The following is a 57,671-nucleotide window of genomic DNA, read 5'->3' on the forward strand; positions in this document are numbered from 1 at the left end:
CCGCAGTCATGCGCCGTACTTGGCGATTTTTTCCCTCTGTCAAAGTCATTTCCAGCCAAGCTGTCGGTATATTTTTGCGAAATCTAATCGGCGGGTTGCGTTCAGGTAGTTGTGGCTCTGTTGGTAAGAGCCTAACTTCTGCCGGTTGAGTGCGGTAATCTTGAATTTCCACACCTGTTTGCAACCTTTTTATCGCATCTGCATCTGGAACCCGCTCTACCTGTACCCAGTAAGTACGTTTATGACCAAAACGCGGATGAGCGAGACGATGTTGCAATTGCCCATCGTTCGTTAACAGCAGCAACCCTTCACTATCCCAGTCTAAGCGTCCCACAGGATACACATCAGGGACATCAATATAATCTTTCAGGGTGCTATGTGTGGGAGCATCTTTTGTAAACTGGCTGAGAACGCCATAAGGTTTGTAAAAAATAATATATCGGTAATGATTTGTCATTGGGCATTGGGCATTGTTATTCTTCTCATGCTCCCCTGCTTCTATTCTCTAACGGAACTTAAACATTTTTAGCATCTATGCCTAGAGTCTCCTGTGCTGCTAGGGTATCGTGCAGATACTTCGTTAACTTTCCGGTTCCACATCCTAAATCGAGAACTCGTAAGTTTTCTTGCCGATGTACCATATCTACCAAGTCGTAGAACGGACGACTTCTTTCGGCTTGAAATCATTCGTATAGTTCTGGATTCCATTTATCTGGCATCTCTTTATAATTTCTAATTCGTAATTTATAAAGCCGGATTTTTTTGATGTAAACGACAAAAAACGATATTGTCAGAAATTGTGGGTTTAAATTTGCTTAAGATACGCACCCAATGCCCCATACCCTATGACCAACTACTTTCGCTCTAATGTTAATGCAATGGCTAGCTACATTCCCGGTGAGCAGCCCCAACGCGGTACACAGATCGTTAAACTCAACAGTAACGAAAACCCCTATCCTCCTTCGCCTGCGGCATTAGCTGTATTGCAGAATATCGATGGCGAGTGGTTGCGGCGATATCCAGAACCTTTCGGGGGAGAATTCCGGCAAGCTGCAAGTAAAGTTTTAGGAGTTCCTAGTGATTGGATCATTGTCGGAAATGGCAGTGACGAATTATTAAGTGTAGTAATTCGAGCCTGTGTAGAACCTGGGAAGAAAGTAGTTTATCCGATGCCAACTTATGTGCTATATCGCACATTAACAGAAATGCAAGCTGCGGAAATTATTGAGATTCCTTACAGCGATGATTACAGTTTATCTTTGGAAGAATTGGTTGCTGCTAATGGATCTGTGACATTCATTGCGTCGCCTAATAGTCCATCGGGGCATGTGGTAGCAATAAACGATCTGCGAAAATTAGCCAGCCAGTTATCTGGAGTTTTAGCGATCGATGAAGCATATGTAGATTTTACCGAAGAGAATGCATTGGCTTTGGTAAAGGAATACGAGAATGTCATCGTGATTCGGACGCTTTCTAAAGGCTACTCATTGGCAGGATTGCGATTGGGCTTTGGGGTGGCGAATCCCAAACTGTTGCATGGGTTGTTTAAGGTGAAAGATAGCTATAACATTGATGCGATCGCTTGTGCAGTTGGCACAGCTGCCATCACCGACCAGGCTTATAAAAATGCTTGTGTAGCAAAGATTAAAGCATCGCGGAATCAATTAGCAACAGACTTGAAACAATTAGGTTTTCATCTTTGGGATTCCCAAACTAACTTTTTACTGGCACAGCCAAGAGAAGGAAACGCAGAATATCTCTATCAAAAATTGAAGGAACGAGGAATTTTAATCCGCTACTTCAAGCAACCTGGACTAGATGATAAATTACGCATTACTGTTGGCACTGACGAACAGAATCAGGCTTTAGTAGAGGCACTAATTTATTTATTAGATACCGGAAACAAGGGAGATAGGGAAGAGAGGATCTAAAACCTCGGCTACGCCTTGAATTTTGACTTCTCTGTTTCTGCTAAATTGCTTGTTGCAAAAAGTTTACTTTCTGAGCGCTGCACAGCATATATATAGTGCGGTATGTCGCGCCAGAACGTCTCTTGAACAACCTTAAGGCCGTTCTTTTCAGCTACGCGCCGAGAGGGGATGTTCTCTGGGCGAATCAGGGAAATGACGCAAGCAGAACCCAGCACGTTAAAGGCGTAGTCCTGGCAAGCATATGCGGCTTCGGTGGCGTAACCCTGCATTTGTTGGTCGCGACGGACATGATAACCAATTTCAAGTTCTCGATGTCCCTCGACATCTTGCCAAACCAGTCCGCAGTCGCCAATTACCTCGCCCGTCGTCTTGAGAACCATCGCCCACAAGCCCACGCCATGCTGTGCGTAGTTGTGGCGATGCCGATCGATCCATTTTTCCACCATCTCGCGGTCAAAGGGCTTTGGGTAGTAGCGCATTGATTCTGCATCGCCGAGGACAAGCAGTAGCGCGTCGAGGTCAGAAAGCGTCATTTCCCGCAGGAATAGGCGTTGAGTTTCCAATATCATTAGTGAATCCTCGTTTAGCCATTGTCCAGTTTATCTTTGCGTGGTAGGTAGTTAGGACTTCAGTGCTTATAGGGCTTTTCAAGTAATTGAACTAGACTAATCCCCACTCCCTAATCCCCGCCCCATCGTGGTCTAAATACCTGAAAATTGCTATAAGGGACTTCCAAGAAATAAATTATCCAATCTTGTGGGGTGGGCAGCTTGCCCGCTTTTGACTATGGGCGGGCGAGACGCCCACCCCACAATAAATAGTTGTATATTTTTTTATTTGGGAGTCCCTAAGACAAGGACTAAAGTCCTTACTACAAACTTGTTTACCGTAATTAAGCCCAGTTACGTACAACCACAATCTTGAACCTACTTTCACCAGACAAATCGTAGTCTAAAGAGCCGTAATGTTGCAAAGCCCAGTCTTGCAAATCTTGAATTGCATGGGCAAAGATATCATCCGGAACGTGCCAGGTATGGCGATAAACTTTGTTTTTATGATATTCAATCAATTTGCCCACAGTTAGTTCAGACTGCCATTTGGCTGCAATAACTGTTTCTAAATTTGCTCCTTGTTCGCGCAACTCTGTTAAAACCTCTTCTTCTGTTGCACCATAGCGGGGTAAAGGGTAATCATAGCCAGCAATGATATCTTGCCAACGTTGCTGAAAATCAAACCTACCCTGATTGACATCTTCATTAACTTTGCTGAAATTCATATTACCGTGAGTGTAGAAGTAAATTCCCCCTGGTTTAAGGACTCGACGAATTTCTGCTAGCGCTTGCTTCCAAGCAGAAACCAGGTGAAACACATGAACTGTCAACGCTACATCAAAAGAATTGTCAGCAAATGGTAGAGAAGTTGCATCTCCCTTAATTGCTGTTAGTTGATGAGATACACCCTCTAGCTTTTGGTGCAGTTCAGCTAACATTTTGTCAGAAATATCTACACCAGTGTAGGAATAGCCTCTTTTTGCGATCGGGACAGCAATTCTACCAGTGCCGATACCCGTTTCATAGAATTTGGTTTCCGCTGTCGGTGAAACTAGGTTGAGGATAAAGTCAGTGATTTCCTCGGAGATTCCAGGCGGTAGTCCCCGCGTTGCATCGTAGATATCAGAAACGCGATCGAATGAAATCGTTGCAGTCATATATCTTTTATCCTTTCTTGTTAGTTATTGACAAAGGCAACTATAGTCAGATGACTAAGAAAATTGCACTTTACCAAGTTTTTTTAGAGCGAAGAATAATGAACTAATATGTAATGTTTGCAGTAAAATACCACGATCGATAGCTTCAAATATTTTTTCAAGCGGCAACATAACTACATCAATTTGTTCCGTAACGTCTAACTTTAAATCAGCTACATGTTCCACATTTTCTGCTAAAAAACAATATGTTAAGTTGCTATGATTAGCTGGGTTTGGTGATAATATACCAGTTTCAATAAAATTATTGCTAGTAAAACCAGTCTCTTCCAATAATTCGCGTTTTGCAGCTTCCACTGGTAAAATATCTTCAGCCTCTACAGCACCGCTGGGCAATTCTAAAATTGTTTTTTTCAAGCCGTGGCGATATTGCTTTACTAAAACAATTTCTTGGTTTTTGGTTAAAGCTACAACATTTACCCATGTTGGATATTCAAGAACATAATAGGGGTCAACTATTGTTCCATTAGGCATCTGGCAAGTATCAGAGCGTAGCGAAATCCATCTGTCTTTTACTATATGTCTAGAGTTTAATACAATCCAATCAAATGAATTTACCATATTTAAAACTCTATTTAATCAGTTATTGTTAATGATTTGAAATCAGGTAAAGATAGTACTATCGCCACTCACTATCTTCTCTGGCAGCTAATGTCTAAATAAAATGCTAGTCATAGTTTTGAAACTCACACTGGCAATAATGAAACATGGGCTGAAGCCACCTTCCATCCTTCGGTAAACCTATACCAAGTCTGGCTTTGTCGCCCGAAACGTTCTACACCATTAATATTGCGGCGAAACTCTAAAGTCACTGTTGCTGCATCTTTCCCAAAGGTTACAACCTTGAGATTCGAGATTTCTCGCTCTATTTTTGGGTTTGGTCGATTCTGGCGAAAGTTACGAATTTCATCACCACCATAGAGGTTTTCTGCGATGCCAAATCGCACTACTTCGGGTGCATCCCAAAACAAGCTATCCATTACTTCCAAATTGTTATTACAAAGAGCTTCTTCATACTTGAGGTACAAATCAGTTACTTCAGCTACAACAGCAGGGTCATTTATAGTAGTCATTATTGTCACCAATTTTTGGTATTATGATTGATTATGCACTCTTTTAAATAGCCAGAGATATTTTTGTTTTAAGCTCCTTCAGTGAGTAGTTCCCAGTTATTAACCGTGAATAAAAAAGTAGGCAGTCATAGTAAAGGCAACAATCATGACAAATTTCCGAATTAAGTGCGGTTCAAGTTTACGAGCATAATGGGCGCTTAAGTAACCACCAAGAGAGCCACCGACTGCCATCAAAATAGCTTGATGCCAAGCAATCACACCTGCAAAAAGAAATGGGACGATCGCAATACCATTGATACAACTCCCTAAAAATGTCTTGAAAGCATTCATTTTGTGGATACTTTTGATACCTAAAAATGTCAGAGTTGCCAGCATTAAAATCCCTAAACCTGCGCCAAAGAAACCGCCATAGATGGCGATCGCTAGTTGAGCCAGTACCAAATTAAACAAGGGTACAGATTCCGGTGATGTATTCTGGTTTTGACGCTGCAACCACTTTTTGAACGGTTCCCCAAAGGTAAACACAACTGTTGCTAGCAGCAATAGATAGGGAATCAGCTTTTTAAAGACATCTGGCGATGTATACAACAAAGCGATGGAGCCAATCATGCCACCAACTAAACTGACGCCACATAAAAGTAAAAAATCTCGCCGCTCGATGCCCAAATCTTGACGATATGCTCCAGCACTGGCGAGGGAAGCCACCCAAATCGCTGTATTATTGGTGGCATTAGCTGCGATCGGGGCGACACCTGTAAAGATGAGAGTTGGAAACGTGATAAAGCTTCCACCACCCGCTACAGCATTTAAGCCGCCTGCAATGAAAGCAGTACTAAATAGAAGTAAGCTATGGAAAAGTGTTAAAGATGGTGGCATTATTTACGAATTATTAATTTGGGAATATCACTTGGAGAATGGGCAATCAAGTCAGCACCATGAGCTTTTAATTCCTCCTCAGTTCCATAGCCATAGGTAACGCCAATTGAAGCAATATGATGACGCTTGGCTCCGATGATGTCATGTGAGCGATCGCCTACCATCACCACAGTAGAGGGTAAAAGTTTTTCTGTTAATAAAATATGGTGAATTAAGTCACCTTTTATGCTCCGCGTTCCGTCCAGTTCGCTACCATAAACACCATCAAAAAGCAACGATAAGCCAAAATATTCAATAATCTGCGTAGCATAAATATATGGTTTAGAAGTCGCAACAAAAGTTTTACAACCAGCAAAACGAATGGCTTTTAGGATTTCTGGAATTTGGGGATAAAGAGAGTTTTCAAATAATCCAATGGTGGCAAAGCGACGACGATAAAGTGAAATAGCTTGTTCAATTACTGTGCCATCCAAGGTATTGAGTAATTGCGAAAAGCTATCTTTCAGTGGTGGGCCAATACACCAATGTAATTCATCAGCATTCGGTGGTTTGTAACCGAGTTCAGAGAGTGCATACTGAATGCAACCAGTGATGCCAGGTTTCGGATCTGTCAAAGTTCCGTCTAAATCAAAAAGGATAGCGGAGAAAGGCATATCTTAATTCCCAATTCAACCCCTAATTTTGAGCGATTTCACAAAGCCTTCTGCACTAAGTAACGCAATGCCCAATGTGACAACACCAATCCCCACGCTCTGAATCACGTTTAAAGTTTCGTTAATGGTTATCCATGCAACTAACGCTGTCAATGCTGGACTGCTAGAGCCGATTATGGAGGCGGTAGATGCGCCAACCATGCGAATCCCCACATTGTTTAAAGTGTGTCCAAGAAAACTTACTAGACCGGAAAATATGCTACCAATCCATAGGGGTGTCCAGTCAAGTTGAGCGCTTTTACCTGGCCAGAACACTAAGCTAATACCAGAGAGCAGTAGAGTACAGGCAAAACTGATCCAGGTAAAGGGAATTGGATGGAATTTTTCTAAACATTTTTGAGCAATGATGCCATAAAAGGCGTAAACGATGCCAGCGCCAAAACTAGCGAAAATACCGATCGCAATGGTATGACTGCTGTAGGTAGCAGAAGATTGGGGAATGGTGAGAGCACTTCCCACCAGAATAATAGCCATTACTAGCCAACGGAACAATGTGGGGCGATCGCCAAAAAACTTCCAAGATAGCAGTGCTGTAAATACGGGATAGGTGAAAAAGAGGGTCAAGGCAATACCTGTGGGAATCAAGCCAATAGCAATGTAGAGTGAGGCAATATACACAAACATCAGCACCCCACAGCCAAGAGCTTGGATTAGAACATTCCTGCGCTTGCGGGTGAACAAGTCTTGGAGTTCTGTCCAAGCAGATGGATATAGCTTGAATGATAGAGATGCCATGAGTGGAACCACCAGCAGCATTCGCATGAACATCAGCAAGAAGGAATTCTGCAAATCCGGTTTAACGTATCCACCGAGTAAAAATAAACCCAGTACGAGATGTTCTGAAAACAAAACTCGGACAGTAACGTTGTGAAACGTCAAAACAAAGGAGGATAGAAGAACCGTCAGGATGCCCAACACGATAAAAAGTTTCCTTAGAGACGACTTGATTGTATTGTTAAAACCACTGGAATAACAAACCAGATGAAGTTTGAGGAAATCAAAGCCGTCGCTTCAAAAGACGCGATAAGGAACTTCCAAATAAAAAATACTCAAAAAACTGGCGAAAAAACTCTCTCCTCCTTATTCCTCTGTGTTCTCTGTGTCTCTGTGGTTCGTTTATTGTGGTTCGTTTATTTGGATAATTTATTTCTTGGAAGTCCCTAAATCGCCGTCTCTACAAGGAATTTATCGATCAATTATTACTATGCCAAAGAACCGACGCTTACAGGTTCAGGAGCAGTATTTGTAATAAACTGGTTCACCGGACGGGGCAAACCAAGATTTTCGCGTAAAGTACTGCCTTCATACTCAGTACGAAATACTCCTCGGCGTTGCAGTTCGGGAATTACCAAGTCTACGAATTCCTCTAAACCCCCAGGTAGCCAGGGCGGCATAATGTTAAATCCATCAGCCCCACCATTAACAAACCAATCTTCTAACTGATCGGCAATGTGTTCTGGTGTTCCGAGAATCGTTCGATGTCCCCGCGCTCCTGCAATCCACAAATACAGTTGTCGGATTGTTAAATTCTCTCTGCGGGCAAGATCGGTAATCAACTGCAAGCGGCTTTTGCCACCGTTGGTATCTGGCAGATCCGGCAGTGGCCCATCTAGGGGATATTTGGACAAATCATGGCCACCCACTAGCCCAGAAAGCAGCCCTAATCCAACCAGGGGATGGATCAACTCCTGAAGTTGCTCATATTTATCCTTAGCTTCCTGCTCAGTCTTACCAATTACCGGGAACACCCCTGGCATGATTTTAAGATGGTCAGGGGAACGTCCGTATTTAGCCAATCTCCCCTTGACGCTGGTGTAGAAGGCTTGAGCTTCTGCCAATGTTTGTTGTGCAGTGAAAATCGCCTCTGCCGTTTGGGCAGCTAAATCCTGTCCAGCCTCGGAAGATCCAGCTTGTACGATTACTGGATATCCCTGCGGTGGACGCGCCACATTGAGCGGGCCGCGTACCGAGAAATATTTGCCTTTGTGATGGGGAATATGCAACTTTTCTGCATCGAAGTAAATACCTGACTCCTTATTGTGGAGAAAAGCATCGTCTTCCCAACTGTCCCAAAGTTTGGTGACAACATCCACAAATTCCCTCGCCCGTTCATAGCGTAGCGAGTGTTCTAGGTGGTTTTCTTGGCTGAAATTATGCGCTGCGGCTTCAGCAGCAGAGGTTACAAGATTCCATCCGGCACGACCACCGCTGAGATAATCTAGTGATGCAAACTTGCGGGCGAGATGATAAGGTTCATCATAAGTCGTTGATGATGTCGCCACCAATCCAATATTTTCTGTCACCGCAGACAGAGCTGACAATAAGGTTAAAGGTTCAAAGTGGACGCTGAATTGTCCCGAACGGCTAAAAGCCTCAGCCCCTTGTCCTCGATCCCAGACGGCTAAACCATCTGCGAGGAACAGCATATCAAATTTACCCCGTTCAGCCGTTTGTGCCAACTGCTTGTAATGTTGGAAGTTTAGACCTCCATCAGCCGGGGTGTTGGGATGCCGCCATGCTGCAACGTGATGACCGCTACCGGGTAAAAATGCTCCGAGTTTAAGTTGTTTTTTTGTACTCATGTTTGTATTTGCGAGGGCGTACTTATGCTTTTTTTGTTCTCTTGTTTGGAACAAGAAAATGTTAGTTATTAAGACTCTGGTCTTGTTGCTTGGATGGAGGGTAGTTTAGAGAATTCATCGTACCAATTAGCAAGTTTTGGATATTTTTGCCGCCATTGCAAATCAGGAAGACGGATCTCTAGTCCCAGTGCAGAGGCGAGGGTTATATGAGCTAGTTTTGGAGTTTGGTCGAGTTTATCTGATATCTTCTCGAAGTAGTCCAAAATTCTCAATGCCCGCGATCGCTCAAATTCGATCACCCCAGGAGACTGCTCACTGAGAGGACGCCTTAACTCCCGAACCCAGACTGCAATGCCATCTATGAACCCACCAGTCATACCTTCAAGTTGCTGTAAAAAGCCATTAGAAATGTCAGCAACTAATTTGATCTCAGGATTTAAGTGATTCAAATAGACGCAAATTATACGTGTTTCACTCAAAATAAATCCGTCGTCAGTCGCTAGGGTGGGAACTTTACCTGTAGGGTTGTAATTAAGTAGCTCGCTGTTTGGATCTCGTGCAATGACTTTTTGGGTTTCGATGCGATCGCACAGATTTAATTCTAGTCTTGCTACCCGTGCAATGCGTGCATAGGGTGAGTTAGGTGTATAAAAGAGTTTCATAAAAAAGCGCGATCGTCATTAGATACTGGGTTCAAATGTCTATCGTCTTAACATTTGAAAAAAATTGGTCAATAAATTAGGAAATGCCTGAAATATCTTTCGGTAATATTTACTAGTTTGTCAAGTTTAAATTGATGGATAAGCAATTTCATAGTAAGGAGTTTAGTCCTTATTTTCTAAGCACTAAACTCCTTACTACAAATCCTCAAAACTAGCTTGAAAAAGTACTACTTTTGACGCAAGTCCCTATTACGCAGTCACAGCCTGACGACGGTTGTACTCAGAAGCATCTCCTTTGATAGCCTCACTTTGTTTACCATCGATGCCAACGGGGAGATCGCCGACAATTGTGACTCGTTGAACGTGACGGGGCTGGTCGCCATAATCTGCGATCGCATAATGTTGAGTAGCCCGGTTATCCCAAAAGGCTACGTCACCAACTTGCCAACGCCACCGCACTGTGTTCTCAGGACGTGTGATATATGCTTGTAACAGCCGCAGAATGTCATCTGATTCAGTTGTTGATAAGCCACGGAACTGGCGCACAAATCCGCCGATGAATAGCCCACGCTCCCCAGATTCGGGATGGACGCGTACAACTGGGTGCAGAGTCTCGTACACAGTCGAGGTGAAGACAGCCCGATAAGCCTTGACATCTTCAGGTAAGTCAAATGCAGTTGCATAGTCGTATTTGTTGCTATGTACTGCCCAAAGTTGATCTGCAAGATTACGCAGATGGATAGGTAAATCTTGGTATGCAGTCACGGAGTTTGCCCAGATTGTATCGCCACCACTTGGAGGAATATCAAGCGCTCGCAAGACGGAACCGAGAGGAGGACGGTCTACAAATGTGACATCGGTATGCCAGCTATTGGCACGGGAAGTGGTGCGCCCATAATTCAGGTCTAAGACTTCTGGGTTTTCTGGCAGCGATGGTACGGTAGGGTGGGCTGTAGTGAGTTCACCGAAACGACGAGCGAAGGCGACTTGTCCATCAGCATCAAGCTGTTGCTGATCGCGGAAAAAGATCACTTTGTATTTGACTAGAGTCTTGCGAATATCGCTGATGATATCATCGCTGAGTTTAGAACTCAGATTAACACCGATGATTTCAGCACCGATACGTCCTGCAACTGGTTTGATATCAAAGTATTGAGAACCCATGTTTTTATCTCCAAGAAGTTTATGTTTTGACAAATTGTAGAGACGCGATTCATCGCGTCTGATTCTGATTCATCGCGTCTGCTAAACACCAGGGGTAGATCCGCCATCAACGATAATCTCTGTTCCTGTAATCGATGCAGCAAGATCGGACACCAAAAATAGCGCTAGCGCAGCAATTTCTTCTGGCTGGGCAATTCTTTTTAAAGGAATACTCTGGATATTTTGTGCCTTCACTTGTTCAACGGTGATGCCTTGCGCTTGGGCGTTTTGCCGAGCTAAAGTTTCAGCACGCTCAGTAGCAGTAGCACCAGGGGAGATAGCGTTAATGCGAATCTTGTACTCGGCTAGCTCTTTAGAAATGCCCTTTGTGAAGTTCAGCAAAGCAGCATTGCTTGTACCACCAGCTAGGAAGTTCGGACGAGGTGTCCGTCCTGCACCGCCTACTATATTGACAATCCGCCCATCACCGCGACTTTTTTGATGGGGAACGACGGCTCTAACTAGGCGGATATAGCCCAATAATTTTAAGTTCCAAGCATCCAAAAATAAATCATCAGTGGATTCTAGGAAAGACCCAGCACGGGCTGATCCGGCATTGTTAATCAAAATATCAATCTGATTAAACTGGGCTAATGTTGTGGAGACAACTTTCTCAACATCCTCTGCCTTAGTTAAATCGGCGCTGATGGCAATAACTTTAGCGCCAGAAGTTGGTAGAGACTGGATAGCAGCTACTGCATTTTCTAGTCTTTCTTGATTGCGGGCTGCGATCGCAACATTCACACCCTCACTATAAAGTGCTTTGGCAGTAGCTAAACCAATTCCCGCACTTCCTCCTGTGACGATCGCTGTTTTACCTGATAGTTTTAGTTCTAAACTCATACAAACTTACCCTCAAAAATGTAAGTAATTTAATTGCGAACCAATAATATTGCTGATTGAGAGCCTGTATTGTGGATATCCAAGATGACTCGGCTTTCCTCAGATGTACAACCTAGAAGTATCTTGATTTCTGTATCTCGTTTTTCCAAGTCAACACTACAAATGACGGCAGTTACTGTTTGACTAGACAAGCTACCTATCCAGACATCAATATCAGATCCATCTCCAGAGCGAGTGTCTTGTAAATATCCATAGTCCAGGGGATAAACGAAAGATGGATAACGTGGATGTGATGTCCCTTTTGGGCGATTTATCTTGAGATTGCTTGCGGTTACAAGCCGATCTAGTTTGAACCAGAAGTCAGCACTATCCCCCATACCATCTGCTAATACTCAATTGGAAATGTGCAACACAGCTTTGCCTGGAAAACGCCTGTCGAGTAGTTGTTGGGCTACATCAGCTATTTGTGTCCAAGAAGCTTCTAAATCAATGTGAGGACGCAACTGGCCTGCTTCTACTAGACTCAAAAGCCGTTTGAGACCGACTGCGGCTGATTCAAATCTCAGTTCATCGAACAGACGTAAACCATACAAACTCACGCTACCAGTTCCAAAAAATTGGGCAGCGTTGAAGGTTACTTCAGATCCCCCAGAGACTCCATACAGTACAGTTTTTCCATCCTGTGCCAGTAAGCTAAGGGCTATACCCAAAGTCTTGCCACCTACTGACTCTACAATTAGATCGTAGGGGCCATACTCGCTGGCGGGTGAGAGGTCTTCGCCAATCACCACCGATTGTGCGCCTGCTTCTCTAACCAGAGTCTCATAGGCATTTTGACGAATGTATGCGACGACGTGCGCCCCTGACAGCCGCGCCAATTGGATAGCAAAGTAACCAACGCCTCCTGATGCACCTGTAACCAGAACTGGACGACCTAGCAGCGAACCACCTTTTAGCACAGCATGATAGGCGGTTAAACCTGCGACAGGCAGTGTGGCAGCTTGAGCAAAGGATACCGATGGCGGTACTTCTGCTAAGGCGTTGGTGGGAACTGACACGAGTTCTGCCCAAGCACCGGCGCGGCGCAAGCCAACGACACGCGTCCCTTGGGGAGGCCCCGACCCATCAGCAGCAGAGGTTTCCACTACGCCTGCCAAGTCCCAACCAGGCTGCCAACCAGCCTCAGCAGAAGTTGAACGTTTCACCTCTCCCCGATTGAGAGAAATCGCCGCCACTCTGACTAGTGCCTCATCTGGGGCAGGCTTCGGTGCAGTCACTTCACTCAGTGCCAAACGTCCAACCACATTCGGATCAACAATCACAGCACGGATTTTACTCATAGAAAATGCCCTGGCTTAGAGATGAATTTCTAGATCGGTGGTTCACGATGTACTGCCTACAAGAATAAACTCGATAGATTTGGCTAGTCTTTCTTAACCCAAATCCCTACAACTAGGTTAATCATATTCAATATACTACGGTAAATTGATAGTTTTATAGTATTTTGAAGGATGTAGAAAGAAAACTATCACAAGACAGACAAAAGAATCAAGCACCCTGCGAAAAGATTTATTTCATCAAAGCTTGCATTTATTGCTACGTTGTAAGCTAGCCGCTGTCAAACTCCTAGTTTACGAAAAGCCGCCTTCCAGGGGTCTAGAGATTTTACTACGTAGTATAGGAGTATTCAGAAGTAATAATTTTTATCTTATGAAACTCAAGCGTTATTTATGGATAACTATTTTAACCATAACGGCTTTATTTGATATGATTATTACAGGGAAAAGTCAGCAACATCCGTTATCAAAGTTCCTATTTAAAATATTTACAATTAGTGATTTGTCAATAACTATTTATGCCAGAAATACTAAATTTAAGGAGTCTAAAAAATCTGGTAATTTTTGTTTGAGAACAGTAAATTATCTTCAGGTAGAAATGATTTGAGAACTTACGTATTGACAAACTAAACAAATAATGAATTAAAAGAAATTAAGAAAAACAGGCGATCGCTAATTACTAGGGGACTAAAAAGACGGATAATTTACATCCAGAGCGTATTTAGGGTTCGGACGATCGGAGCAACTACCAAACCATCCCAAGCATTGTGTGACCTTAACACTTACACTCTGTTTTTATTTTTATAGTCATAACTCTAAGTTTGGCATGGAGAATAAAAAAGACCCCAGTAACCCAGTTAGCTATGCCAATAAAGGTAAAGACACCGATAAAATCTTGTTAGTGATAAATGAAGAGTTCCTTGGTGGGGAAGCCTTTAAGGCAGAGAGAAACATTTTATAGGTTAAGAGGTTGGATAGTCTGTGTTAGCCGTTTCTCTTAAGATGTTGGGAAAGCTTCTTTTTAGTTCCTAGCTTTTTTAACTTGCTTTGGCATTATATTTTTGGTAAGAAAAAGATTGGTACGTTCAAGACAGACATTTTAAAGAGGTATCGAACCGATATGTATGTTGGTATGAGCTTGAGGGAGGTTTGTCTAGTTTGGTAAAGGTTGATTATTGTCAGCGATATCTGCGCCGGGCTACGCCAGAGCGCTTTGTATATCTGCAAGCGATAGTGTCCCAGCTATGGCAACGAGAACACCGCAGGCATCGGCAAAAGGTTATTTTTTAAGATGTCTTTTTACCAATCAACGGCTATATCAAATTGACTCATGGTGAATAATAAACCCTTCATTCCCAATTATGGAATTTACAAAGGTTTTACAAACCCGTTCCATTGCCTCAGAAACTACAACTGGCAAGAGGTTGAGGGAGATTTGTTTATTTTGCAGGAGGTTTAATCATTGACTGCGAGGTCATTGTCTAAGCCATCACTGAAAATTAGCTGTATCTCTGACTGTGTTAGAACCTTAGCGCGTCCGTGCCGATTTATTTTCATCGCTAGATTATTCGTCAGACTGTAGAACCTGCGATCCACAGCATACACCCGATCTAAGCCCCAGCGATAGCCGTTTCTACGTCTAAGGATACAAGTTTATTTAATTTTGAGATATTAATGAGATATTAAGTAAGAAAACTAATTCAGATAGAAACTTATGGCAACCGAGCAAGAGCTTCAATCTCTTTTTAATACCTTAGATAGCGATCGAGACGGCAAAGTATCCATTAACGATCTTTTTTTAAGTCCTGGCTTAAGTGCAATCATCTCATCAGAAACAAATACCACTAGTCCCCAGGAATTACTAGTAAATTATGATTCAGACAAAGACGGTAGTATTACCTTTGAAGAGTTAAAGGAAGCAGTTGAGAAAGCAAATAATTTAAACTAGCAGCCAAAAAACCCAATACCCAATCATCACCCCTTCAGGATGACCTTGGAGGTGAAGGGCATTTTAGGGGATTGTGGAGTGTATAGGAAGTGCGATCGCCCAATGTCCAATGCCCAATACCACCACGCCATAGATTAAAGCGATCGCACTTCCCCATTCCTCTTTCCCCAAAAAAAACCTTTTTTTTGTTTTGGCGACGCGGCGCGAAGGCAATTAGATGAGGTGATTTCCTGAAGCGGTGAAAATTTAAAATTTCAAAAGTGGAGAGGCGATCGCAGTGGAGAATCCAATTTCTCTATTACCAATAACGTAGCGCAAATAGCAAGTAATCATATCAATCTGGTTTAAGGACTTTTCTGCTCATCAGTCACCTCTGGTAGTTTAGTTTCTTCTCCCAGAATAATGCCTTGCCCATCTGGGGATTTAGCTCATAGCCACTGAATCCGCACGCCTTGTATGCTGACTGGGCAACATGGTTTCCTTCCAGTACCTCTAGTGTGAGTTTGCAGCAGCCCAAATCGAACGCGATCTCTTCCGCTTTCTGTAGCAGCAGTTTGGACAAGCCTCTACCACGGTAGGGTAAAGCAACGATGACATCATGAATATTAAGTAATGGCTTGCACGCGAACGTAGAGAATCCTTCTAAGCAGACAACAAGCCCTGCGGGTTCGGCATCGACAAGCGCAAGAATGACATGAGCTGTTTTTCTCTTTGCAAGCTCTGCTCTTAGGTTTGCTTTAACGTAGTCGGACAGACCTTTACCACCACCCATCGGGTCGAGCGCATATTCATCCATTAATTGAACCATAGCGTCCGCATGAGCAGGCATAGTAAGGTCTGCTTCAACAATTTCAATCATCTATTAATTCTTGAATCTTCAAATGTTGGCATAATGTTCCTGTTTAGTAGCTACCGACAACCCTAGTTTTGGATAGTTTATTTGAATTAAAAAAAACTAATTTCAATCCTGAAAAGATACTAGCAGGAAAGGGAGTAAATGAATTCCTCGATCGTAAAAACATTTTTTGAGTAGGGGCAGATATAGCGGTTCGCGCCGCAAGCATTGAGCTTTAGCGGTGTCCAGTTGCCCGATCGCCTAGAAAGAGATCAGATGCCTAAAGCTTGACGAAACGGAAGGTTTTGCTACGATAGCAGGTTAGCTTTGAATTGTTCAACTCCTTTGCCTGACTAATGAAAACTTTTTTGAAAATTATTGTCTCAATAATTATTACTGTATATGCAGCATGGTCACTTTTTCAATATAATTCCTATAGTGGGATTATTCCTGCAAAAATTGGCATAACCTACGCCATACACATTGGCGGTAAGACTGGTTTTCGAGAGGGCTGTGGCGCAGCTATATTTCGACTATCAAATGCAACTGCGGATGCCATTGACCGCGAAGGACTTAATTTTTTTAACGACGTTATCTATTCAAGAAAAAGCAAAGAGCGCTACTACACATATAGCTCGTGGAAAGAAACACCAGTTCCCGATTCATGGACGAGTGAAGGCTCTTGGCCAGGTTTGGGTTGTTCGGGTGCAAGTAGCTCACTGTTGTCCAAAATCCTTGTAGCTGCTTCTAAAAAAGGAAGCTATTACTCCTCCATAGACGAAGGAGAGATTCTTGTTATTCCAAACCATAAATTGGTCGTCTTTACTTATTTTGGCTAGTCCCGCCAATCCAAATGCTATCTAAACATCGACTTAAAAAGCATTTGACAACGTTAGAACTTACACATTTTTTATTATTTTCGCCAAAATCAATAGCGATCGGGCTTTTATCGCAATGTCGCCTAACCCATATATGACGACATCACGGAGGCGATCGCTGCATTAATGTTTTGTATTAGTGTCGAAACAGGGTAAACCGAACTACTCACGAGATAATGCTGGAAAGCCACGTCCTTCTAGCCAACTATAATTATTAACTAAATTTGTAATAGCTTGCCGAATTGAGTCAGAATTAAAATTGCGTACTACAATATCTGGCAAGATAGCTACTTGTTTATCTATCCAATCAAGATTGTTAATCTGGTTGTGGAGGTAATTTTCACTCCAGATATTAAAACTAATCCGTGAATCATCGGGATAGCATATTATTGCATTACAGAACTCGTCATCTAAATTCTGATTTTCCGTTGCATTATATTCATCAAGCTCAACCCATATCTCAAATTCCTTAATTGAAGCACTCATTTTCTTTTTAAGTATCATTACAAAATCTAAATTAATCCCCGACAGTTCAATTCTTTTAGCATGGGGTAGCATTTTTGAACTACTTGCGCTGTTGAGTTGCCCTCTTCATCGTTATTAAATGCCAAACCAATTCTACTGACATTTTTGAGGAATTCTTGGGGCAAGTTATCCAGGTCATCAACTGCCATGTACATTGTTCTAACTGGTGGTTGCCCCAAGTGTCCTTGAATGTCAATCTCTGCCATTATCAGCGCATCAATGGGGGAGTCATACAAGAATACTCTCTCGATTTTCGAGTCTGCCTCTCCACCCAATTTCAGGTGAAACCACCCCTCGGAGCGATCGCCAAAAAAATAACCTTTTTTAGAAAAGTCTTTTCAGCCATGTAATATGGGCATAACCCATGCTGTGCGGCTGTTTAACCCCAATGTCGTCGAAACATTTCAAATCCCGACTTTTTATGCCTTAGAAAGCCCAGCTTACAAGAGTAAAAGGAGTGTTTTTGTAGCTGTTCAAGAAATTGCTCTACGTAGAGGTAGATTCTCAATACTTCTCGGATAAGGGTTGAGCCGTCCTAAATTCAGATCCCCCCGCCTACGGCGACCCCCTTAAAAAGGGGGTAAAAGAGGGTTAGAAGCCCCCCAATTTATCGGGGGGTTGGGGGGATCTGCAACGACTAATTGCGCTAACCGAGAAGTATTGGGTAGATTCTCGCCGGACTCCAAAAGTGTTATGCAGTCTGAAAGTTTTCTATAAACAGTTTGTCATCTCAAGTCAGTTCAGACTGTTTCAAGTTTTTAAATAGTCTGTATTGTTTAATTACTTCTTGTAGTAAATAAACTTTATCTGCTTTCGGCATTTCATTGTCGAGAGAGAGTTGCTTACTTCATTACTGCGACTTTACCCGAATCTCAGAGATAATTGTACTAGCAGCAAACTGTTTATATAATGACTCTGCAAGTTTGGCATTCACTTTTTAAACTATTTTTTGAAACTTCATAGTTTCTTGAGGTATTAATGGCATCACCGTGCCAAAATGGGTAAATTGTACGCGCTTGAAATTGATGCTAACCTCAACGCTATGAAAATAAGTTATTTTGAACAAATATGGCATATTTCTATTTATCACTTTTGACTCGCTAACGTCTTTCCAGATGCTTCCGAGTATCTATACTCTGAACAAACAAGGCACCCTGATGTCAGAAATCGAGGCCAGTAACGGCTTTTTTAAAAAGGCTGACAATGACTTTTAGTAAAGGTTTAGGGCTGCTAGTACTGCGAAACTTCCTTGCGGGATAATGGCTATACAATACAAAATAAATTACGTTGCTACAGCCTTGTAGCTGTCTTTTTTCATCTGTAATTTTACTAGATCAATTTAAATTATGTTATACAAAACAATTCCGGAAATACTGAAATTATTTGCTCATTTGCTCTGTAAGCTTTTAGGACAGCCTAGTGTTAGTAATTTAGAAACTCAACTGCATGATAAATACGTTCAAATTCAGCAGCTAGAAGAGCAAGAAAGGGCGCTTTACAGAGTGATTAGCAAAATCCGAGCTTCTCTTGAGTTAGAAAAAATCTTTCGTACAGCTACTAAGGAAACTTGCAAGTTACTCCGCATTGAGCGGATTGCCGTCTATCGTTTCGATGAAAACTGGGGTGGAGAATTTGTCAGCGAATTTGAGTTTGCAGAGCCGGGATGGGATGATGTAGACACATTAGGAAAAAATACAGTTTGGAATGACTCTTATCTACAAGAACATCAAGGTGGACGATATCGTAATAATGAAACTTTGGTTGTTTCAGATGTCTACGCAATCGGCTTGTCTCAATGCCATTTAGAAATTTTAGAACAGTTCCATATTCGAGCTTATGCAACTGCACCAATTTTTGTTGGAAAAAAACTGTGGGGAGTACTTGCTGCTTATCAGCACTCACAGCCACATGAATGGAAAAAATTAGAAATTCAGTTTCTGTCTCAGATTGCAACGCAGTTAGGGTTTGCAGTTAAACAAGCAGAATTTTTAGCTCAAGCAGAACAAAAAGCAGCAGAACTGCATAAAGCGAATGAGCAGCAAGATATTCTGTTTAATTTAGTTGCTGAAATTCGTGAATCTCTTAATTTAGAAACCTTGTTTAAGACAACTGCACGAGAAATTCGTAAAGCTCTCCGTACCGATCGCGTCAGTATCTTTCGATTTTACCCGGAATCTAACTATACCTCTGGTGAATTTGTCTCCGAGAATGTATTGCCTGAATACGATTCGACGATCGCCATCAAGGTGATGGATGATTGTTTTGGTGAAAAATATGCAGTTGCTTATCACCAAGGACGTATACAGGTATTATCAGATATTTATCAAGCTGGGCTAAAGGATTGCCACCTTCAACTGTTAGAGCAATTTCAAATCAAGGCGCAAATTGTTGTACCTCTAATGAAAGGAAAAACTTTATGGGGATTGTTATGTGTTCATCAGTGTCGTTGTTCGCGCGAATGGAAAACGCCTGAAATTCAATTTATCCGACAGTTAGCAGCTCAGTTTAATGTGGCTTTAGAACATTCGGAATTATTAGAGCAATCCCGCTCTCAAGCTCATCAACTTGCTCAAGCGAACCATGCTTTAGAACTCGCAAATTCTCAGCTAGAAAAACTTAGTAAGTTAGATGGTCTAACCAAAATCGCAAACCGTCATTGTTTTGATGAATTTTTAGAGCAGGAATGGGTTCGACTAGGACGAACTGAGAATTACTTATCTTTAGTTCTATTTGATATTGACTATTTCAAGGGTTATAACGATTCTTATGGACACCTAGCTGGAGATGAATGCTTAATACAAGTTGCTCGTGCAGCACAAGCTGTATTAAAGCGTCCTACCGATCTACTAGCTCGTTATGGTGGTGAAGAATTTATTGTCATTTTGCCAAATACGAACGAATTAGGTGCTATCAAAGTAACTAAGTTGATTCAAAAGTCTATTCAACAGTTAAAGATTCCCCATAAGAATCAGAATAACTTTCAATCTTTTTTGACCGTCAGTTTAGGTGTTGCGATTCATAAACCAACAGCTAAAAGTTCACCTCAAGACTTGATTAATGCAGCTGATAAAGCTTTGTATAAAGCTAAAGAACAAGGACGCAATAGGTGGGTTTGTGCTGCGAAGCTCTAAATCCAGTGACGAGGAATAAATGGATGCCTAAGCCAGGAAGTCCTGTATTTCCCTGGTGATGAAAATCTGACGTTCGGCCCACAGAGCGTGCATCCCATCTTAAACCGCACTTAGCCCCTACAGCTTCCCCCCCTCAGCCCGTGGCGAAACATCATCAGCAGAGCGTGTATAATCACGGTGAGAATAACGAGCTTTGCGATCGAGCGCAGCATTCAGATGAGATCGTACTTGGTGTAAGGTATTCTCTAGTCCGTATTAATACTGGCGCTCGTGGCTAGGCTATGGTTGTGGTTAGATAGCATAGGCGCAGCCCACCGTAGGCATCGCTATCTTTGGTAATCTTCGTATATTACAAAATGAAGTTTGGAAAAGAGGATAACAACTGAACAAAGGAAAGTGATATGACAACTGAAAATAATAAATCAAATGATGAAGCCCAAATTCGCACGATAATCGAAGAGCGCGTCAAAGCAGTCTGCGACAAGGACATCAACGCGCTTTTATCTAACCACGCGCCGGATATTTTGTCCTTCGATGTCATCAATCCACTGCAATATATGGGAGCAGATACGATTAGAGAACGCGCCCAGAAGTGGTTTTCTTCGTTTCAAGGCTCAATCGGCTATGAAATTCGATACCTGAGCATCACGACGGGCGAAACGGTGGCTTTCTGCCATTACCTCTATCGTGTGAGCGGAACCCTGACAGACGGAGGGAAAGTTGAAATGTGGGTACGGGTGACTGTTTGCTTGCGTGAGATTGACGGCAAGTGGATGATTGTGCATGAGCATCAATCAGTGCCTTTCGACCCGGAGACAGGCAAAGCTTCGTTTAATCTCAAACCGTAGGACTTCATGAATCATAATTGGTGATTTCAATTGCAGAAATTCTACAAAGTGAAGTACTTGCTGCTGCTGTTCTCTTAATAAGGTAAGAACCTTTTGGGCAATAATTTGCTCTAGACCAACTTAAGGCAACAGAGTACAACGGTAACTAAATATTTTTGGATTAAAGCTATGTCACTACCAGAAACTATTGCAAAAGAAAAGGATACCCGTCCCCCTGTGGCGATTGGTCATGTGAGATTATATGTGAGTAATGTACCAGAAGCTAGCGATTTTTTCGTCAAGATAGGACTGCGGTCGATCGCTCAATCAGAACAATTAGCTGTTTTAGAATTACGGGGAGGAACGCACTTAGTTTTGAGAACAAGTTCAGAGGCGATCGCTCCTGGAATTAATGCGCCTTTCGATCTGATGGTAGATGATGTTTTTGCTACCAGAGATACTTTTAAGAAGTGGGGACTGACTGTTTCTGAGATCGAAACAGGCAGAATCCACACTTCGTTTACTTTGACTGGGCCGGATGGCTATCTATTAACGTTAACTTCTTCACATACAGGCGGTAGAGAAGTTTAACAAGAAGAAGAAAGGTATTAGCCGTCAGAATTGGGCATGAATTGGAGTCTGACTTAGCTGACGGGCCGCGTCAACGCATCTTAGCGACGTAACCCAATTACCCGCTCTAAGTCTGCTCCAGTAAAAATTGCACCAGTCACATTAGCATTGGTCAGATTTGCGTCTTCTAGATCGGCTTTCGTAAAATTAGCTTTGCTGAGATTTGCTCCCGTTAAATTTGCCTTTCCTAAGTCTGCATCGGTTAAATCAGCCCCACTGAGATTAGCATTACTCAGATTAGTTTCATCCAAGTCAGCGTCAATTAGGATGGCATTACTCAAATCTACTCCGTTGAGATCGGCTTTATCTAGGTTAGCGCCTCGGAGGTTACAGCTTTGACATTTTTTGGTAGATAGAAGTTTTTGAACTGAGTCGCTTGTTGCACTTACAAGGGTAGAAGGAGGTGAAAGAGTCTCTGGATCTTGCTGATTTGTTTGTAGGGATGTATTTGGAACCGGGGCTAGATTCGGTTCTGCCGCCTGGGGTTGTTCCGGTCTATAACATCCGGCTAAAACTCCTGCTGCTAACATGGCGATCGCAGCTACACTAATCTTTTTCTTCACAGCTATAGATTTCAATTTTCTATCACCCTTTTCTGCTTTACATCAATTCTTAATTTAGCAATTCAAGCAGTAAGAGCAAATCTATCTTAAGTTGAAAACAATGATTTTCAAAAAAATTTAATCGCTAGCATCACAGAATTTAATAATAAAACTTAGGTGCATTTTCGTAAGCAAAACCAAGAAAAGAGTGCTTCAAGATATCGGTTGCATTCAGTGGTTTTAAGTAGGCTACACAAGCTTTTTTTCAAATCATTGGAACAAATTATGAGTCATATAAGTTTGAAATACTAATGTATTAGTACCTTTATAAAAAGTTATGAATTTCAGAGTATTTTGCATTTTTCAACACCAAGTTTGCACAACATGACCCTTCAACTGTTGTCCTAACCAAGGTGTATTTTGGGAAAGTGTATAAAGATTTTTCCGTTCGACTTTCCAGGTTTGCTGGGGATCGAATAAAGTAAGTTCTGCTGGTTGATGAGGTAGAATCGCACTCACTTTCTGCCCCAAACACTCGGCTGGACTGCTACTCAATGCCCGCCATAATTCTAAAGCTGTAAATTCCTCAGTTTCTACGAGATACTGCCATAGCAAAGGTAATGCTAACTCTAAACCAATTGCCCCTGGAGGTGCTTCGGCAAAAGCTTGGACTTTTTCTTCGTAGCTGTAGGGTGTGTGGTCAATAGCGATCGCATCGATCGCACCGGCACGTACCCCTGCACGCAACGCCGCCATATCACGGGGGTTACCTAAAGGCGGGTCTAAATGCAAGCTGGTGTTATAACTCTTAACTGCTTTGGTATCAAGTAAAAGGTGCATCCAGGTGGTGCTGGCGGTGATCGGTAAACCAGCAGCTTTGGCTGAGGCGATTAATTCCACACTGCGAGATGTGGAGACACGCATGATATGGACTGGTGTACCGATGGCTGCAACCAATTCAAGCATAGCTGCGATCGCAGTAGTTTCTGCACTGGCGGGTATTGGGGGTAAACCGAAACGCAGAGCATCTGGCCCTTCTCTCATTACACCATTTGCTGCTAACTGGCGATCGCTAGGCCAAAAAGCTACTGGTTTGCCCAACGGCTGGAGATACTCTAACACTCCCCGCACCAGCGCCAAATTTTCTAAGGGCTTACCATCGGTAAAACCAACAACTCCAGCAGAGGCTAAATCAGCTAATTCCGTCATTTGCTTCCCAGCAGCATCTAGGGTGATTGCACCCCAAAGATGAAGCAGGGGAGCAGGGGAGCAGGGGAGCAAGGGAGACAAATTCTTTTCTGCGGCTCTGCTTCTCTGCGCCTCTGCTCTTTTTTGCTGCAACTGTGCCACAAGGGCAGGGTTATCAATAGCTGGGGATGTATCGGGTAAAATGCTAACTCTGGTAAAGCCGCCAGCAGTAGCAGCTTGTAAAAAAGACAAGAGGGTTTCTCGTTCTTCAAAGCCTGGTTCGCCGGAGTGGCTGTATAAATCCACCAACCCAGGGCCGAGAACTAATCCCTGACAATCTCTGATTTGAGTATCGGAACTGATGTCAGAAATGTGCGAAGCCACTTCTTGGATATAACCATCAGCAATCAGCACATCAAATAGTTCGTCGATTTTAGAAACCGGGTCAATCACCCGTACTTTTTGCAGCAGTTCAGTCATAAAAGTTTTTAGTTATGAGTTAGGGGTTAGAAGTTATGAGTTATTTCTTCCTCAGCCATTGCTTCTAACCTTAATTCCTCACTTCTAATTCCTCGCTTCTAACTTTATTCCTCACAGACGCGATAAATCGCGTCTCCACTCCTTGCTTTTGTACAGACGCGATTCATCGCGTCTCTCTTGTCCGCGATCGCTCGCATCTCTCTTGTCCGCGATCGCTCGCGTCTCTCTTGTACGCGATCGCTCGCGTCTCTCTTGTCCGCGATCGCTCGCATTTCAGCACTCTATCACAACGCCCCTGCGGCTGTTTTATCTAGGACGCCTCCACCCAAGTGAGTGGTGATGTTCATCGCTTGCACTACTGGTAATCCATCGATTCCAGCAGGGTAGTCGATAACACTAACTGCGCCATTACCCTGGCGAAAATTCCAGAAATTTTCCAACGATAAACCCAGAATGTAACAAAGCAAGGTTTTATTAGTAGCGTCATGAGCTACTACTAATACAGTTTTGAATTGATTAGCTGATGCAGCTTGCACAATTGATTGCCAAGCTGCAACGCTGCGTTCCCACACCTCTTGCAAATTTTCCCCTTCAGGCATTTGCACTTGGGCGGGTACTAACCGCCAGCGCTGCAATTCTCCGGGAAACTCTTGTTCTATCTCTGTTTCTAATTTTCCTTCCCAGAGTCCGTGGCTGATTTCTCTTAAACCATCTTGCAAGTCTAACTTTACATGAGGATGCTGTTTTAAGATAATCTCTGCTGTTTCTTTCGGGCGCAGCATTGGGCTAGTTACAGCAAAATCAATTGCCACGTCTTTGAGAAATGCGCCTGCTTTTTCGGACTGTTGTCTGCCGTTGTCGTTGAGAGGGACATCGATTTGCCCTTGAAACCTGGTTTGGCGATTCCAATCAGTTTCACCGTGACGCACCAATAATAACCGTATTCCTTGATGATCCGGTCGCAATGAGGGTAGACTTTCCCCGGTGTGTTGCGTCTGATTTAAGGATTCTAGCTGGACTGGTTCGCCCAATCCTCCAGCAAAATTTAGTACAGTGATGCCACAGTTAGATTGTTGTATTGAATGGTAGCGACTTGGGGGGATTCCTAGCGCTGTGCTAATCAGGGCGCGATTAATTCCGTTATGTCCCACTATGAGAATAGTTTCGCCTTGATGCTGAGACAAAGTTTCTTGCCAAAATTGCCGTGCTTGTTCGTATAAAGCAAGAACGGGAAAATGTTCTCTTGTCCCTTGTGCATCATTAAGCAGCATTCGCAGTTCGTCGGGGCGTTGATGCCAAGTGCGGTAGTCTTCGGCAAATTTCTGCTTTACTTCAGCAGTCAGCAGTGCTTCCCATAAAGGTAAGTCGATTTCTAGCAGCAAATCAGAAACTTGGATTACAGCAGATTGTTCCGCATGAGTAGCTAACTCACTATGGATAATATCTGCTGTATGTTTCGCTCGTTGCAAGGGACTGCTGTAAATCGCATTAAATAAAATATTGCTGAGGGCTTTGCCTGCTTTTCTGGCATCGTTACGTCCTTTTTCGGTTAATGTGGACGCATCAGTGCGCCCTTGGATACGCCTCTCGGTGTTATAACCGCTTTGACCGTGGCGCACAATGATGACACGAGTCATCTCAAAGCCCTCCTCTATCTTGACGATTAATTCTACTGCAAAATGATTGCAGAATTATCGATTAAGCAACGCGGATTTAGTAAGGTGCGAGATCCAGCCGAAACAGAACCCTTCTACGAAGCAAAATTTTTAATTATTGGCGAAGGAAGAGTCGGTAAAAACTCCAATAATGAGGTTTTTAACTTGACAATTCGTGATTTAATTACGAATTACGAATTGGTATTAGCCACCCAAAAACCTGCTCAACTGTCAAATCCAGTGTTAAAAACTTTGGTGTAGGAAGGCGATCGCTACCTATCAACTCAATAGGTTCCTGTCCTGGTAAAAATGCTAAAATCAGTCGTTCCTCTGGATCGATTAACCATCCTAGCTGAGTACCATGTTTAAGGCAGTGCAAAATATTACTGATAACTTTAGTCGCTCTTTGCTCAGGTGAGAGAATTTCTACAGTCCAGTCGGGATAAATTTCAAAAGCATTGGGTACTTCGCCATCAGCTTCAAAAGGGATTCGTTCCCAAATGAATACAGCAGCATCGGGAACAATAGAACGTCCACCAAAACTACAACGCAATTCTGGAAAGGCGAGGGCAATTTGTGAGCTTTCGGCAACTTGATTTACAGCATCACAAAACTTGAGTTGCAGACGAGAGTGTTTGCCTTGAGGCATAGGTTTCTGGTAAATTCGACCGTCAATAAACTCACTGGCAGGCTTGGTTTCTGGCAGTTTAAGAAATTCTTTGAGGCTGAGAGACGAAGGAGTTGCTGTTGTCATTGCCTTGAGTTCAGTATCATTGCCACTCTGCCAAAATTTTATCGTCTATATTTTCTGCTGAGACAAATCCATCAAGTTTGCCAGCTTGTAAACTACTCGCGCTCCAACATTACCATCCCACTCCCCATCGCCAACTTCGCAGATATCAAAGCCAATAATTTTTCTGCCACTATTGACTAATTCCCGAAACAGACAAAAACTTTGCTCTAATTCCAACCCACCTGGAACAGGAGTACCTGTACTCGGACAGAGTTTTGGATCTAGACCATCTGCATCAAAGCTAATGTAAACATACTCAGGTAGATGATTGATAATTTCTCGGCATAAATCAATCCAAGTTGTTCCAGAGTAAAGCTTTTGCTTAATGGCTGGGTCGTAATAAGCAATAATGCGACTATCAGATTGGTCAATCATTTCCACTTCATCATGACTAATATCACGCAAAGCCACTTGCACTAGCTTGGAAATTTGCGGTATTTTCATCGCATTAAACATAATAGACGCATGGGAAAACTCGAATCCCTCATAAGCATCACGTAAATCTGCGTGGGCATCAATGTGCAAAATGCCATAGTTTGCGTACTTAGTCGCTAATGCTTGGAAATAACCTAACGGCGAACTGTGATCTCCACCAAGGACGGCAACTCGCTTACCATTATTAATTGCTTCTTGACAATTTTCAAACAGCCATTGATTCACCTGTTGACAAACTTGATTAATTTCTGTGAGGACAGGTGTTAAATCTGGTTTCTCTGAGAGTTGTTTGCCTTGGGCTAATCGCTCAATAATTTGTGCTGCCAAGGCGCGGTAGTATGTATTCTTCTCTAAAATATCTTGAGGAATTTCCACCATGAAAATTCCCTGCTTCCAACCATTAGGGTTATCAAAATCGAACAAATCCAGTTGAGTCGAAGCATCGAGAATTCGCTGTGGCCCGTTAGCAGTGCCTGCGCCATAGGAAACTGTGACTTCCCAAGGTACACCAAAGACAATCAGGTTTGCAGACTCATAATCACAGGGCAAACCTAAGAGGTTGCCATTTACTTCACCTACGCCGCTGGGATTGTAGTCTTGTAGTTGATTACTCATTGCGTATCTTCTGGATTTATGTGGATAGACAGCACGCCGCCTAGTAGACATCTGCATTGTAATCAAAATTTTTCACGGGCGGTAAACTACTATAGGAATCTGGTTTGATTCCTGAATTTACTTGCGTGGGCAGGGAACAGGGAACAGGAAAGAAGGGATAGATTCGTACTGAGTTTTGTTCAAAAATCAAATACAAGTCCTATATGTTCGCTTTAGCGATCGGTTACCTGTCTCCCGTTCTATGTACTTACAACAGCGCCTCTATGAATTGAGCGAAATTGCGACAATATAGCTGTTGGTTGTACTCTTGCCACTGTTTGTCTGAGGAGTAGGGCGATCGCTCTAATGTTGCCTGTTGGACGTATGCTATTAATGGGCGACGAAGATACTCATATTTCTCGAAGGCTTTGGCTATAGCTTGCAGATCGTCCCAGTTATTCTCCTCAGCAATTTTAGCAATTAGTGCTGCAACTGCCAGCGCATCTTCAAATCCTTGATTAGCTCCTTGAGCCATGAAGGGAGGCATTCCATGTGCGGCATCGCCAACTAATACGATTCGCCCTACACTCCAGGCTGGGGGAATTTTGGCAGAATCGCCTTCAGTATTGGGGTCAGTTGTGTTAGAAACTTGTAGAGAATCCGAAATGGTAGCGTGGTGAATATAGTATGGGCGTTGCTGCATCTTGGCAGGAGGAGACATACGCACTAATTGCTTAAGCGCATCAGGAAAGTTTGCCTGCTGCAACTCCTGCAAAGCTAAGTCAATTAAAGAACTTTCAGACTTTCCTTGCAAGGAGTCTAAAGGCAAAGCAAGATGTATTATATACGCTAGTCCACCAGTCGATCTATGAAATAAAATGATTCTGATGTTCTTTATACAAACATAATTTCCAGATATTTCATCATTAGTGATTGTTACAATTGGTGAGCCTTGAAAGAAATCTTCTTCTAATTTCGTCCACAGTTCCTTTGCTATCTCAGGTATTTCCATACAAAATATAGCTGCAAACCCAGAGTATTCGGGTCGGGCAAAATCATGGTATTGACTATCTGTGTAAAGTAGCCTACGAACTGTAGAATTAATCCCGTCTGCTGCAACAATTAGTTTAGCTCTAATCGATTTTGGTGCTAATTCTTGGGGGGCAATATCTGAGTCTTGGGGCTGTGCATCATTGTGTTTCTGCCCCTCTGTCCAATAGGCATAGGGGTTGGCTTCTATTCGTGTATCAGCTACACAATCTATGCGGACACAACCGTTTTCCGGCTCATTCACAACATTAATACAACGGTGATTAGCTTTAACTCGGTCTTGTGGAAGTAACTGTCTGAGGGTTGTCTGCAAATCGTACCAAGAAATTGGCACTCGACCCTCGCCATAATCTTTAAACCAGTCATCAAAACTAAGCGAGGTTGACTGAATTATCTGCCCCTGTAAATCTTTGTAAGCCCATTGAGGTGAAGTTTTTGGAGGTTGTTCACCTTGAGTAGACTCGACAGTTTTCTGGTCATTAGACTGCTTAGAATTCAATAAACCAAGTCCAGTTTTTTTGACTTCTTCGTAAGCATTAGAATCTAAATATTTGAGAGCTTGTAATCCATTGGGGAGAAGATCCACTGTTTGTCCAATTGGACGGAAGGTGCGAGTTTGATCGACGACAAGCAGATTTTCAATTCCACGTTTACGTAAGCCAATAGCAGTTGCTAACCCAATAGGGCCAGCGCCAACCACTACAACATCGTAGATTTCCTGAGCAGCAGAAGAGGAGACAACGCCAGCCAAGGAATCAGCTTTGGTTGATGTGTCTGTATGTGTATGAGAACTCGATTTAGTTTCTACCATATTTATACACAGGAATCTTGCATAGAAGCTGGGCAATGTGGAAAGCTATAGCTATCAAGTAAGATACCATCACGCAAGAATAGCAAACATTTTGCCGCGATCGGACTTTTATCTAAAACACCAATGGTTAGCTGACAAAAATCCTGAGGACTCTTTTATGGTAATGGGTGCAAGCGATCGCAAACCAAATATATTCATCCCACGCTCCTAAGAATGAAACGTGGGATGAATTGCTGTTTCAGCTAAATTAGTAATTAGCTCGACCTTAGCGATCGCTAATCTCACTGAATTTTTGAGCGTGTATCTGCCAAGGCGGGAACTTTGACTTCTGTTTCGGCTTGTAAGTCGAAGTCATACCACTCGTTACGCCATTGCAGGCGAAACTTCAAACGCGTCCAGTTCGGTGGTAGGTTGGGACAGGCAACGGGGCCAAATTGAGTCATCCGAATACCGGCAAACCCAAAAACTACTGCTTGCCAAACTCCTCCAGCACTGGCGGCGTGAATTCCTTCGGCGGCGTTTAGTCTCACATCTTCCAAGTCTACCAAGGCCGATCGCATAAAATGCGTATAGGCTTCGGCTGGTTGATTGAGATCGCAAGCTAAGATGGCATGAATGGCTGGCCCTAGTGAAGAACCATAACTGTGATCGGTGCGCTGGTTGTAATAGTCCCAGTTGGTGGCGAGGGTGTTATAGTCGTAGCGCTCGCGCAGTAAGTACAAGAGCATCAAGACATCTGGCTGCTTGAGTATCTGCTTTTGGTTTGTGGCTTCAATTCCCAACAAACTTTGCAGAGATTTGCTACGCGGTTCGTAATCGGCGAGGTTAACGTCTTCTAACTGGAAAAAGCCTTCAAATTGCTCAATTAAACCCGTTTGGGCATCTTCATTCACAAATAGACGCTCTTGGATTTCCGCCCAACGGTGCAGACGCTCTGTGGTTAAGTTGAGTTTTTGCACCAGTTGTGCTGAGGTTTCAGGGTAGGCTTGTTTGAGCCAGTCCCACAGCCCCAAAGCTGATTGCAAATGCCACTGTACCATCAGATTGGTGAAGGCATTATTATCGACGCGATCGTGATTTTCATCGGGGCCAATTACATCTAGGATGTCGTAGCTGTGCCGCTCTTGGTTCCACTGCACCCGACTTTCCCAGAAAACTGCTGTATCGAGGATAATTTCCGCGCCGTAATCCCGCATCCAGTCATCATCGTTGGTAGCCTGCCAATAGTGTAAAACTGCATAGGCAACATCTGCGGTGATATGCACTTCAATGTCACCGCACCAGATGCGGATTAATTCACCATTGGGAGCTGGTACCCAGCGCGGAGTGACTTCATCGCCAGTAGTAGCACTTTCCCAAGCAAACATGGCTCCTTGATAACCGGCTTCTTGAGCTTTGCGTCTAGCTCCTTCTAAGGTGTGGTAGCGGTAGGTGAGCAAGTTCCGCGCTAGGGCTGGTTGAGTTAAGGTGAGGAAGGGAAGAATGAAGATTTCCGTATCCCAAAAGATGTGTCCGCTATAGGCAAAACCGGAGAGGGTTTTGGGAGGGATGCTCACCCGGTTATCGTGATGTGGTGTTACAGCTAGTAATTGGAAGAGATTGTAACGGACGCTCAATTGCGCCAAGCGATCGCCTTCTATAATAATGTCACTGTCTTGCCACACTTGCTCCCATGCAGCAATGTGAGCTGCCAATAGGGTAGCATATCTAGGTTCATCAGCGAGTCTTTGTAAAGCAGCTGCGATCGGAATTTCTGTTTGTCGTGAAGTAAACAGGGTGACAATCTTTTCTACAGTTACCGTTTTTCCTGGATATAACTCAAAGGTGGCTGTCAAAGTGGGAGAACTAGAAGCATTCTCAACGCGCACTGGTGTAGTTTCGTCACCATCTACCACTAACTTAGCTGCCATCCCAAGTTGAATACCTGAGTTGAGGGTTTGACTATTTAGCCAGATAATTCGATCTATACCACCTTGGTTTAGGGTTCGCCAATGTTTGATGCCTTGAGTATCTGGTTCGCTGTCAAATCCGGCTTCAATGGTAATTTCACCCTCAAAGTCTACGGATGTAATTTGAGCGCGAATCGCCACTACATGTTGATCTGCTAAACTAGTAAAACGCTCGAAGTGAAAATCTAGGGTATGTCCGCTAGGACTACGCCACCGCACATCGCGGCTAACTAAGCCTAAGCGCAGATCGAGCCGACGTTCATAGTTGAGAATCTCCCCACTGTCCATGCTAAAGCGTTCGCCAGCTACTTTTACCACCAATGGCAGCCAGTTGGGACAGTTTACAAGTTGAGTATGAGTAATTGCCACATCATCATAAACACCGTGGATGAGTGTGGCTGGAAAATCCTGAGAATACCCTTCCTCAAACGTACCCCGCACTCCTAATAGCCCATTACCAAGAGTGAAGACGGTTTCTTTGTGATGTAACTGCGTCGGGTTAAACTCCGTTTCAATAACGTTCCAGTCAGCAGTGTTAATCAGTTGCTGATTTTGTTGAGAATTGTGAGTGGGTACGTTGAGCATGAGTAATAAAACCTATGTCTTGGTGCTGGCTGTGGGCAAGATACAGAAAAATTACGAGCAATCTTTAAGTCATTAACTGCTTTACTCTAGTCCTTAGACTTGAATCTAGCCTAAGCACCAAAAAAAAGTCCTTGTTGTTAACAATAACGCTTCCAATGTCATCTGTCTACAGTTAGATTTCTTTAAAAATGCCAGCTATAACTCATAAATCTTAACTAGCTACGAATTGATTCAGTTTTCCATAAATTTCTTTCATATCGATCGGTATCACAATACAATCCATCGCGCCCAGAGACAGGTAATATTAGCTTCAATGATTTTTGTATTTAATTTAAATTAGCGAAAAGGGAACTGGTGGCTAGGAAAGGACTCTCAAATTTTGATGGGGGTTCAATTCACTGCAAAATTTACTGCTCTCATCTAAGTACTCAGTACCTAGTACAGCACAGGGTGAAATCTACAAGTGCAGTTAACTAATATCATGTGCGGATAAATAGTCATGATTCCCACAGTCATTGCACCCCACCCCCAACCCCCCTCCCCGCAAGCGGCTACGGTGTACACACAAGTCTTGTCGGAGCCATATCTTTATTAATAAATCTCGTACTACGTTTCTATCCCGCCTCGGAATGAATTCCGAGTCTCATAGCTAAAGTCCACTCAAGTGGACTAAATGATTAATTCAGTCCACTTGAGTGGACTTGGGCTATCAGCCCTGAACTTCAGTTCTGGGCGGGATTGCCTGTCTGTGTGACAGTTTCACTCTGACAAAAATGTGGGTAGAGAATTTTTCGACTTATGTATATACCGTAGCCAATATATCGGGGAGGGTTAGGGTGGGGTAAAAACTTGGTTAATCAGCTATTTGAGACTTCTGTGTACACCGTAGCCTTTATAAGGGGGACTTGTGTGTACACCGTAGCCGCTCTTCGGGAGGGGAGACAAAGCATAGCTTTGGCGGGGTGGGGTTCTTCGGGTTTAATAAGTAATCAAGCGGATATGATATAACGTTTTGTTCTTTTGCCAGAAGTGGTATATTGGCACTTGACCTGACCGAGTACAAACTATGCATAAGCCCACAGGACAGCGAAGTCGAGGTATTGTACTCAGTACTACAGGGCAAAAAGGGGAAGCATGGGGGGCGGGCAGATGAACAAAAATACTGGGCAAGCTGGTGTTTTTTCCCTGTTTAAAGGCGTACCCCTAAGTCGCATCTTGGTAGCGGTGTTTCTGGTGCAAATCTTCCTAGCTGTAGGATTTACTACATACTTATCAATTGATAACGGATACAAAGCAGTCAATGAGGTAGCTAGCGAATTGCGTCGTGAAGTTGCCAATGGAGTAGAGCAGAATTTACAGACTCATCTCTCAAGTTTGCGTCAAATACTAGGCAGTAATCAAAATATCATTGATAGAGGATGGCTGAAGATAGAAAATCTGGCAACCTGGGAGTCATATTTAATAGAGCAGTTAAAGATTTTTCCCGATGCGTTGGCGCAGCCCGCCGCAGGCATCGCTTTAACGGCAACCAATGAACAGCAAGAATATCTAGCGGTGGAAAAGCTCAACGATCGCGAATTGTTGCTCAAAAAAGCCGAAAAGTCAACTGGGTACGACCTCTACACCTACAAAATTGACTCTCAAGGTCAACGTACCCAACTCCCAGAGGTAATCAAAAACTATGATGCGCGATCGCGTCCCGATTATCAAGCAGCAGTTACCGCCAGAAAATTCAGTTTTAGTCAGATTTTTACATCCCTCACCGAGCCAACGTTCCTAATTAGTGCATCTCAACCCATCTATAACTCCCAAGGCGAGTTACTCGGAGTCAACAGCGCTCTAACTCACATATCACAAATTGGGAATTTGCTGCAAAATATTAAAGTTGGCAAGTCTGGGCAAATTTTTATTATCGAGCGATCGGGGCTATTAGTCGCAAGTTCCACAACCGAAGAACCATTCCGTTTACAAAATGGGAAACCGATTAGGTTAGCAGCTTCCCAAAGCGGGAATTCCTTGACTCAAGCAACCGCGAAATATTTAGCAACTAAATTTAGTAACTTTGACCAGATTCAAAGTTTACAGCAGCTAGATTTCTCTTTTGACGGCAAACGACAATTTTTAGAAGTTAGACCCTTTGAGGGCGAAAAAAATCTTAATTGGTTGATTGTAGTGGCTGTCCCAGAAGCAGACTTTATGGGACAAATAGATCGCCACACTCAAACTACAATTTTTCTCTGTTTGGGAGCATTGGCACTAGCTACTATACTAGGGATTCTCACTGCCCGTTGGATAACTCAGCCCATTTTGTATTTCAGCACGGCAACAACAGATTTAGCCAATTTTACCAATGGCGAAGACTCAGTGGTGATACAGGGCATTAAAGAATTAGAGGTGCTGAGTGGATCTTTTAACGAGATGGCGCAGCAGTTACGCAAAACCTTCACTGCACAGATTACCAAAAATGAAGAGTTAGAATTGCAAGTTAAGCAGCGAACTCAAGATTTACAGCAAGAGATTCAACTACGTATTAACAGCGAGCAAAAATTGAGCCAGCATCATCGGGCGTTGGCAGAACTGGCAAATCACAGGGCAATTTCAGAAGGAAAGCTGGAAAAGGCATTCAAATTCATTACTGAGAAAGCAGCAAATGCTTTAGAAGTAGAACGAGTCAGTGTGTGGTTATTTAATGGCGATGCCTACGACAGGCTGCGCCAACGCACCAAACTACAATGTATAAGTCTCTATGAACGTAGCAACCAGAGACATTCCGCAGATGTAGAACGCAACCTTGAAGATTATCCAATCTACTTTAAATCCCTGACATCAGCCCGTACCATCGCCGTCACCGACACTCGCACCGATCCACGGGTACAAGAATTATGGGATGAACTGTTAGAACAAAAGAATATTGTATCCCTAATTAATACCTCCATTTGGGTTGGGGGCGAAGTTGTGGGAACAGTATTGTACGAACAGATTGATATTCCTCGGATATGGGAATTGAGCGAGCAAAGCTTCGTTAGCTCAATCGCGGAAATTGTCACCCTGACTTTAGAGGTATGCGATCGCAAACGGGCAGAATCCGCATTGCGTGAGGCTAAAGAAGCTGCCGAAGTGGCAAATCGTGCCAAAAGCACCTTTTTACAAAACATCAGCCATGACTTGAAGAATCCTTTAAACTCCATTCTGGGAATCACAGAAGCACTCCAAGATGGAGTATACGGGGCTGTGAGCCAAGAACAGCGCCAGTCTCTAAATCTCCTCGAATCCAGCGGTAAGAACTTACTAGAATTGATTAATCAAATCCTCGAGCTTACCGACACCCAATCCAGCAAGATAGAACTGCAACTAGCTGCTACTTCAATTCAGGCATTATGTGACTCTAGCCTGAGTTCTGTCAAACATCTGGCGTTCCAGAAAAATATCCGCCTGAGGGCAGAAATACCTGAAGAACTCGAACCCATCCAAATCGATGAACGCCGCATCCGCCAAGTATTTATCAACCTGTTGACTAACGCGATCGAGTTTACTAAAGAAGGGGGCGAAGTCTGGATTGAAGTCCAGCCAAATTCCACAAATGAATATATCTTTTTCAGCGTGGTAGATACTGGTATTGGGATGCTTTCCGATGACCTTTTCAAATTATTTCAACCTTTTGTGCAGGTTGAAAACTCCTCTAACAGTCGTTCCCCAGGTACTGGTTTAGGATTAGTGATGGTGCAAAAAATTGTAGAGTTGCACGGTGGGACTGTCCATGCCGAAAGTCAGTTAGGCAAAGGCAGTCGTTTTACAGTCAAACTTCCTTGGAAAAAAGCGGCGTAATCGCAAGTGAGGAGTAGAGAGTTTTCCTCGTTCCCATACTAAAGTATGGGAATGCATTTATTCTGCGATCGCTCCATCCAATCCACTAATATATGCAGTTTTAGTATTCTCACCGACTGATTCCTTTGAAGTCGCCTTTAAGCGTGTGGCTCTGCTTTTGCGAATGCGATCGCTTTTACGAACAGCACCCGCCATTTCATATTCACGGCTATCTTTGCCGTATTTAAAAGCAACCCCAATGAGCATTTTCTCAGTGAGGTCACTTAAGGTTTTATCCAATTCATTCATCTCTGATCTAGAAGAGTCGATGGTGGCTAGAGCAGTATTATAAGCATCTATCTTGCTACGGTACTGCTCAATTAGCTGTGTCATGTTTTGCAAGTTGCGAGCATCCCCAAAATCCATAGTAGGATCGATTGCTTTAAGTCCCGCCGCTCTTAATTCAGCTTTTTCTAAAACGCGATATGTACGTTTTTGACCAGGCATAAATGTATCCCTTTGATTCTGCTTTAGAGCTAGTTTGCCTTACTAAAGCTGTATCTTAGTTCGGTAAAATCCTCATAATTTAGTATTTAATATGATGTAAACATCAGTATTTATCACAAAAATTATGATTTTGTTGATGAAAAGCATGTTTTTGTTGATGAAAACGATGCTTTTGTTGATGAAAAGCATGTTTTTGTTGATGAAAAGCATGTTTTTGTTGATGAAAAGCATGATTTTGTTGATGAAAACCATCTTTTTGTTGATGAAACAGTTGTACCCAATACGTTTTGGTTAAGGCAAGAGACGGCGATTTATCGCGTCTTCGCAATGTAGAATTTTCATCAAAAAACCTCAACCGAACCGTATTGCGCGTGGTGTGCGAAGCGTAGCACAAGCGCGATAGGCGGACTCCCCTGCGGGAAACCTTTACCTATGTTTGTATAGCCACGATTTTTAATCGCCAGGGCTAAAAATTAGGGAATTTACAACAAAGGCAACGTGTTAATAAGTAGATAGCATACACATAATCAGACGAAGATATGATACTTGAAACTGCGGCGATCGCGATCGGCACTATAATAGCCACCAAAGCCTTAGAAAAAACAACCGAAAAGGTAACAGAAACTTTATTGGATAAGACTGGCAAGTTTCTCGTCACCCTCAAAAAGCACTCTCCCCATACTGTAACAGCTATAGAGAAAGCACCAGAGCAACCACTTGATTATGGCAAGGCTGTACTAGAGGTGGAATCTGCTGCTAAAGCTAATCCTGAAGTCAATCAAGCTATGCAGGAATTGGCCGCAGCAGCTAAGGCAGAACCAAATCCTAAATTGGCTGAAATTCTGGCTATGCCTAACCTGGAAAAATTAGCAGATAAAATTGGTCAGGTAGTAATGCCAGGTGGAACAGGAAATATTCAGAATCAGTCCTTTTAATTTAAAATTAATCTAAAAATTTAACATGATTCTTGATTAGCCCCCCAGCCCGCCCAGAAATAAATTTCACAGGCTAATAGCTCAAGTCCACTCAAGTGGACTAAAACTTTTTTCTTAGTCTTCTTTAGAAGACTTGAGCTATTAGCCTCAGAATTCATTCTGAGGTGGGTGTTGTAACCAGTGCAATGTCTAAGTTTAACGGTATTTAAATATATTATGTATGCCTGAAGACTCCGGTAAGTTCGCCGAAAAAATTGGTGTCTATGTTGCCCCTGGTGGACAAGCTTCTATTGGCACTCAAATTATTAACGGGCAAAAACAGCTAACTCCCACAAAATCTATCCCTTATCGCGGTTCCGTTAATTTTGTCGGGCGAGAAACGGAATTGGCAATGCTGGATGAAGACTTACAGCGCGGATATTATGTAGCAATAGCGGGAATGGGTGGCGTAGGCAAAACTGAATTAGCCACCCAATACGCCAGACGATATCAACAAGATTATGGCGGCATTGCCTGGTTTAACGACAGAGAAACCAATCTCGCCGCCGAAGTTTTAGAGTTTTTCCGGTTGCAGTTTGGTTTGGATATTCCCCAAGAATTAGGAGGAAGATTTTTAAGCCTTAAAGAACAAGTCGCCTGGTGTTGGTCTAGATATCCTAACTCTGAGTTGCCGATTTTAATCGTCTTCGATGACGTAACTGATTTAGACAACCTCCGCCAAGTCGTTCCCAACGATAACCGCTTCCAAGTCTTAATTACTACTCGACTGCGGCATTTAGACCCGAATTTTATTCAAGAGATTTCCTTAGATGTTCTCTCGCCCCAAAAAGAACCAGGCAAAGCCTTAGAACTGTTAAAACGATTATTGGGGGAAAAAGATCAGCGAGTTGAAAACCAACTACAAACTGCAACAAATATATGTGAATGTCTGGAATATTTGCCCTTGGGGATAGAGTTAGTTGGAGGTTATTTGGTACGCGACCCGGAAATATCTTTAGATATCATGTTTGGGCGATTGCAAGAACGTAAATTAGCAGAATCAGCTTTACAAGACCGGAAAACCATTCACCCAACTCAACTGGGAGTCAAAGCCGCCTTTGCTTTAACTTGGTCAGAACTCGACTCACTGGCGCAACAACTAGGAAGATTTTTGAGTTTATTTTCTCCTGCACTGATTCTTTGGGATTTGGTTATTTGGGTGGCAACAGGTGGAGGAGAAGCAGAAAATCAGGAAGAAAGACAGCTAACTTGGTCAGAAGATGAATTAAACGCAGCTAAAAAGCAACTCTACGGGCGCAACTTGCTGCAACTAGTAGAAGAAAGAGCAGGATGTTATAAAATTCATGCCTTAGTGCGGTGGTTTTTGCAAGAGGAGTTAGCAAACTCTGGCGAAACCAAATCAGTTTTAGAAACAACCTTTGCGATCGCCATGATAGCCAAAGCCCAAATCCTTCCCGATTCACCTACTTCTAAAGATATTGAATTCTTCAAAGATGTTATTCTTCATCTTGAAGATATAGGAAAACGTTTAATTGCAGAGATAAAGGAAGCCACAGAAGCACAGACATTTTTCACAGCATCAGTGCCTAACGATAAAGTCCTGTTGATATTTGTGGGAATCGGAAGATTTTATAATGGACAAGGATTATATAAATTAGCAGAACCTTGGTTTGAATATGGCGTAAATGTTTGCCAAGCTCTGTTTGCTGGCGACCATCCGGATGTGGCTGGTAGCTTGAACAATTTAGCTGAACTCTACGAAAGCCAAGGTAGGTACAGCGATGCCGAACCACTACACAGTGATGCTTTGGCAATGACAAAGCGCCTGTTTGCTGGCGACCATCCCAATGTAGCTAGTAGCTTGAACAATTTAGCTGCACTCTACGAAAGCCAAGGTAGGTACAGCGATGCCGAACCACTACACAGTGATGCTTTGGCAATGAGAAAGCGCCTGTTTGCTAGCGACCATCCGGATGTAGCTAGTAGCTTGAACAATTTAGCTTTCCTCTACGAAAGCCAAGGTAGGTACAGCGATGCCGAACCACTATACAGTGATGCTTTGGCAATGACAAAGCGCCTGTTTGCTGGCGACCATCCCAATGTAGCTACTAGTTTGAACAATTTAGCTGCACTCTACTATAGGCAAGGTAGGTACAGCGATGCCGAACCACTATGCAGTGATGCTTTGGCAATGACAAAGCGCCTGTTTGCTGGCGACCATCCCGATGTGGCATTAAGCTTGAACAATTTAGCAGGACTCTACGAAAGCCAAGGTAGGTACAGCGATGCCGAACCACTATACAGTGATGCTTTGGCAATGAAAAAGCGCCTGTTTGCTGGCGACCATCCGGATGTAGCTACTAGCTTGAACAATTTAGCAGGACTCTACGATAGGCAAGGTAGGTACAGCGATGCCGAACCACTATACAGTGATGCTTTGGCAATGACAAAGCGCCTGTTTGCTGGCGACCATCCCAATGTGGCTACTAGCTTGAACAATTTAGCTTTACTCTACTATAGCCAAGGTAGGTACAGCGATGCCGAACCACTATACAGTGATGCTTTGGCAATGAGAAAGCGCTTGTTTGCTGGCGACCATCCGGATGTGGCTAATAGCTTGAACAATTTAGCTTTCTTCTACAAAAGCCAAGGTAGGTACAGCGATGCCGAACCACTATACAGTGATGCTTTGGCAATGAGAAAGCGTCTGTTTGCTGACGACCATCCCAATGTGGCTACTAGCTTGAACAATTTAGCTTTCCTCTACTATAGCCAAGGTAGGTACAGCGATGCCGAACCACTATGCAGTGATGCTTTGGCAATGAGAAAGCGCTTGTTTGCTGGCGACCATCCGGATGTAGCTACTAGCTTGAACAATTTAGCAGGACTCTACGATAGGCAAGGTAGGTACAGCGATGCCGAACCACTATACAGTGATGCTTTGGCAATGTGCCAACGGGTGTTAGGCGTTAATCATCCCACTACAGCAACAATTCGAGAAAATCTAGCAATCCTGCAACGCCAGTCTACTCCCCGTGCTATACGGAAAGACCGGTTAGGTCAGTTTGTGCAAACGTTAAAGGCGATATTCATTTTACCGTTTTCTCTATTGTGGCGATTCGCTAAAAAATTAATTCGTAATTAAAAGAGCGAGTCTAGGCGATAGAGTTTGCAATCTAGTAGTTTTGAGCGATCGTCGTACCACTTCCCTACGGGACGCTACGCGAACGTGGAAGCAAGCTACGCGTAGCGTCTCGTAGAGAAGACGTTGCTGTTGGCGTACTCCTACGGAGAAGCAAGCTACGCGTAGCGTGTCGCAGACAAGCTTCTCGTTCGCGCAGCGTCTCCGACAGGAGAAGAGAAGGCATTGCTATTTTCTCATCAACACAAATGCGTAAGCGTAGCCCGCCTGTCGTAGGCGATCGCCTTTTACAATTGGAGTATTAATTGTATTTATGTCTATGAACTTTCCTCCACAACTCCAACAAAAGATTGAAAAATGGGCAAACAGTCAGGGAATTTCGACTGAGCAGTTTGTTTTGCAAGCTATTGCAGACAAAATTGACACGCTAAGTCAGCAAGCTACTGAACAACATACTCAACAAAACTCTGAAATAACCAATATACTGCCCCTTAACCAACCAAATATTTATCGAAAAGAAGGGATTTTAGTTGTAGAGGCAGAATTACCAGAAAACTTTGATGTTAATGCCTTTATAGATGAGTTGAGAGAAGAACGCATTCAGGATCAAATAACTTAATGAAAGTCTTGTTTGATACTTCTGTCTTAGTTCCTGCATTCATTGTCAATCACCCGCAACATTCTGTTTGCTTTTCCAAGATTAAAGCTGCAAAATCTGGGCAAATTCAAGGCTTTATCTCAACTCACAGTTTAGCTGAAACATATTCTGTCATCACACGCTTACCCATTCAGCCGCGTATTAATCCCCAACAAGCTCAGATGATTATTGTAGATATGTCACAGTATTTAGAGGCAGTTCCACTGCTTTTCGATGACTATCAAGCTGCAATCGCTCAAATGGCAACCTTAAATCTTCCTGGTGGCGGTATTTTTGATGCTTTAATTGCTCAAGCTGCTTTAAAAGCAGAGGTAGACACTCTGTTGACCCTCAATCCAAATCACTTCAATCGTTTGGCAAATGCAATCGCTCACATTGTGCAAGTCCCTGAGTAGATACGTAGATGCTTCTTTGGCTTGTCGTTAAACATCACTATTCTCTCATCAACCAAGGTGCGATCGCTCGGAAACTGAACCAAATAACCCTACTGTCCAACTGGTACAAATCTCAGCAATACGATAACAGTATAAGTAACTTTAGATAGACCCGGAATCATTGACGTTCTAAGTATATACGCAATAAAATTATTGTTATAGAACCTAACCATAGAGTTAATTAAAATAATTTGCCCAGAGAATAAACACGAGCAATATTAAAGCTAATTTGGATAAAACAAATGAACACCAAAATTATTGCTTTCTTGGGAATTACGGCAGCCTTTGCAAGCTTAGGAAGCCAAGTATACGCACAGTCACCAGCATCAAGCTCAAATCCAGGACAATACAGATTAACTGGTAATTCTCTAGTTGGAATTGATAATAGAACAGCTCAAGATGACTTTAGAAGATTTTTTGAGCAAACTAATCCCGCAAGCATCTCCAACAATAATAGAACAGACAATAAAACTCCAGCCAGAATCCAGTTTAACGAATCATTATCACTACCAGACACTTCTGTTTTCTTAGCACCGGCTCAGTCTGGAAGTGACAATGATGGGTTGCAAGTACAGTTAGATATTGACAGAGAATAATCAGCCATAAAGGTTGACGCTGTAGCTTTGAGTGTATATGGCTTCTTCAGCTTATCTACATACCTAGAGATATTGGTTCGCCGTTCTTTGCCGCTTTCGCGAGTAAGTCGCAGACTTCTTCGTCTGTAGTTTGGGGAAAGTTATCGTACCAAAGACCAACGCTATGGAAAGGGCTGGGTGCCGAGATGCAAACGATTTCGTTTACTTCAGCTTTCAACTCTTGGCAAGTTTCAGGTGCAGCCACAGGTACAGCAATCACAATCTCAGCGGGTTGCTGTTTCCGCACAGCCATAATAGCAGCCCACATAGTTGCACCTGTGGCTAACCCATCATCTACCAAGATTACTGTGCGTTCCTGTAAATCTCTTAAGGGGCGATTACCGCGATAAAGCCGTTCTCGCCGATCTAACTCGCGTTCTTCTTGCACCGCAACCCTAGCAATTACTTCATCGGATATCTTCATCTGGCTGATAATATATTCATTGACTATCCGCACACCACCAGAAGCGATCGCTCCCATAGCTAGTTCTTCTTGATTGGGCACACCCAATTTACGTACCACCAAAACATCTAAGGGAGCATCTAATGCTTTAGCAACCTCAAAGGCAACGGGTACGCCACCCCTTGGTAGCCCCAATACCACAACATCTGGACGGTTAGTATAAGCGGCTAACTCTTTAGCCAAAACTTGACCCGCAAACCTCCTGTCTTTAAATCGCATGGTGTGACACTCCTGATTACTTTACAAAGTTTATTAAGTATTTACACGCATTCGCCCTTAGCTGCCCGCCTCGAACAACGAATCGAATTCCGATGGGAGTTGAGAGCCAATATTATCGATCTCGCCACTGCTAATCGCTTCAATCGATACCTCAATGACTACACGCGCATAATAGGATCTGGAAGCTCTACACCTTCTCTCCTTCTCTTTGGTTGATTGCCCAAAAATTCATCTAGCTAAAAGCGTTCTCCAGATCCTGCATATTCTTGATATCACAGATATTCTGCAATGCCTCTGGGGGGAGCATCTCACTTTCGTAAAAATATATCTAGACCTGGCGAATAGAATTCGCGGCTATACAAACAAAACCCACCTCCGTGGGTTTCCAATTTCTTGAGTCCGCGCAGGCGGACTTGGTTTGTGTAGCCGCGATTTCTAATCGCCAAGTATATTTGCAAAGGTGAGATGCTCCCGCCTCTGGGTTCTTGGGTAGCGGAAGATTCACCTCCAGCAAGTCCCGGCGTCTCCAGAGTAGCAGGGGTTGCAAGTTCTGCATCACCATGCAAACTAAGACGGGCACAATTTTGCACCTGTCCAATGAACTCATCGTGTTGCATCTTGCCTCCCATTTGTCTTAATTCATCACTTGTTATATTTCACATGTTCTGAACCGATCTTAGAAAGCTAAAAATTCCATGTCCTCTGACTAACGATGCGATATCTTCAATCTCCAGTTCTATCAAACGGATGAGTTAATTTTTATGGTGGAAGATTTTTCCATCTTGGGCTGATATCATTTCACTACTCCACACCTTACACCCGCCCCGAAGTGGTTTAGCCAGGGAACATCATTTGTAGGAAGCTTACTGTTGGCTCCAGTGAACCAGTAGCCAGTTAAGCTTTTCCCACTTCCCAATGTTTGTTATTAAGCTTTTACTGAGTACTTTTTTAACTGAATCTTAAGATTTAATTACTTAATTGCTATCGGCTGCGAAAATCGATGAGAATACAGTAATAATTCAAATGCTAATTTTTCGCCTCCCCCCTTTTACTTATATTCTGTTAATACTACCTTTACATAATTCCTTAATTGTAAATATGAGATAATACACCATATACTTATTCATTATATAATGCTTAATATTACAAAGAAAAGGTCATACAGGTTCCCCTGTTAGCACTTTGAATTAAAAATTAACAGGGTAGAATAACTGAATATTGCTCATATATTTTAAAATTAAAAGCAGGATTCTTTAATGATAAGTTTAACTAATTCGGAAAACAGTACAGTTCGCAGCATAGAGATCGTCAAGAGACTGGCAAGGGCGATGATGGTTTCTGGTGGAGAGTTTTCACTATTATTAGTGTGTTGTAACAGTGTTCAAAGGCAGCAACAAATGCTGAATTTGTTAAGAGAGTTTTCATCAGTAGATATCCACGAAGTCCTGCTCTCACCTACGGCTGACAAGCTGTACACAGCTATTACATCTGAAATTGGTAGTACTCAACCCGAAGCTTTGATGGTACGGGGTTTAGAATCTGTAGTGGCAATCAACCAGCTAATCATCAGTACCAACATCATGCGAGATGAGTTTCGGAAACAGTTTCAGTTTCCCTTAGTGTTGTGGGTTAATGATGAAATTCTGTGCAAGCTAGTCTGGCTAGCGCCCGATTTAAAAGACTGGGCAGCTAATACCATTAGATTTGATGTACCTCAGAATCAATTAGTTGAATCGGAGCAACAAGCCATCAGCGCCTAATATTGCTTGTCTTATATAGGTGGAGTTGAGCCGAGCAAAACTTAAGCTACGGTTCTGTCGCATTCTTTTCTAAAATTACTTTTATAAAGCCTTGTTTACCAAGGTGAGGCAAAAAGTGTTGCCAGCTATTTTCCAAAACAGCAGTGTGGATTCTCTTCTCTAACAAACTTCTCATCTAATGAAGTCTGAGCTTCTGAATTCTTAGTTGATTGCCGTAGGACTATAGGGCGTTTTAATCCAGAATTTGGCTAAGGAACAAACAATCAGTACATCAGCGTCTGTGTTTATATCTGTTTCATAAAACAGATACCAAATTAGTTCCAACTGGTGAAGTTCTGGAATTATATACTTTATTGTCCACTAGTCGCTGAATACTATTTCTGAGTTCTATAACTCTTGACTAACATCCCTATATTACTATGAAACTCATGCTGAAAAACTACTTGAACACCAATCAAACGCGAATTTTCACTGCTTTGATTTTGACTGGAATTTTATCTGTTGGTAGCGGTTTAACACTTATCAGAAGTGCTACGGGTGCTTCTGCAAACTTTTCGCTAGAAACAAGCAATGAAGTTCTCAAAGACAATGTTAAACCAAACCGCTTGCCACGTCCAGTAGCTGACGCGGTACTGCAAGATTTAGCCCGCAGACAGGGAATTTTAACCAGAGAACTGCAAATTACTGATTATAATCAACAGACTTGGCGCGATGGTTGCTTGGAACTACCTCAACCTGATGAATTCTGCGCCCAAGCGCTAATTCCGGGTTGGCAGATTGTGGTATCTAATGGCAAAGAAAACTGGATTTATCATACCAATAACAATGGGCGATCGCTACGTTTAGTTTCGGCAAACACTCCCTCAGCAAATCTCCCAGGTAAATTACCCGCATCTGTAAAAAATGCTGTTTTGCAAGCTGCCTCCAAACGTTTGCAAAAGCCAATTTCTCAGCTAGCTATAATTCAAGCTCAAGAGCAAACTTGGAGAGATAGCTGTTTAGCATTAGCTAATGCTGATGAATTCTGTACCCAAGCTTTGGTATCAGGCTGGCGGGTGGTTGTCGGCAAAGGTAAACAAACCTTGATTTATCATACCAATCAAACAGGTTCCGAACTCAGGCTGAATGAAAAAGCTAGCAACAGTACACTAGCCCCTGTGCAAATTCCAGCCAGCGAGTTACCACCACCCTTAGATAGAGATATAGTATTTCGGCAAATCTCCAGTGGTGGCTTTGCTGGCACAACCTACCAGACAGTCTTACTCAAAGATGGGGGATTGATACGCGTGCGGATTGGTGATGCCAATGATTCTGAGCGTAGTGTTCGCCGCGTTTCTGTGCTACAGGTGCAACAATTTTTGCGATCGCTACAACGTTCTAAATTTAGTAAATTCCAGAATTTGAGTTATCCAGCCCCCAGCGGCTCTGCCGACTATATCACCTTCACTCTTACCAGCCAAGAGGGTACGGTTCAGTACAACGATATTTCTCAAAATAACCTGCCAAGGAATTTACAAGCAGCAGTCAAAGCCTGGAATAAACTCATAACCAGCGCCCAATAATAAACTTCAGCGATGGGGTTAAATAGCGATTGTTTTAGCGCTTACAATCGAAACGATCGCTATCCATGCTGATTGTTCATAATTTGATGATGCTTGTAACCAAATGATAAAAAGGTTTGTTAAGTGGTGTATTGAGTTACATTCTTGGTGGAATATTCGCCAAAGTAGAAAGTCTTTTTTGTTTGCCGTTATAGCTACCTTGAGTGTAGTTGCTACGGTGATGCTATCGTTCCCTTTGAACGCTCAAATTAATCTGCCGCGAACGTCAGCATCTGAGTTAAGGGGAGTGTGGTTAACAAATATTGATAGTGATGTGCTATTTGAGCGCGATCGCCTCAAGGGATCTTTGCAACGCCTTGACGAACTCAATTTTAACACTATATATCCGGCGGTTTGGAATTGGGGCTATACATTGTATCCTAGCAAAGTTGCCCAAAAAGTTATCGGGCGATCGCTCGATCCCACACCCGGATTGCAAGGGCGAGATATTCTCAAAGAAATTGTCGATGTGGGACATCAAAAAGGGTTAACGGTGATTCCCTGGTTTGAATTTGGGTTCATGGCACCAGCAGATTCTCTATTAGCTAAAAATCGTCCCCAATGGCTCACCAGTCGCAGTGATGGGACTCGGATTGTCAAAGAAGGGAAAGATAATCGCGTTTGGCTAAATCCCTTTCGCCCAGAAGTACAACAGTTCATCCAAGATTTAATCGTTGAAATTGTTAGAAACTACAATATCGATGGTATTCAATTTGATGACCATTTTGGCTTGCCATCAGAATTAGGGTACGATGCCTATACAGTAGCACTTTACAAAAAAGAACACCTTGGTAAAGCTCCCTCCAAAAACTTCAAAGATCCTGAATGGGTGCGGTGGAGAGCTAACAAAATCACCGAGTTTATGAAACGGGTATTTACAGCGATTAAAGCTACTAAAAAAGATTGCCTGGTTTCCGTTGCTCCTAATCCTCAACGTTTTTCCTACGATTTCTTTTTAGCAGACTGGCAGAAGTGGGAACGGATGGGAATTATTGAAGACTTAGTTTTGCAGGTATATCGTGATGACTTGAATGTTTTTATCAGCGAATTAGAGTATCCAGAAGTGAAAGCGGCAAAGAGTCATATTCCAGTGAGTGTGGGCATTTTGGCTGGGTTGAAAAACCGACCTATACCGATGCAACAGATTCAGACACAAGTGCAAAAAATCCGCGATCGCAATTTTGCTGGAGTCTCTTTCTTTTTCTATGAAACCCTCTGGAACATGAGCAAAGAAAAGCCTCAAGAGCGTCAAACGGCCTTCCAGAAAATTTTCCCCACATCAACGACTTACCCCAATTTGCTAGCAGGTTGGAAACCGTAGTAAAGATGGGGAGTGGGGAGAATTCTTCAAACTCTTGTAGAGACGCGATTAATCGCGTCTCTACTCCAAACTATCCTATTCCCAAACGCCCAGCCAAGCCGGGAGTGAGGGGTAGAAGCGTGGTAATCATCAAGAATAGAGCCAAAAGCCCCAAAGCGGCTCTAGCGTCATCGGGTTCAGTGACTTCATTCAAGCTGGGGCGTTCTTGATCTCGTTGCAAGAAGAAAATCACGATCGCCCAGTACATGGCAAGAGTATTACCGAGAGACACGAGTGCCAGTAAAATTAAAGTTGCGATCGTTGCTCGTCCTGCGGTTTTGCGTCCATAAATCGCCTGAACAATGCGCCCACCATCAAGTTGTCCGGCTGGCATTAAGTTCAAAGCGTTAATTACTAACCCCAGCCAACCAATTATCACTAAAGGATGAACACTTACCAGGGATGACTGCAAAGCCGAACCAAGGACAACTCGCGCCAAACTTCCCACCAAAATCGACCCTTGGAAAAACTGATTTGGCAATTGAAATAAACTACCTGGGTGGGAAAGCAGCAAGCCCGTCACCAGCATTAACAAAGAAACGATACCACCTGCGGCTGGCCCTGCCAAGGCAATATCAAATAATACCTTGCGGTTGGGTAACAGAGACTCAAAGCGGGTAATTGCACCAAAGGAGCCAATTTGCACTGCGGGTAGAAAAAATGGCCAGCTAAGGCGAATTTGGTGACGCTGTGCAAGTAACCAATGACCGATTTCGTGAGCTACTAAAATTGCAAATATCCCAGCGCCTATGGGCAAAGCTTCTTGAAACCGCCCAGGATTGCCAAAAAAATCAAAATTCAGCAATAATCCCGCAGCTTCTAAACTTGTGGCAATGGTTGCTATCAACAGAATACCTGCAAAAGCTTTTTGCGATCGCAACATCGGCTTGGGATCGTTGCGGCTGGGTAGGACGATTACCACTGGTTTACCGTCTGTATTTTCCACTAAAAACAAGCGATATTGCTCGCCAAGGCGTTGCCGTAAACTTGCAGTTAGACGGTTGTGAGTCTCTTCTGGTTCTCCCCGCAAATTACCTTTAAAAATGGCTCCATCTTGGTAAGCGATCGTTTCTGTCGCAAAAAACGTATCGATACCGAAAATACCTTTAACTGCATTCAAGTCATCTTCTGGTATCGGTGGGATCTCCGGTTTCAGTTCTGCTACTTTTGGTTGTGGGGAATTTGCTTCAAGTGAGGAAGCAGCAGCAAGTCTTTCTGTGGCCCGTTGCTTGAGGATGGCATCTTGCCCAGCTGCGCGTAACTGTCTGCCCAAGTAGACGTACAATCCGGCGGATGTCACCACTAAGAACAATATACCCGCTATATTGATGTAAATCCCTGCGGCAAACAATCCAAAAAACAGGAGCCAGGGAGTCATCAACACCACCGACTGTAACCAGGCTAAGATTCCCAGTTTACCAAAAGGTCTGGCGCGATAAAAGCCCCAGCCCAAAATGCCTAAAGCTACCAGTAGGATTGCCGCCAGGATAGAAGTTTCTGATAAAGTAAACATCTCCAAACCTTTGCTATTGAGACTAAGCCAGAACAAGTCCGGTATTGCAGATACACTTATTAATGTATAACGCCGCCTGTCGTCTGCCCAAATTATCCCGCTTTGCGTGGGCGTAGCCAAACCCACGCGAGAGGTAAAAAAGTTCGTAGTCAGGACTTTAGTCCTGGATTTTTAAGCACTGAAGTGCTTACTACAAACCTAGGAAAATTTCAATTTCTCTTCTTTCTTTCTTCCTTTGCGCTCTTTGCGTCCTTTGCGGTTCGTTCTCTTAGATTCTAATTCACCTGAGCAACCTGAAAAGAGAGCGATCGCATCATATATCAATCGCTCTCTAACCCAATAATTAATTTGCTCAAACTCTATATGAGCAAAGTAGTCTTCTAAGTCCAATAAAGAATTTCAGCATTTGGAAAGCGCTTACTAATCTCACTCTCAAAAAAGCTACGCAACGCCTTCATTGTATCCTTCTCATAAACGTATTTCGTCCCACCAAACTTATTACGCTTGACGCTGCGTTTTGCCTCATCCATCTCTAATTTGGATTGCGGATACCAAGTTTGTAAAACTTCTTTTGACCCTGGTGTGAACCGATGGGAGATTAACTCAAAGGTAAGGTTACAATCAAAATCCAGTGCCTCGTTTATCTGGTCAAATAAACGAGTATAGTGCATTTGCCAATCGTCTATCGGCATAATTGGCGCGATCGCCAAACCTACTGGATAACCGCCACCGCCACGCTCTTGTGGTAACGCCAACCGTCGCAACGCATTCAGTCTAGATGCTACGGATGCTGTACCACCTTCAAACTTACCAGAAATCGGTGCGGCATTAACACTCATCCGACAGCGAGTATTCCCATTGTGTGGTAAATCGAGTAATCCATCCACAGCATCAAACTTCGATACCCAACGTAGATGTGCATTGCTACGAGTGCCAAAGTAACGGATACATTCAGCAAGACTTCCAGTTAAATGCTCAATACCCAATGGATCTGTATAACAGCTAACTTCAAAACTTGTGGTTTTCCCTTGTTGCTCGTAGTTAGCTGAATTCTCTAATATCTGCGGTAAGTTGGCAAAAACGCGGATGACAGGCGGCCCCGATAAGCTACCAGCTAGGTAGCAGTATTGACAGTGAGCCGGACAACCTTCGGCAAGGTGAAACTGCCAATCCGCAGAAGGTGGGATGGGACTCAGTTTAAAAGAACTAGGTGGTGCAGTAACCACCGCTAAGGTACGCTTGGCGATATTGTAAGTATCCCGCTCAGATTCACCGCGCAGACCCTTCAGGCGGTTCTGTGATAGTTCTTCTATTGGTAAGTTGAGTGACTGCACACGTTTAAGAATCTGCTGCCCCCAATCCTCATCTAGGGCAGCAGGTGTAAACAGTACCCGTTCAGGTATCCACAACTTTGGCGATTTTGTTTGTGTATCTGATACTGAAACTTGGTCTGTAGTTGTATTCAGCAATATCGTTCTCCGTTATTTAGTTTGCTGACTTCTGCAATTAATTTTCCAGGACTTGCTTAATTCGTCGTTCTAACAAATCAAGATCCAAACTGCCTTCATCACGGTTAATTCGACGCACAGTTGAATTAACATTAGCTAAATTAACCAATAAATCTTGAAGAATTTCCTGCTGCTGACGTGCTTGGGTAACTTCGCGTGGTTCTTGTACTAAATCACGCACGATGGTATCTTCAGCGCGAGAGGCGATAATTGGATCGTTTTGCCCTTGAACGTGAACAAAGGTTCGTCGCCCTGGGCCTCGCTCCTCTTCTATTGGTATAACTGCTGTCACTTGGTCAGAACGCACATATTTGCCAAATCCCAAATGGACTAGTTCTGATGAGAGTATTTTCATATAATTGAGGCGTTATTTTTATGTCTTACTTATATTGTAAAATCTAGAAAAGTGACTTGAAGCCATAGAGCATACGGGTTATACCCAATTCAAGGTAGTAGTTTCCTTTCCCAATTGCTGCTTGATATTTCTATGTCAATCACACTATTTTTGCCAGCTTTCGGGCTTGTTCTGGGGTTTCACTAAACTCAATAAACTCAAGTTTTAGGTTGCAGTCTTAACCTTGGCTTGTTAAGTACAGCATTTCATTAATTTGTAGCGAATTAAATTTGGCAATATCTAGCAATGCCAATGCGTCCTCTTGCAATACTAATACCAATTCAATTAATGATTGCAACATATCATTGGGTAAAGACGCGATGAATCGCGTCTCTACAAATGGTCTATTTGTCGCATTCTTTTTTCTAATTGGTGATAATGCATTGGCATTGTTAATGCGTCTCCTTACAATGCCAATGCGTCAGGATGCATTCTAACAGTCATCTTTGTGCGAGTTTGATTGTAAATAATACCTGCTTCAAGTTGTAAATTTATTAGTAGCCTCTTTCTACATTGGCAGGATATTTAATCTTGCTCTAATTCTATGTCCTCATCTGCGATCGCATCAGTGTCCCACAGTGGGCGCAGCGATGTGCTAATCCATCAACTAACCAGATATCTGGTACTAAGTTGAAGAAATTTTCAACGATCATTCGCTGTAAAGGGGTCAAGTCATTTTCAACCAAGTAGTCTGATAGTTGCCGTTCTCCTATCAGAGAGTACCTACCAAATAACTCTCGTAGTGCAGTGTAAGCTTTGTGTTGGCGACGACCGCCCAATCGTTCAGTTGCTTGGCATAACTGAGTATATAAGTGATGCTCAATCACATTATCTTCGCCAAAACCCCCGCTCAGATTGGCAATCTCTGCACAGTCTGAGGTGGGTACTCGTAAATCTGGATCGATTAAGGTAACGCTAGAAAAGCGAAAGTCTGATTGGTTAAAAACCCTTAACTGCCAGCGATCGCCATTTGCACAGATCCCGATGTCTGAAGCATGGGGATGAAACGCCAGGTGGATGGTGATTCCATTGCTAGTTGTTTCATCGGTTTCTTAGGAGAGGGATATTACTAGTAAGGGTTTGAGCAAGAATATGTAACTATGAACAAAGATAAACATATTTTTTCATAATTTTGATGAATAAAGGTAGTACTTGAAGATGATGAAATCCCCAACGAGTTACTACGATGCTGAGTTTGGACAGATGAGAATCGAAGATAACCACTGGACTTTAGCAGAATGTGCTGTTTTGGGCGATCGCCGTGTACCGATTTGTGTGGATTTTGAACACGGGCAGATTGGGGAACTTTCATCGCTTCAGCGTGAAGCTATTCGGCAAGCTCTAGCCTTGCCACCCGATGTGTTACGCATCACTGCTCCTCTGGTGCTGCAAAATTATGATGTATATCGTGACATGATTGGAGATGAGTCAATGCCGCTGCTGGCTAATCCCATTCAGGTCTGGGATCGGGTCACTTTCTCATATATCTATGTGCCGCCCCACGTTGAGTATGACCTGCATATTGCTACCTTTGAGTTGATAACTGAGTGTGACTGGGAGCCAGAACACGGCTTAGAAGTGCGCTTTCGCAATGGAGTAGCAGACGATGCAGATCGGATAGGTGAAACAGGACGTTAACAATTCAAAATTCAAACATTTTAGACATTTCAGACGGGGATTTAAACCCCTAATTTTAATTATGGGGTTCCTATACCCTATCCCCTACACCCTCTTCATAAAATCAAATAATTGATGTGCCATTTCTAATTTAGAACAAGGTGCTATTTCTACCTGATTTCCTTGACTATCTAAAAATATGGCTTGATTATTATCACTCCCAAAACCACTATCAGGTCGATCGATGGGATTGGCAACGATCGCATCAAGTTTTTTATTGTGTAATTTTTCTAATGCTGGCTTGACAATATCCCCAGTTTGTGCAGCAAAACCAATTAATATCTGATGCGGCTGTTTAAGTTTTGCTAATTGGGCAACTATATCCGGTACGGGTTCCAAAGGTAAAGCTTGGGGGAGCGATCGCTTGGGTAATTTCTCTGTACTATAATCTCGTGGCTTCACATCTGCCACGGCTGCTGACATCACAATTACATCAGCATTGGGTAAACATTCCACCATCACGTGCTGCATTTGCTCGGCACTAATAACGGGAATTGCTTGCACTCCTAATGGTACATCCCAATTAGCTGGGCCATGTACTAAGGTGACATTTGCCCCTCGGTGAAATGCGGCTTGCGCTAAAGCTAATCCCATTTTACCTGTGGAAGGATTACCAATAAACCTTACTGGGTCAAGATACTCTCGCGTTCCCCCAGCACTAATTAAGACTCGTTTACCTGCTAAATCTCGTTTACCTTGAGTGTGTAATAACGATTGGATGTGAGCGAATATTTCTGGAGGTTCTGCTAATCTACCAGCACCGATGCGATCGCACGCTAATAATCCTGATGCTGTATTCATTCCATGATATCGGCTATCTGTCAATAACTGTTGCCAATTTCGCTGTACTGATAGCTGTTCCCACATATCCGTATTCATTGCGGGTGCTAACAGCACGGGACAAGTAGAAGCCAGCACGGTATTTGTGAGTAAATTATCCGCCATCCCGTAGGCTAACTTTGCTAATGTATTAGCTGTCAAAGGGGCAATTACCATCACATCTGCCCACTCACCTAACTCAATGTGCAACGGACGAGAGTGAGTTGGTTTCCAGAAATCATCATCTGTGTAGGCGGGATGACGAGATAGGGTAGCTATTGTCAGAGGCGTGATAAATTCTTGCGCCGAACGGGTGAGGATGACTCGGACTTCCACCCCAGTTTTAAACAGCGTCGAAACCAATTCACAAATTTTGTAGGCGGCGATACCGCCACCTACACCAATTAGAACCCTGTTCAATTTTGGATTAGTCATGGTAAAAAGTTAGGAGTGAGTAGTTATAAAAATTAGTAGTAAATAGTTATAAATCCTAACTTCTAACTTCTAACTCCTAACTATCAACTACGCTTCATCGTAGGGTTCTAAGTCTAAGAGGTAGATATAGGGTTCAACTAACTCTGGACGCTGAAATGCGATCGCTCGCAATAAATGCCAATCATTTAAACCCTCAAAAGCATTACTATAATTATCTAGCTCCAGACGTGTAGCCAGTTCTTCTACTTCTGCCACAGTTATGGCAGCAATTTCTTTCCTGGAAATGCTTAGAGTTGTCATAATGCTTGCCCCTCCCTTATGCAGCACTCGCCTTCAGCATGGGTTAAGTTGCGCTGAACGCAGCCACCCAATATATATTACTCATTAGAAGTCATTATTTTCGTGAAAATTGTCAGAATTTGTACCAGAATTTATAAAAAATTCGTAATCCTGACTAACCAATTGTATTTACAACGAAATTTCGTAGCACCTCTAACGTTTGTGGATTTATTTCATGCCCCATGTCAAATTCGTGGTATTCTACCGCCACCTTTAGAGACTTGAGGGTTTCTCGTGCCTTCAAAGCAGCTTGTAGGGGCACAACTTCATCATATCTCCCGTGGCTGATCAAAGTTGGCGGAATCCCTTTTTGATCTGCCGTTACTGCATCAGGATGTAAATACCCGCTCATGACAACTAAACCTGCTAAGGGCAATTTTGAGCCGACATCTAAAGTCATTGCCCCGCCTTGAGAAAATCCACTTAAAATGGTGCGTGACAAAGGTATGCCAGTGGTATTTTCTAAAGATTCCAAGAAATCTGTTAGCAGTTGCCGACTTTCTGCCAACCCTTGATACATATTCTCCACTCGCAGGTCATACCATGCCTTCCCGATTGGGGAATAGGGATAAGGAAAAGGTGCATTAGGTAATACAAACTGGTAATCAGGTAAGTTGAGCAAGGGTAATAAAGATGCTACATCCTCAGCATTAGCTCCCCAACCATGCAAAGTGACAATTAAGCCTGCGGGGGGTTGAGAATCTCTTTTAACAGTGATAGCTTGTAAAGACAGAGGTTTACTCCTAAAATTTTACTCTTCTAATAGATCCTATCTCTTCAAGCAGACTTAGTATTTAGCGGCATTTGCTGCTTGCCCAAAGAATGCCCACATCGTTATTAAATCCCAGATTGTACGCGCCATAGAAGAGCATAGATACCATTAAGTGCGAGTAAATCCTCGTGCTTACCCTGCTCCACAATTTGACCGCGATCGATCGCATAAATATAATTACTGTGGCGAATTGTAGAAAGACGATGAGCGATGCCTACGGCGGGCTTTGCCTACGCAATTGTCGTCCGATTCTGGGTAATCATCGCCAGCGATTTTTGAATAGCCGCTTCCGTTTCATTATCCACCGCAGAGGTAGCCTCATCCAAAATCAGAATTGGCGGATCTTTGACAATAGCACGAGCGATGCCTGCGGCGGGCTACGCCTACGCAATTCTTTGTCTTTGTCCGCCCGAAAGTTTTTGACCGCGTTCGCCAACGATAGTATCGTATCCTTGAGGTAATTGCAGGATAAATTCATCTGCTTGGGCTAATTTAGCAGCATGGATAATTTCTTCATGACTAGCATCAAAACTCGCGTAGGCGTAGCCCGCCGCAGGCATCGCTCGTAGGTTTCAGCCGTGAAGCTTTTGATTGTAGCAATCCCTGAGATATTATTAGCTAAACGACTATTAATAAATCCGGCTTTGTCGCGGACATCTGCATAACGGGGTGCTAGTCGTTTTTGAAATACTAATGAACCCCAAAAAATGAAGGGTGTGGGTAGGATTGCCAACCAAGCTACATTGGGAACTATCACAACAAATGAACCGCCCACAGCTAAAATAGTGGTGATAAATTGCAGAATTTCCGCAGCCCCAGAATCAAGAAACCGTTCTAATTGATTGATGGTAAATGCCTAATTTCGAGAAGATAATTAATCAGAATTACCTGGAGTTTCATTAATTAATACAGAGGGTATTTGGGCGAAAATAGCAGACTGTAATATTTCAGGAATCTTTTTCCACACTACATTTCCTTTAGGGCTTTTGATATACAGTTGCATAAAATCTAGTAACGCGGCAGCATTTTCTCCGGGGGTGAGATGGACGAACAGATAAGTGGGTTTGTCTGGACTAGCGACGGATACAACACAGCCATGACTACACGCCCATAAGCATCCCACTGGTTGAATTTCCACTTCATCATCTGGGAATTGTTCAGCGCATAAAGTGTTCAATTGGTCAAGTAAAATATCGCCATACAAAACAGACGCAGGCCCCTTTAACACTTCTAAGCGTTCCACGTTGACAAAGCCGCCATCTGAAGTAATTTGTGGATCGGGAAGTCCGTTGACGAGAGAGTTAGAATATACCTCAAAGCCTCGAATCGTAAAATAGTCTCTACTTGAACCTGAGCTAGAAATTGAGGTGACACCGCTAACGTTTTCCAATGCGTCTGTAATGCTTCTTGCTTGACGGTCTTGCAGTACCTGTCGCGGCACTACCTGAATTGACTGGGGAATATCACGCAATGGGGTATCTGTTTTCGTTCCCACTGAGGTATCTGGTACACGATAACCATCCTGTTCTGCCGTGACTACCAATTCAATTGGGTCATCCTGTTGGGCTGCGGGTTGTTCTTCGGGTGTCTGTGTTGCTGGCTTTTCTTGGGTTGGTTGTTCTGGTTCCTGTGCTGTTGTGGCTGTAGATGCAACTGTAAAAATCAACCCGACGTTATCATCAAATAACTCAACCGCAGGTAAAGCTTTCTCGCCAATTACCGTTACCCGCACGGTATTCGCATCAATATTCGTAGCTGTGATTTCCGTAATTCCCGCCAGGGGTTTTTCCGACTTAAACGTGAAAGCATCGCCATTGGGTAAACGCAACTGCCCACCAGTGACATCCATAATAAAACTATTCCCCGTACTGCGGTTGGCGGCTTGTAGTTTATCACTCTGGGTTGTCTCTAAAATTACCTCGACACCGCTATCGGTGGGATTTGCCTTGACTCCCGTAATTACTACAGTTGATTGAGTGCCAGAAGTTGGTGATTGCGAAAGTAAATCTTTGACACTAGTCGCTGGAAACTCGGTTTCGCTGAGTGTTTTAATTCTGGTGACAACTTTATCCTGCTCCTTTTCTGATGCCAATGCCTGTTCAGGTTGAGGAAGTATGCCACCGATGATCCCGACTACACTCACTACTAACCAAAGATAAATGTCGAGGGTTGGCGATCGCCACTCCCTTGGGGAGTATAGCGTAAAATATTTGTTACCAGAAGTAGAACACCAACTTTTCATACCACTCCCTACACCATTAAACAATACTACTTATTGCTTATATTTCTTAATTGCAATAAACGAGAGTGTAGAGGAGTTGAACTAGTTGAGTCTATCCCAAAACAATAGTTATAGTCCCGAAACAAGAGTTTTGCCGAAAAAACATTCTCTGCGTGTGATGCCAAACTTGCGTTTGAAGGCAGCAGCGAAATGTCCTAAATGTGAGTAACCGACAATGTTAGCAACTTCGGCAACTGTGAAATCACTACTGTGTAACAGCTGATGGGCTTGTTCCATACGCTGATTCGTCAAATAACCAAACACTGTTGTACCGAACTGCATTTGAAACCCTTTTTGCAGCGTACTCTCACTCACACCTACCTCTTGTGCCAACTCTGATAATAAGGGTGGATTCTCTAAACGTGCTTGTAAAATTTCTTTGGCATAATGAATTTTAGCAATCAATACCTCTGCCAATTTACGAGGGTTCAACGCCTGTAGAAACGTTATGAATGCGTCCTAAAGCAGTAAGCTTGGCAAAAATCTGGGTTAATAAAATAGGCTCAGGGATTTCTGGAAGCATTTTTAACATTTCATGGACATATCGAAAGCCGCGATAATAGGCTTTAAGGTC

The 57,671-nt window shown here is 43.1% G+C and carries 57 protein-coding genes and 1 pseudogene (2 of these 58 only partly in view); 17 read left to right on the top strand and 41 right to left on the bottom strand.

Going from position 1 to position 57,671, the window contains the following annotated elements:
- Positions 1-457, bottom strand: the 5' portion of a protein-coding gene (locus V7L01_RS05345) for an rRNA large subunit pseudouridine synthase E (protein ID WP_335032609.1). The gene continues 143 nt to the left of window position 1, outside the view; the window shows 457 of its 600 coding nt (coding positions 1-457); the start codon lies at positions 455-457; its stop codon lies beyond the left edge, outside the window.
- Between the two features lie 58 nt (positions 458-515).
- Positions 516-641 (bottom strand): class I SAM-dependent methyltransferase, encoded by a 126-nt coding sequence (locus tag V7L01_RS05350; protein ID WP_335032611.1) that lies wholly within the window; start codon positions 639-641, stop codon positions 516-518.
- A gap of 204 nt (positions 642-845) precedes the next feature.
- On the opposite strand from V7L01_RS05350, the gene hisC reads away from it, so the two are divergent.
- Positions 846-1,931 (top strand): histidinol-phosphate transaminase, encoded by a 1,086-nt coding sequence (hisC, locus tag V7L01_RS05355; RefSeq protein ID WP_335032613.1) that lies wholly within the window; start codon positions 846-848, stop codon positions 1,929-1,931.
- 8 nt (positions 1,932-1,939) lie between these two features.
- On the opposite strand, the gene V7L01_RS05360 is transcribed toward hisC, so the two are convergent.
- The 13 genes from V7L01_RS05360 to V7L01_RS05420 all read right to left on the bottom strand — a co-directional run bounded on the left by V7L01_RS05360 (position 1,940) and on the right by V7L01_RS05420 (position 12,988).
- Positions 1,940-2,500, bottom strand: a complete 561-nt coding sequence (locus V7L01_RS05360; protein WP_335032615.1) for a GNAT family N-acetyltransferase — start codon at positions 2,498-2,500, stop codon at positions 1,940-1,942.
- A gap of 323 nt (positions 2,501-2,823) precedes the next feature.
- A complete protein-coding gene (locus V7L01_RS05365) occupies positions 2,824-3,639 on the bottom strand; it encodes a class I SAM-dependent methyltransferase (protein WP_335032617.1) in 816 nt (271 codons plus the stop codon).
- Between the two features lie 54 nt (positions 3,640-3,693).
- Complete coding sequence (locus V7L01_RS05370) at positions 3,694-4,257, bottom strand: NUDIX hydrolase (protein ID WP_335032619.1); 564 nt, start codon at positions 4,255-4,257, stop codon at positions 3,694-3,696.
- 125 nt (positions 4,258-4,382) lie between these two features.
- Positions 4,383-4,769, bottom strand: coding sequence for an oxalurate catabolism protein HpxZ (gene hpxZ, locus V7L01_RS05375; protein ID WP_335032621.1), 387 nt, complete (start codon positions 4,767-4,769; stop codon positions 4,383-4,385).
- Between the two features lie 99 nt (positions 4,770-4,868).
- Positions 4,869-5,645: a sulfite exporter TauE/SafE family protein gene (locus V7L01_RS05380; protein WP_335032623.1), complete on the bottom strand. Its 777-nt coding sequence runs from the start codon at positions 5,643-5,645 to the stop codon at positions 4,869-4,871.
- Complete coding sequence (locus tag V7L01_RS05385; protein ID WP_335032625.1) at positions 5,645-6,298, bottom strand: HAD family hydrolase; 654 nt, start codon at positions 6,296-6,298, stop codon at positions 5,645-5,647. Before V7L01_RS05385 ends, V7L01_RS05380 begins: the two co-directional genes overlap by 1 nt.
- 15 nt (positions 6,299-6,313) lie before the next feature.
- On the bottom strand, positions 6,314-7,276 hold the full coding sequence (locus tag V7L01_RS05390) for a DMT family transporter (RefSeq protein ID WP_335032627.1): 963 nt from the start codon (positions 7,274-7,276) through the stop codon (positions 6,314-6,316).
- Positions 7,277-7,560: 284 nt separating this feature from the next.
- The gene (locus tag V7L01_RS05395) at positions 7,561-8,940 is read right to left on the bottom strand and encodes an LLM class flavin-dependent oxidoreductase (RefSeq protein WP_335032629.1); all 1,380 of its coding nucleotides are present in this window, start codon (positions 8,938-8,940) and stop codon (positions 7,561-7,563) included.
- 68 nt (positions 8,941-9,008) lie between these two features.
- Positions 9,009-9,602, bottom strand: coding sequence for a glutathione S-transferase family protein (locus V7L01_RS05400; RefSeq protein ID WP_335032631.1), 594 nt, complete (start codon positions 9,600-9,602; stop codon positions 9,009-9,011).
- Positions 9,603-9,851: 249 nt separating this feature from the next.
- Positions 9,852-10,766, bottom strand: a complete 915-nt coding sequence (locus V7L01_RS05405) for a TauD/TfdA dioxygenase family protein (protein WP_335032633.1) — start codon at positions 10,764-10,766, stop codon at positions 9,852-9,854.
- Between the two features lie 81 nt (positions 10,767-10,847).
- Positions 10,848-11,648, bottom strand: a complete 801-nt coding sequence (locus V7L01_RS05410) for an SDR family oxidoreductase (RefSeq protein ID WP_334899112.1) — start codon at positions 11,646-11,648, stop codon at positions 10,848-10,850.
- Positions 11,649-11,677: 29 nt separating this feature from the next.
- Complete coding sequence (locus tag V7L01_RS05415; protein ID WP_335032635.1) at positions 11,678-12,025, bottom strand: hypothetical protein; 348 nt, start codon at positions 12,023-12,025, stop codon at positions 11,678-11,680.
- Between the two features lie 15 nt (positions 12,026-12,040).
- Positions 12,041-12,988 carry a zinc-binding dehydrogenase gene (locus V7L01_RS05420; RefSeq protein WP_335032637.1) on the bottom strand — a complete coding sequence of 316 codons (948 nt, stop codon included), beginning with the start codon at positions 12,986-12,988 and terminating at the stop codon, positions 12,041-12,043.
- A gap of 823 nt (positions 12,989-13,811) precedes the next feature.
- Here V7L01_RS05420 and V7L01_RS05425 point away from each other — a divergent pair.
- Together V7L01_RS05425 and V7L01_RS05430 are read left to right on the top strand one after the other, a co-directional pair.
- Positions 13,812-13,946, top strand: a complete 135-nt coding sequence (locus tag V7L01_RS05425; RefSeq protein WP_335032639.1) for a hypothetical protein — start codon at positions 13,812-13,814, stop codon at positions 13,944-13,946.
- Positions 13,947-14,699: 753 nt separating this feature from the next.
- The gene (locus V7L01_RS05430) at positions 14,700-14,933 is read left to right on the top strand and encodes an EF-hand domain-containing protein (protein ID WP_289796891.1); all 234 of its coding nucleotides are present in this window, start codon (positions 14,700-14,702) and stop codon (positions 14,931-14,933) included.
- 367 nt (positions 14,934-15,300) lie between these two features.
- Here V7L01_RS05430 and V7L01_RS05435 read toward each other — a convergent pair whose 3' ends face one another.
- A complete protein-coding gene (locus V7L01_RS05435; RefSeq protein WP_335032640.1) occupies positions 15,301-15,792 on the bottom strand; it encodes a GNAT family N-acetyltransferase in 492 nt (163 codons plus the stop codon).
- A 332-nt stretch (positions 15,793-16,124) separates the two neighbouring features.
- Between V7L01_RS05435 and V7L01_RS05440 the strand changes: the two genes are divergently transcribed.
- Positions 16,125-16,607 carry a hypothetical protein gene (locus V7L01_RS05440; protein WP_335032642.1) on the top strand — a complete coding sequence of 161 codons (483 nt, stop codon included), beginning with the start codon at positions 16,125-16,127 and terminating at the stop codon, positions 16,605-16,607.
- Between the two features lie 201 nt (positions 16,608-16,808).
- Here V7L01_RS05440 and V7L01_RS05445 read toward each other — a convergent pair whose 3' ends face one another.
- The gene (locus V7L01_RS05445; protein ID WP_335032644.1) at positions 16,809-17,132 is read right to left on the bottom strand and encodes a hypothetical protein; all 324 of its coding nucleotides are present in this window, start codon (positions 17,130-17,132) and stop codon (positions 16,809-16,811) included.
- A gap of 26 nt (positions 17,133-17,158) precedes the next feature.
- A complete protein-coding gene (locus V7L01_RS05450; protein ID WP_335032646.1) occupies positions 17,159-17,377 on the bottom strand; it encodes a hypothetical protein in 219 nt (72 codons plus the stop codon).
- Positions 17,378-18,517: 1,140 nt separating this feature from the next.
- Between V7L01_RS05450 and V7L01_RS05455 the strand changes: the two genes are divergently transcribed.
- From V7L01_RS05455 to V7L01_RS05465, 3 genes are all read left to right on the top strand, one after another.
- Positions 18,518-20,302, top strand: a complete 1,785-nt coding sequence (locus V7L01_RS05455; protein ID WP_335032648.1) for a diguanylate cyclase domain-containing protein — start codon at positions 18,518-18,520, stop codon at positions 20,300-20,302.
- A gap of 401 nt (positions 20,303-20,703) precedes the next feature.
- Entirely contained in the window at positions 20,704-21,150 is a 447-nt protein-coding gene (locus V7L01_RS05460; RefSeq protein ID WP_335032650.1) for a YybH family protein, read from the top strand.
- A 168-nt stretch (positions 21,151-21,318) separates the two neighbouring features.
- On the top strand, positions 21,319-21,720 hold the full coding sequence (locus V7L01_RS05465) for a VOC family protein (RefSeq protein WP_335032651.1): 402 nt from the start codon (positions 21,319-21,321) through the stop codon (positions 21,718-21,720).
- Positions 21,721-21,800: 80 nt separating this feature from the next.
- Here the strand turns inward: V7L01_RS05465 and V7L01_RS05470 are convergent, their stop codons facing one another.
- From V7L01_RS05470 to V7L01_RS05505, 8 genes are all read right to left on the bottom strand, one after another.
- Positions 21,801-22,337, bottom strand: coding sequence for a pentapeptide repeat-containing protein (locus V7L01_RS05470; protein ID WP_335032653.1), 537 nt, complete (start codon positions 22,335-22,337; stop codon positions 21,801-21,803).
- A 327-nt stretch (positions 22,338-22,664) separates the two neighbouring features.
- On the bottom strand, positions 22,665-23,969 hold the full coding sequence (locus V7L01_RS05475) for a dihydroorotase (protein WP_335032655.1): 1,305 nt from the start codon (positions 23,967-23,969) through the stop codon (positions 22,665-22,667).
- A gap of 104 nt (positions 23,970-24,073) precedes the next feature.
- On the bottom strand, positions 24,074-24,241 hold the full coding sequence (locus tag V7L01_RS05480) for a hypothetical protein (protein ID WP_335032657.1): 168 nt from the start codon (positions 24,239-24,241) through the stop codon (positions 24,074-24,076).
- Between the two features lie 12 nt (positions 24,242-24,253).
- Positions 24,254-25,606 (bottom strand): histidine phosphatase family protein, encoded by a 1,353-nt coding sequence (locus V7L01_RS05485; protein WP_335032659.1) that lies wholly within the window; start codon positions 25,604-25,606, stop codon positions 24,254-24,256.
- Between the two features lie 202 nt (positions 25,607-25,808).
- Positions 25,809-26,378 (bottom strand): Uma2 family endonuclease, encoded by a 570-nt coding sequence (locus V7L01_RS05490; protein ID WP_335032661.1) that lies wholly within the window; start codon positions 26,376-26,378, stop codon positions 25,809-25,811.
- A gap of 45 nt (positions 26,379-26,423) precedes the next feature.
- Positions 26,424-27,467 (bottom strand): agmatinase SpeB, encoded by a 1,044-nt coding sequence (speB, locus tag V7L01_RS05495; RefSeq protein WP_335032662.1) that lies wholly within the window; start codon positions 27,465-27,467, stop codon positions 26,424-26,426.
- A gap of 247 nt (positions 27,468-27,714) precedes the next feature.
- Entirely contained in the window at positions 27,715-29,307 is a 1,593-nt protein-coding gene (locus V7L01_RS05500; protein ID WP_335032664.1) for an FAD-dependent oxidoreductase, read from the bottom strand.
- 281 nt (positions 29,308-29,588) lie between these two features.
- On the bottom strand, positions 29,589-31,841 hold the full coding sequence (locus V7L01_RS05505) for a glycoside hydrolase family 65 protein (RefSeq protein WP_335032666.1): 2,253 nt from the start codon (positions 31,839-31,841) through the stop codon (positions 29,589-29,591).
- Between the two features lie 1,149 nt (positions 31,842-32,990).
- Here V7L01_RS05505 and V7L01_RS05510 point away from each other — a divergent pair.
- On the top strand, positions 32,991-35,666 hold the full coding sequence (locus V7L01_RS05510) for an ATP-binding protein (RefSeq protein ID WP_335032668.1): 2,676 nt from the start codon (positions 32,991-32,993) through the stop codon (positions 35,664-35,666).
- A gap of 57 nt (positions 35,667-35,723) precedes the next feature.
- Here V7L01_RS05510 and V7L01_RS05515 read toward each other — a convergent pair whose 3' ends face one another.
- A complete protein-coding gene (locus V7L01_RS05515; protein WP_335032670.1) occupies positions 35,724-36,152 on the bottom strand; it encodes a hypothetical protein in 429 nt (142 codons plus the stop codon).
- 539 nt (positions 36,153-36,691) lie between these two features.
- Between V7L01_RS05515 and V7L01_RS05520 the strand changes: the two genes are divergently transcribed.
- Together V7L01_RS05520 and V7L01_RS05525 are read left to right on the top strand one after the other, a co-directional pair.
- Positions 36,692-37,087 carry a hypothetical protein gene (locus tag V7L01_RS05520; RefSeq protein ID WP_335032672.1) on the top strand — a complete coding sequence of 132 codons (396 nt, stop codon included), beginning with the start codon at positions 36,692-36,694 and terminating at the stop codon, positions 37,085-37,087.
- Between the two features lie 220 nt (positions 37,088-37,307).
- Positions 37,308-40,232: a tetratricopeptide repeat protein gene (locus tag V7L01_RS05525; RefSeq protein WP_335032674.1), complete on the top strand. Its 2,925-nt coding sequence runs from the start codon at positions 37,308-37,310 to the stop codon at positions 40,230-40,232.
- 64 nt (positions 40,233-40,296) lie between these two features.
- On the opposite strand, the gene V7L01_RS05530 is transcribed toward V7L01_RS05525, so the two are convergent.
- Positions 40,297-40,455, bottom strand: a complete 159-nt coding sequence (locus tag V7L01_RS05530; RefSeq protein ID WP_335032676.1) for a hypothetical protein — start codon at positions 40,453-40,455, stop codon at positions 40,297-40,299.
- 87 nt (positions 40,456-40,542) lie between these two features.
- Between V7L01_RS05530 and V7L01_RS05535 the strand changes: the two genes are divergently transcribed.
- From V7L01_RS05535 to V7L01_RS05545, 3 genes are all read left to right on the top strand, one after another.
- The gene (locus tag V7L01_RS05535) at positions 40,543-40,848 is read left to right on the top strand and encodes a hypothetical protein (RefSeq protein ID WP_335032678.1); all 306 of its coding nucleotides are present in this window, start codon (positions 40,543-40,545) and stop codon (positions 40,846-40,848) included.
- On the top strand, positions 40,848-41,282 hold the full coding sequence (locus V7L01_RS05540; protein ID WP_335032680.1) for a type II toxin-antitoxin system VapC family toxin: 435 nt from the start codon (positions 40,848-40,850) through the stop codon (positions 41,280-41,282). The genes V7L01_RS05535 and V7L01_RS05540 overlap by 1 nt, the downstream gene beginning before the upstream one ends.
- A gap of 281 nt (positions 41,283-41,563) precedes the next feature.
- Complete coding sequence (locus V7L01_RS05545; protein WP_335032682.1) at positions 41,564-41,917, top strand: hypothetical protein; 354 nt, start codon at positions 41,564-41,566, stop codon at positions 41,915-41,917.
- 55 nt (positions 41,918-41,972) lie between these two features.
- Here V7L01_RS05545 and V7L01_RS05550 read toward each other — a convergent pair whose 3' ends face one another.
- Together V7L01_RS05550 and V7L01_RS05555 are read right to left on the bottom strand one after the other, a co-directional pair.
- Positions 41,973-42,638, bottom strand: coding sequence for a phosphoribosyltransferase (locus V7L01_RS05550; RefSeq protein WP_335032684.1), 666 nt, complete (start codon positions 42,636-42,638; stop codon positions 41,973-41,975).
- A 308-nt stretch (positions 42,639-42,946) separates the two neighbouring features.
- Entirely contained in the window at positions 42,947-43,267 is a 321-nt protein-coding gene (locus V7L01_RS05555) for a hypothetical protein (protein WP_335032685.1), read from the bottom strand.
- Positions 43,268-43,894: 627 nt separating this feature from the next.
- On the opposite strand from V7L01_RS05555, the gene V7L01_RS05560 reads away from it, so the two are divergent.
- The 3 genes from V7L01_RS05560 (at position 43,895) to V7L01_RS05570 (ending at position 47,320) form a co-directional block, all read left to right on the top strand.
- A complete protein-coding gene (locus tag V7L01_RS05560) occupies positions 43,895-44,398 on the top strand; it encodes a hypothetical protein (RefSeq protein ID WP_335032687.1) in 504 nt (167 codons plus the stop codon).
- 419 nt (positions 44,399-44,817) lie between these two features.
- Positions 44,818-45,960 carry a hypothetical protein gene (locus V7L01_RS05565; protein ID WP_335032689.1) on the top strand — a complete coding sequence of 381 codons (1,143 nt, stop codon included), beginning with the start codon at positions 44,818-44,820 and terminating at the stop codon, positions 45,958-45,960.
- A 103-nt stretch (positions 45,961-46,063) separates the two neighbouring features.
- Positions 46,064-47,320 (top strand): glycoside hydrolase family 10 protein, encoded by a 1,257-nt coding sequence (locus V7L01_RS05570; protein ID WP_335032691.1) that lies wholly within the window; start codon positions 46,064-46,066, stop codon positions 47,318-47,320.
- Between the two features lie 70 nt (positions 47,321-47,390).
- Here V7L01_RS05570 and V7L01_RS05575 read toward each other — a convergent pair whose 3' ends face one another.
- The 4 genes from V7L01_RS05575 to V7L01_RS05590 all read right to left on the bottom strand — a co-directional run bounded on the left by V7L01_RS05575 (position 47,391) and on the right by V7L01_RS05590 (position 51,601).
- Positions 47,391-48,872: a site-2 protease family protein gene (locus V7L01_RS05575; RefSeq protein WP_335032693.1), complete on the bottom strand. Its 1,482-nt coding sequence runs from the start codon at positions 48,870-48,872 to the stop codon at positions 47,391-47,393.
- A 380-nt stretch (positions 48,873-49,252) separates the two neighbouring features.
- Positions 49,253-50,275 carry a spore photoproduct lyase family protein gene (locus V7L01_RS05580; protein WP_335033166.1) on the bottom strand — a complete coding sequence of 341 codons (1,023 nt, stop codon included), beginning with the start codon at positions 50,273-50,275 and terminating at the stop codon, positions 49,253-49,255.
- Positions 50,276-50,378: 103 nt separating this feature from the next.
- Positions 50,379-50,735, bottom strand: a complete 357-nt coding sequence (locus V7L01_RS05585; RefSeq protein ID WP_104900334.1) for a hypothetical protein — start codon at positions 50,733-50,735, stop codon at positions 50,379-50,381.
- A gap of 581 nt (positions 50,736-51,316) precedes the next feature.
- Positions 51,317-51,601, bottom strand: a complete 285-nt coding sequence (locus tag V7L01_RS05590) for a hypothetical protein (RefSeq protein ID WP_335032694.1) — start codon at positions 51,599-51,601, stop codon at positions 51,317-51,319.
- Between the two features lie 331 nt (positions 51,602-51,932).
- Between V7L01_RS05590 and V7L01_RS05595 the strand changes: the two genes are divergently transcribed.
- Positions 51,933-52,412 carry a DUF6985 domain-containing protein gene (locus tag V7L01_RS05595; RefSeq protein WP_335032696.1) on the top strand — a complete coding sequence of 160 codons (480 nt, stop codon included), beginning with the start codon at positions 51,933-51,935 and terminating at the stop codon, positions 52,410-52,412.
- Positions 52,413-52,496: 84 nt separating this feature from the next.
- Here the strand turns inward: V7L01_RS05595 and coaBC are convergent, their stop codons facing one another.
- From coaBC to V7L01_RS05630, 7 genes and pseudogenes are all read right to left on the bottom strand, one after another.
- Positions 52,497-53,705, bottom strand: a complete 1,209-nt coding sequence (gene coaBC, locus V7L01_RS05600) for a bifunctional phosphopantothenoylcysteine decarboxylase/phosphopantothenate--cysteine ligase CoaBC (protein WP_335032697.1) — start codon at positions 53,703-53,705, stop codon at positions 52,497-52,499.
- 87 nt (positions 53,706-53,792) lie between these two features.
- A complete protein-coding gene (gene isiD / locus V7L01_RS05605) occupies positions 53,793-54,005 on the bottom strand; it encodes a protein IsiD (RefSeq protein WP_335032698.1) in 213 nt (70 codons plus the stop codon).
- 154 nt (positions 54,006-54,159) lie between these two features.
- Positions 54,160-54,762 (bottom strand): alpha/beta hydrolase, encoded by a 603-nt coding sequence (locus tag V7L01_RS05610; RefSeq protein ID WP_335033168.1) that lies wholly within the window; start codon positions 54,760-54,762, stop codon positions 54,160-54,162.
- Positions 54,763-54,881: 119 nt separating this feature from the next.
- Positions 54,882-55,663: pseudogene (locus V7L01_RS05615) on the bottom strand (ATP-binding cassette domain-containing protein); the annotation flags it as partial.
- 27 nt (positions 55,664-55,690) lie between these two features.
- Positions 55,691-57,058 carry a DUF1636 family protein gene (locus V7L01_RS05620; protein ID WP_335032700.1) on the bottom strand — a complete coding sequence of 456 codons (1,368 nt, stop codon included), beginning with the start codon at positions 57,056-57,058 and terminating at the stop codon, positions 55,691-55,693.
- 108 nt (positions 57,059-57,166) lie between these two features.
- Positions 57,167-57,529, bottom strand: a complete 363-nt coding sequence (locus tag V7L01_RS05625) for a helix-turn-helix transcriptional regulator (protein ID WP_335032702.1) — start codon at positions 57,527-57,529, stop codon at positions 57,167-57,169.
- Positions 57,516-57,671 carry the 3' portion of a transposase gene (locus tag V7L01_RS05630; protein WP_335032703.1) on the bottom strand. The gene runs 456 nt beyond the window's last position, so the window shows 156 of its 612 coding nt (coding positions 457-612); its start codon lies beyond the right edge, outside the window; the stop codon is at positions 57,516-57,518. Before V7L01_RS05630 ends, V7L01_RS05625 begins: the two co-directional genes overlap by 14 nt.

This window comes from Nostoc sp., assembly GCF_036917095.1.
Taxonomy (GTDB): domain Bacteria; phylum Cyanobacteriota; class Cyanobacteriia; order Cyanobacteriales; family Nostocaceae; genus Nostoc.

Coding starts and splice junctions, on each gene's coding strand:
- V7L01_RS05350 (WP_335032611.1), bottom strand. CDS start 641: ATGGTACATCGGCAAGAAAACTTACGAGTTCTCGATTTAGGATGTGGA.
- hisC (WP_335032613.1), top strand. CDS start 846: ATGACCAACTACTTTCGCTCTAATGTTAATGCAATGGCTAGCTACATT.
- V7L01_RS05360 (WP_335032615.1), bottom strand. CDS start 2,500: ATGATATTGGAAACTCAACGCCTATTCCTGCGGGAAATGACGCTTTCT.
- V7L01_RS05365 (WP_335032617.1), bottom strand. CDS start 3,639: ATGACTGCAACGATTTCATTCGATCGCGTTTCTGATATCTACGATGCA.
- V7L01_RS05370 (WP_335032619.1), bottom strand. CDS start 4,257: ATGGTAAATTCATTTGATTGGATTGTATTAAACTCTAGACATATAGTA.
- hpxZ (WP_335032621.1), bottom strand. CDS start 4,769: ATGACTACTATAAATGACCCTGCTGTTGTAGCTGAAGTAACTGATTTG.
- V7L01_RS05380 (WP_335032623.1), bottom strand. CDS start 5,645: ATGCCACCATCTTTAACACTTTTCCATAGCTTACTTCTATTTAGTACT.
- V7L01_RS05385 (WP_335032625.1), bottom strand. CDS start 6,298: ATGCCTTTCTCCGCTATCCTTTTTGATTTAGACGGAACTTTGACAGAT.
- V7L01_RS05395 (WP_335032629.1), bottom strand. CDS start 8,940: ATGAGTACAAAAAAACAACTTAAACTCGGAGCATTTTTACCCGGTAGC.
- V7L01_RS05400 (WP_335032631.1), bottom strand. CDS start 9,602: ATGAAACTCTTTTATACACCTAACTCACCCTATGCACGCATTGCACGG.
- V7L01_RS05405 (WP_335032633.1), bottom strand. CDS start 10,766: ATGGGTTCTCAATACTTTGATATCAAACCAGTTGCAGGACGTATCGGT.
- V7L01_RS05410 (WP_334899112.1), bottom strand. CDS start 11,648: ATGAGTTTAGAACTAAAACTATCAGGTAAAACAGCGATCGTCACAGGA.
- V7L01_RS05415 (WP_335032635.1), bottom strand. CDS start 12,025: ATGGGGGATAGTGCTGACTTCTGGTTCAAACTAGATCGGCTTGTAACC.
- V7L01_RS05420 (WP_335032637.1), bottom strand. CDS start 12,988: ATGAGTAAAATCCGTGCTGTGATTGTTGATCCGAATGTGGTTGGACGT.
- V7L01_RS05425 (WP_335032639.1), top strand. CDS start 13,812: ATGGAGAATAAAAAAGACCCCAGTAACCCAGTTAGCTATGCCAATAAA.
- V7L01_RS05430 (WP_289796891.1), top strand. CDS start 14,700: ATGGCAACCGAGCAAGAGCTTCAATCTCTTTTTAATACCTTAGATAGC.
- V7L01_RS05435 (WP_335032640.1), bottom strand. CDS start 15,792: ATGATTGAAATTGTTGAAGCAGACCTTACTATGCCTGCTCATGCGGAC.
- V7L01_RS05440 (WP_335032642.1), top strand. CDS start 16,125: ATGAAAACTTTTTTGAAAATTATTGTCTCAATAATTATTACTGTATAT.
- V7L01_RS05445 (WP_335032644.1), bottom strand. CDS start 17,132: ATGAGTGCTTCAATTAAGGAATTTGAGATATGGGTTGAGCTTGATGAA.
- V7L01_RS05450 (WP_335032646.1), bottom strand. CDS start 17,377: ATGGCAGAGATTGACATTCAAGGACACTTGGGGCAACCACCAGTTAGA.
- V7L01_RS05455 (WP_335032648.1), top strand. CDS start 18,518: ATGTTATACAAAACAATTCCGGAAATACTGAAATTATTTGCTCATTTG.
- V7L01_RS05460 (WP_335032650.1), top strand. CDS start 20,704: ATGACAACTGAAAATAATAAATCAAATGATGAAGCCCAAATTCGCACG.
- V7L01_RS05465 (WP_335032651.1), top strand. CDS start 21,319: ATGTCACTACCAGAAACTATTGCAAAAGAAAAGGATACCCGTCCCCCT.
- V7L01_RS05475 (WP_335032655.1), bottom strand. CDS start 23,969: ATGACTGAACTGCTGCAAAAAGTACGGGTGATTGACCCGGTTTCTAAA.
- V7L01_RS05480 (WP_335032657.1), bottom strand. CDS start 24,241: ATGCGAGCGATCGCGGACAAGAGAGACGCGAGCGATCGCGTACAAGAG.
- V7L01_RS05485 (WP_335032659.1), bottom strand. CDS start 25,606: ATGACTCGTGTCATCATTGTGCGCCACGGTCAAAGCGGTTATAACACC.
- V7L01_RS05490 (WP_335032661.1), bottom strand. CDS start 26,378: ATGACAACAGCAACTCCTTCGTCTCTCAGCCTCAAAGAATTTCTTAAA.
- speB (WP_335032662.1), bottom strand. CDS start 27,467: ATGAGTAATCAACTACAAGACTACAATCCCAGCGGCGTAGGTGAAGTA.
- V7L01_RS05500 (WP_335032664.1), bottom strand. CDS start 29,307: ATGGTAGAAACTAAATCGAGTTCTCATACACATACAGACACATCAACC.
- V7L01_RS05505 (WP_335032666.1), bottom strand. CDS start 31,841: ATGCTCAACGTACCCACTCACAATTCTCAACAAAATCAGCAACTGATT.
- V7L01_RS05510 (WP_335032668.1), top strand. CDS start 32,991: ATGAACAAAAATACTGGGCAAGCTGGTGTTTTTTCCCTGTTTAAAGGC.
- V7L01_RS05515 (WP_335032670.1), bottom strand. CDS start 36,152: ATGCCTGGTCAAAAACGTACATATCGCGTTTTAGAAAAAGCTGAATTA.
- V7L01_RS05520 (WP_335032672.1), top strand. CDS start 36,692: ATGATACTTGAAACTGCGGCGATCGCGATCGGCACTATAATAGCCACC.
- V7L01_RS05525 (WP_335032674.1), top strand. CDS start 37,308: ATGCCTGAAGACTCCGGTAAGTTCGCCGAAAAAATTGGTGTCTATGTT.
- V7L01_RS05530 (WP_335032676.1), bottom strand. CDS start 40,455: ATGCCTTCTCTTCTCCTGTCGGAGACGCTGCGCGAACGAGAAGCTTGT.
- V7L01_RS05535 (WP_335032678.1), top strand. CDS start 40,543: ATGTCTATGAACTTTCCTCCACAACTCCAACAAAAGATTGAAAAATGG.
- V7L01_RS05540 (WP_335032680.1), top strand. CDS start 40,848: ATGAAAGTCTTGTTTGATACTTCTGTCTTAGTTCCTGCATTCATTGTC.
- V7L01_RS05545 (WP_335032682.1), top strand. CDS start 41,564: ATGAACACCAAAATTATTGCTTTCTTGGGAATTACGGCAGCCTTTGCA.
- V7L01_RS05550 (WP_335032684.1), bottom strand. CDS start 42,638: ATGCGATTTAAAGACAGGAGGTTTGCGGGTCAAGTTTTGGCTAAAGAG.
- V7L01_RS05555 (WP_335032685.1), bottom strand. CDS start 43,267: ATGGGAGGCAAGATGCAACACGATGAGTTCATTGGACAGGTGCAAAAT.
- V7L01_RS05560 (WP_335032687.1), top strand. CDS start 43,895: ATGATAAGTTTAACTAATTCGGAAAACAGTACAGTTCGCAGCATAGAG.
- V7L01_RS05565 (WP_335032689.1), top strand. CDS start 44,818: ATGAAACTCATGCTGAAAAACTACTTGAACACCAATCAAACGCGAATT.
- V7L01_RS05570 (WP_335032691.1), top strand. CDS start 46,064: ATGATAAAAAGGTTTGTTAAGTGGTGTATTGAGTTACATTCTTGGTGG.
- V7L01_RS05575 (WP_335032693.1), bottom strand. CDS start 48,872: ATGTTTACTTTATCAGAAACTTCTATCCTGGCGGCAATCCTACTGGTA.
- V7L01_RS05585 (WP_104900334.1), bottom strand. CDS start 50,735: ATGAAAATACTCTCATCAGAACTAGTCCATTTGGGATTTGGCAAATAT.
- V7L01_RS05595 (WP_335032696.1), top strand. CDS start 51,933: ATGATGAAATCCCCAACGAGTTACTACGATGCTGAGTTTGGACAGATG.
- coaBC (WP_335032697.1), bottom strand. CDS start 53,705: ATGACTAATCCAAAATTGAACAGGGTTCTAATTGGTGTAGGTGGCGGT.
- isiD (WP_335032698.1), bottom strand. CDS start 54,005: ATGACAACTCTAAGCATTTCCAGGAAAGAAATTGCTGCCATAACTGTG.
- V7L01_RS05620 (WP_335032700.1), bottom strand. CDS start 57,058: ATGAAAAGTTGGTGTTCTACTTCTGGTAACAAATATTTTACGCTATAC.